This is a genomic window from Pseudomonas sp. Root401 (assembly GCF_001425105.1).
In the GTDB taxonomy this organism is placed as follows: Bacteria; Pseudomonadota; Gammaproteobacteria; order Pseudomonadales; family Pseudomonadaceae; genus Aquipseudomonas; species Aquipseudomonas brassicacearum.
Genome location: NZ_LMDO01000010.1, coordinates 1 through 56,456, shown reverse-complemented (window position 1 = coordinate 56,456; position 56,456 = coordinate 1). Strand labels below are relative to the sequence as shown.

Genomic DNA, 56,456 nt, shown 5'->3' with positions numbered 1-56,456 from the left:
GGGCAAGATGGATGGCGTTCACCGCACTGTCGGGAAATGTCTTGGCGTAGAACTCCGCAGCTTCCTGGGCGGTGCCGTCGTACCAGAGGCATATCCTGTTTTTATTGTTCATGCCGGTTCTCCAAATGGGACTGGACGATAAAGTCTAGCAGCCTGCCCGAAACTTGCAGGTTGCCGAGTCGCAACTACGCCCGCACCAGCTCTCCGTTATCGACCATCCAGCGCACCATCCTCACCAACGGCACCCGATGCTGCTGGATGGCGCACCAACTGACCCGTTCATGGCGATACAACTCGACATAACGGTTGAGCAGCACGTGGCGGCCATCCTCAGCCAGCCGCAATTCAATTTCTCGACAATGCAGCACATCCGGATCGAGCGCGCGCATTCGCCGATGCAGGACCAACACCTCACTACTCATCAGCAGCGGCTCCGTCCTGGCATTGCGGATCTTCCTGCGCCACCGCCCCCAACTTCCCCTGCGCGACAAAATCGGCACGCCGCTGCGCCGTGGCATCGCGAAGCGCCGCGTAGTAATCCGGTTCGGTCTGCAACTGGTCGGTCAGTGGCAATGCCTCGGCGCGGCCATCGACAACGCCGCCGACGGTGTTGATCGTGCCCAGGGTATCGACGGTGCTGCTGTTGCCGCCAAACGGGTCGACGGCAAAACCCAGCACTTTGCCCGACGCGTCCCGCAGGTTGGCGCTGCCCAGCAGCGGCAGTTCCACGATGGGGCCGGGGGCGAGGTTCCAGACGCCGAAGGTCTGGCCGAAATCGGCCTTGTGGCGCTCGATGCCCAGCTTGCCCGACACGTCGATCAGCCCGACGATGCCCGCCGTGGTGTTGATGACGAAACGGCCGAGTGTGTTGACCGAGCGTTGGGCGTTGCCTTGCAGCAGGTCGTTGATGAACACCTTGGGCTCACCGAAGTTCGCCACGAAGTTGTGGACGCCGGCCTGGAACATCTCCGGCAGCTTGAGGTAACCACGGGCAACGGGGGCCAGCGCGTAGTCATCCACGGTTCGGTTGAAGGCGAAGATGCCGCGGTTGACCGGTTCTGCAGGATCATGAACGGTATAGGTCGCGCTTTCACACGACCCCGGCGTTGCTGCCGGTGTGCTGGAGCAACCGCTGGCGAGTGCCGCCAGTACTACCACGACGGTGGATCGAACAAACAACGGAGCGGGCTGGGTGATCGGCATACAGGGTGATCTCGGCGAGGAATGGAGGCGATACCGATCAGCTAACGAAACGGTGCCAGACACAGCTCTTGTGAAGAGGAGGACGCTTACTGTGGGAGCAAGGCTTGCCCGCGATGCAGGCGACGCGGACTTTCAAATATCGAGGCGCCTGTTTCGCGAGCAAGCTTTGCTCCCACAGAAATCCCCTCGCCACAGGTTTTGTGCAGGGCTGACTCGTTTTTAACTGACTGACATCGAGGGCCATCCTGCCGCCGTTTTTTTGCCCGCAGATTTCCAGAATATTGCCCAAGCGCAACTTTATTACCGGATTGAAATATATGACGCAGGCCCTGGATTGACCCTAGTATTCCCCCTGTATTCATTACCCTGCGTGCCCACCGTGAGCCATTTATTACTGGTGGACGATGACCTCGAAGTCCTCGCCCTCTTGCGCAAGTTCCTCGAACAACATGGCTACAGCGTGGATGTGGCCGCCGACGGCAACGCGCTGTGGCAGGCGGTGGCGCGCCGGGTGCCGGACCTCATCATCCTCGACGTCATGCTGCCGGGCGACAACGGCCTGGTGCTCTGCCAACGACTGCGGGCCGAGCACACGGTCGGCATCATCATGCTCACCGCCATGGGCGAATTGAGTGATCGCGTCGTCGGCCTGGAGCTGGGGGCGGACGATTACCTGACCAAGCCCTTCGACGCCCGCGAGCTGTTGGCCCGGGTGCGTGCCGTGCTGCGGCGCACCGGTGAAGCCAGGGACACGCTGAACGACGCATCCCGGCCAATCCTGGAATTCGAGAACTGGCAACTGGACGTCACCCGGCGCGAACTGCGCTCACCAGACAAGGTCATGATCCCGCTGTCCGCCGGAGAGTTCGAACTGCTGTTGGTGTTTGCCGAACACCCGCGCCGGGTGCTGACCCGCCAGCAACTGCTGGACCTGGCCCGCGGCGAAACCTTCGAGGCGTTCGACCGCAGCATCGATGTCCAGGTCAGCCGCCTGCGGCGCAAGTTGGAGACCGACATCACCGGCGCGTCGATGATCCGCACCGTGCGCAACAGCGGCTACCTCTTCAGCCCCCACGTGGTGAAGCGATGAAACCCTCGCGCTGGGGCTCTCGGCGCCCACGGGACACGGTAGCGCGTTGGATCGCCCTGACCACCATGGTCGCCATGCTGACATTGCTGGCCCTCAATGAGCTGTTCAGCCTGCTGGCCGGTGCCTGGGCGCGCCCGCCCCTGATGGAAACCGGCCTGATGGAAAAGGCCGCTGCCATCACCCGCATCATTGACTCCGTCGCCCCCGCACAACGCCCCGCGATTGCCAGGGCCGCCAGCGACCAGGCGTTCAACGCACAATGGCTGCAACGGCATGAAGACGCGCGGTTGCCGGTGATCGACGACCCGGAGTTCAGTGAAGGCTCGGCGTTACTGCGTCAGCAACTGGGCCGGCCGGACGCCAGGATCGAAGCCTACGAACCGGGCGACTGGCCAGCCGATCAACCCGACGCACGCTACGCGGTGATCATCGAATTGGCCGACCATTCATGGGTGATCTTCTCCGTGCCCTCGCGCAGCTGGGGGCTGGGAGAATGGGCGCGCAACGGGATCATCATCGCCCTGATCCTGCTCTCGACGTTGATCGTCGCGCTGATCGCCACCCGGCACCTGGCCGCCCCGCTGGAACGTTTTGCCGAAGGCGCCCGGCGCTTCGGCGTCGACCACCAGGCGCCACCGATTCCGGTCATCGGCCCCCATGAAATCCGCCAGGCGATCCTCGCCTTCAATGCCATGCAGGCCCAACTCAAGCACTTTTTGCAGGACCGCACGCAGATGCTCGCCGCCATCTCCCATGACTTGCGCGCACCGTTGACCCGCATGCGCCTGCGCGGGGAATTCATCGAGGATGCCGAGCAGCAATCGCGCTTGTTCAGGGACGTGGACGAAATGCAGGCGATGGTCAACTCAGCCCTGGAATTCTTCCGCGACGATGCCCGGCTGGAACACGCCACCGCATTCGACCTGGCCGAGCTGCTGCACACCATCGTCGATGACCTCAAGGACGCCGGCACCGAGGTTGCGTTCGAAGGTGCCCAGCGCTTGGTTTATGTCGGCCGCCCCATTGGCATCAAACGCGCCTTGGTCAACCTGATCGACAACGCAATCAAATATGGCAGCGCGCCGACTGTTCGACTCGAGGCCGACGCCAATCGTGTGGACATTTGCATTCTGGATCGCGGCCCCGGCATCGCCGCCCAACACCTTGAGCAGGTCTTCACGCCGTTCTTTCGCATCGAAGGCTCTCGCAACAAACACACCGGCGGCGTCGGGCTGGGCCTGTCGGCGGCCCGGGCGACGGTGCTGGAGCATGGCGGCACGCTGATCCTGAGGAATCGACGCGGTGGCGGGTTGGAGGCCAGGGTCTCGCTGCCGCTTGACTGAAGTGCCCGATGTACCGATCCGCTCTAAACAATCAGCGCCTTCCTCGGTAGGATGTCCGGTTTTTCCGGCCTGGACCCTTTTCCGGGAAGGCGCTCTTGTTTGTATCGCTCGACTCAATGCCATCGTTCGCGCTCATTGTAGGAGCTGCCGAGCGAAGCGAGGCTGCGATCTTTCCCCAGACACTTGAGTCTCAAGCGAAAGATCAAAAGATCGTCCGAACGCGGCCCGGGCCTTCGGCAGCTCCTACAGGCCCAGCGGGAGCAAGCTTCCTCGACAGACAAGAATCGACGGAGCCAAACCAAGGAATTCACCGATGATTCTTATCATTTATGCGCACCCCTACCCCGACAAATCGCGGGTCAACCAGCAGATGCTCAAACGAGTGTCGACCAACCCGGACGTGGTCATACGTTCGCTCTACGAGCTCTACCCCAACTTCGATATCGACGTCGAGGCGGAACAGCGAGCGGTGGAACAAGCAGAGCTTGTCGTCCTCCAGCACCCGTTGTACTGGTACAGCGCACCGCCCCTGCTGAAGCTGTGGATCGATAAGGTGTTCACCCACGGCTGGGCCTACGGTAAAGACACCGTTGCCCTCAAAGGCAAGCGCTTGCTGTGGGCCGTCACCACCGGCGGCGATCACGCGCATTTTGCGATCGGCGACTATCCCGATTTTTCGGCGCTGGCCCAACCTCTCCACGCCACAGCCATTTACTGCGGCATGCGCTGGCTGGAGCCGGTGGTCGTGCATGGCGCCTATGCCGCCGACCCTGAGACCCAACACGCACAAATCGAACACTATGGCGCTCGCCTGGCCGCCTGGAAGGAAGATTGAAATGGAGACGCACAGCCTGATTGAAATGCTGATCTACCTGGCCTCGGCGACGCTGATCGTACCGATTGCCGTTCGGTTTGGCCTGGGTCCGGTGTTGGGTTACCTGCTGGCCGGGTGCATCATCGGCCCCTGGGGGCTGAAGCTGATTACCGACGTAAAGGCCATTCTGGAATTTGCTGAAATCGGCGTGGTGCTGATGCTGTTCATCATCGGCCTTGAGCTCGACCCCAAACGGCTCTGGGCCCTGCGCAAGATGGTATTTGGTGGTGGCGCCCTGCAGATGCTCGCCTGTGGCGCTGCCATTGGCTTGTTCTGCACGGCCCTTGGCCTGAACTGGACGGCAGCGTTGCTGGTCGGCCTGACCCTTAGCCTGTCCTCCACGGCCATCGCCATGCAGGCCATGAGCGAACGCAACCTGACCGCCACCGCCGTCGGCCGCAGCAGCTTTGCCGTGCTGCTGTTCCAGGACATCGCGGCGATTCCGCTGGTGGCGATGATTCCGTTGTTGTCGGCCCACGGCGACACGCCTTCGGGCACGGCGCTGCTGCTATCGATTGGCAAAATCGTCGCCGCCATCGCCATCGTCGTGCTGTTGGGACGCTACGTGACGCGACCGCTGCTGCGCTTCGCGGCACGCTCAGGCTTGCGCGAGATCTTCAGTGCCGTCGCGTTGTTCCTGGTGTTCGGCTTCGGCTTTCTGCTGGAGGAAGCCGGGTTGTCGATGGCCATGGGCGCGTTCCTCGCCGGGGTCCTGCTGGCCAGCTCCGAATACCGCCATGCGCTGGAAAGCGACATTGAACCGTTCAAAGGCCTGCTGTTGGGTCTGTTCTTCATCGGTGTCGGCATGTCGATCGATTTCGGCACCCTGATCAATGCACCGCTGAAAGTCATCACCCTGACCTTGGGTTTCATCCTGATCAAGCTGCTGGTGATCAAGATGGCGGGCCGGTTCCTCAACGTCCCCGCCGGCCAGCGCTCCTGGCAGGCGGTGTTGCTGGGCCAGGGCAGCGAATTCGCCTTCGTGGTGTTTGGCGCGGCGACCGTGGCCGGCATCTTGACCGATCAATGGGGCAAGAGCCTGACCCTGGCGGTAGCCTTGTCCATGTGCCTGACGCCCTTGCTGATCGTGTTGCTGGATCGGTTCGAGTCCGTCGCCAAGAAAAACAAACGCGAATCCGACCTCGTCGACCAGCAGAATCCACGGGTGATCATCGCCGGGTTCGGCCGTTTCGGGCAGATCGCCGGACGTCTGTTGATGTCTTGCGGCGTCGAGGTGGTGGTATTGGATCACGACCCGGACAACATCGAGACGCTGCGCAAATTCGGCGTGAAAGTCTTTTATGGCGATGCCACGCGCCTCGATCTGCTGCACGCAGCCGGCGCGGCCCAAGCGGTGGTGCTGATCAATGCGATCGACGATCGGGAAGACAACCTGGCACTGACCCGGCTGGCCCAGGAGCACTTCCCTGCGTTGCAGTTGATCGTGCGGGCGCGGGATATGGGGCATCTCATCACCCTGCGGCAGATGGGCGTGGAGGCGGCTGAGCGGGAAACCTTCGAGAGTGCGCTGTCATTGGGTCGCAGTGCGCTGGAGCACATGGGCGTGGGGGCTTACGAAGCGCGTGAGCGGGCGGATCAGTTCCGCCGGCTGAATCTCAAGATGCTGGAGGAAATCGTCGCCCAGCCGGAAGATGACCTCAAGTTCCGCCACGATGCCTACCGGCGCGCCAATGCGCTGCTCACGGACATGTTCAACGAAGACCGTGCCCGCCCCGTCGACAACTGGCAGGAACACCATCGCAACGAAACGGATAAAAGCGATGCCTAGACGCTGGTACTGTTCATCTGACGTACGTCCGATCCTTGGTGGCGAGGGAATTTACTCTCGCTGGGTTCTGTAGGCGCTGCCGAAGGCTCGGGCCGCGTTCGGGCGATCTTTTGACCTTTCGCTTGGGGCTCAAGTGACTGGGGAAGATCGCAGCCTCGCTTCGCTCGACAGCTCCTACATGCGAATAGCATTTCGGCTAGACCGCTGCCTTTTAGTCTGCCCCAACCAACCCGTCCAGCTCGGCCAGCATCGGCGCAGGGATCGTCAGCTCGCTTGCCGTGAGATTTTCCCGCAGGTGCGCCAACGACGACGTACCGGGAATCAGCAGGATATTCGGTGCACGTTGCAGCAACCACGCCAAAGCCACGCACAGCGGTGATGCCTGCAAGCGCGTCGCCACGCTGGAAAGGGTTTCCGATTGCAGCGGTGTGAAGCCACCCAGGGGGAAGAACGGCACGTAGGCGATGCCCTGCCGGCCCAGGTCGGCAACGAGGTGTTCGTCGTCGCGATGGGTCAGGTTGTAGTGGTTCTGCACGCAGACCACCTGGGCAATGCCCTGGGCCTGCTTGACCTGCGCGGCCGTGACGTTGCTCAGGCCCAGGTGACGGATGAGGCCCTGGCGCTGCAGCTCGGCCAGTGTTGTGAACGATTCTTCGATGGAGTCTTCGGTGGGCGAATGCAGGTCGCCCCACACCCTAAGGTTGACCACGTCCAATACCTCCACGCCCAGGTTACGCAGATTGTCGTGGACCGCACGGGTCAACTCTGCTGGGCTGTGGGCCGGGTTCCAGGACGCGTCGGAGCCACGAACCGCGCCGACCTTGGTGACGATGACCAGGTCCTGGGCGTAAGGGTGCAGCGCTTCGCGGATCAGTTGGTTGGTGACATGGGGCCCATAGAAATCAGCGGTGTCGATGTGGTTGACCCCGCTCGCCACTGCTTCGCGCAGCACGGCGACGGCGGCCGCCGGATCTTTGGGCGGCCCGAAGACCTGGGGTCCCGCCAACTGCATCGCGCCATAGCCCATGCGATTGACTGTGCGATCGCCCAGTAAAAAGCTGCCTGCCTTGCCTGCAATGTTCATCTCGTCGCCCTCGGATCAATGTGAGTGGGCCGACTATAGGCGTTGACCATTCTCTTGATAATCAGGTGCAATCAGCACGGGTTGTACGGCGGAGAGAACAATGGCGACGGATATTCAAGACTTGCTGGCCTTTGTGGCCGTGGTCAATGCGAAGGGCTTTCGTGAAGGCGCGCGGCTGAGCGGCAAGTCCGCCTCAAGCCTCAGCGATGCCGTACGCCGGATGGAAAGCCGGCTCGGTGTACGCCTGCTCAACCGTACCACCCGCAGCGTGGTCCCGACCGAGGCCGGTGCCCGGTTGATGGAACGCATCGTCCCGGCCCTGGGCGAGGTCGAGGCGGCGATGGACGTGGTCAACGACTTTCGCGACCGTCCTTCGGGCACCCTCAGGCTGAACGTGCCGGTCAGCGCGGCCCGGCTGGTGTTGCCGGCGATCATCACGCCGTTCCTGAAAAGCTATCCCGATATCCGCCTGGAAGTGGTCACCGAAGAAAGTTTCGTCGACATGCTCGCGGCCGGCTGTGACGCTGGCATTCGCTACGACGAGCGCCTGGAGCAGGACATGATCGCCATTCCCATCGGCCCACGGTTTCAGCGCTTTGCAACGGCCGCTTCACCGGCCTACCTCGACGCCAGGGGCCGCCCCGAGCATCCACGGGACCTGCTTGGGCATGCCTGCCTGACGGGCAAGTTTCCCAGCGGCGCCCTGCCCCTGTGGGAATATGAACGTGACGGCGAAACGATGAGCGTCGACCCGAGCGGCCCGTTGATCGTGCGTATTGGCGGCGCGATGGACCTGGCGGTACAGGCTGCGGTGGATGGGCTGGGCATTGTCCATCTGTTCGAGGACTGGCTGCGGCCCTACCTGGACAGCGGCGCCCTCGAGCCGGTACTCGAACCCTGGTGGCAGCGCTTTACCGGGCCGTTCCTCTACTACCCCGGCCGCCGCTACCTGCCTTCGCCGTTGAGGGCTTTTGTGGATTTCATCCAAGCACAACAGTGTGGGAGCGAGCCTGCTCGCGATGGCGTCGGCACAGCCAACATTCCCGCAAGCTGATACACCGCTATCGCGAGCAGGCTCGCTCCCACAGGGGTTCGGCGGTGTAGCTGAAAATCCTGACCCACCACAAATCCATTGTGGGAGCGAGCTTGTTCGCGATGGCGGTAGTGCATTCTCCCCATTGCCCGCTCGTCTCCCCGCCGCAAGGATTTTCGAACCAAGCCATTCGCCACGGCTCGGACCTACATGACACCGCTGAAAGCCACGATGACGCGCTTCGACCATCACGGGCTGAACGGCGGGTACATCGGGAATGCTTTGGGCTCACTGCCGGGAGTTTCGTTATGTGTGACAGTCTTGTTCAACACGTTTCTTCAAAAGACTCCCTGGCGTATTTCGCCCAACGAGACACGCCCGGCAGCCGTTTCGGTGCAAGTGTGACGCCCTTGGACCTGTATGTGACAACGCCGCCCAAGGTCCAGGACCGCCAGAGCCTGATCAAACCCAACATGCAGGTCAGCGCCATTCGCCGTCGCGGTGGGCACTTGGAATGCATCAAGGTTCGCTGGGGTTGGTCGCCGATCTGGTCGGTCGGAACGATGCCGCCGCTGACCCATCTGCCCTTGCATCTGGTGATGCGCTCCAAGGTCTTCGACCCCATCAAGCACGAGGGCCGCGTACTGGTCGCCGTGGAGGGTTGGTATGAGTCACAAGCCCCCGCCTCGCCCTCCCAGGCGCAACGTCTCACCTACACGACCACCCGGCAGTCGGCGCCGATCTTCCTGGCCGCCCTGGCCCAGGCCAGCGAGACCCCGTTTGGCTGTGACGGCCTGGCCCTGGTGACGTATGGCGACATCGCCAACCGGCAGCAGCGGGTACTGGCTTTCAGTGCCGAAGATGCGCTCGACTGGCTGGAGCCCGCGCTGGGATGGGAACAGGCACAGCAGCTGGCCGCACGCCTGATCGGCACGCAACCGCACCTTGAACCGACGATGACAACCCAGCGTCCGGCCCAGGGCGGACTTTGACCTTGGGAGATAAAGCCATGTACGTGATCATGGGCGCCACAGGCCACGTTGGCTCGGCCACGGCCCGCGCCTTGCTGGCGCCAGGGCATGCCGTGACTATCTTGACTCGCAATGCCACCCACGCCACCGAATGGCACGCCAGGGGCGCTCAAATCGTCGAAGCGGATGCCGAAAACGTCGAGTCGTTGCGCGCCGCCTTTCGGCTCGGGCGCAGGGCGTTCATTCTCAACCCGCCGGCGGCTCCCAGTACCGATACCGATGCGGTGGAACGGCGCACGGTCGCCAACATCCTGGCTGCCCTCGACGGATCGGGCCTTGAGAAAATCGTCGTGCAATCCACCGCCGGCGCCCAGCCTGGCGAGCGTATCGGCGATCTCAGCGTCTTGTGGGAATTGGAAGAAGGGCTGCGCAACCAGTCGATCCCGGCGGCGATCAATCGCGGGGCTTATTACATGAGCAACTGGGACAGCCTGCTCGATACCGTGCGCGAGACCGGCAAGCTGTCGACGCTGTTTCCCGCCGATCTGGCCTTCCCCATGGTTGCACCCCGAGACCTGGGCGAAGTGGCGGCCGCGCGGTTGCTATCGTCGGTTGATGACATTGGCGTGCGTAACGTGCAGGGACCTCACCTGTACTCGCCCAACGATGTGGCGCAGGCATTTTCCCAGGCGCTCGGCCGGCCGGTCGAGGTCCAAGTAATCCCCAGGGACCAATGGGAAAGCACCTTCCAAAGCCTCGGCTTCAGCCCCGCTGCGGCGCAATCCTATGCGCGCATGAGCGCCGTCAGCCTCGACAGCGGCTTCGACGTGGGCGACGACGCCTTGCACGGCACCATGACACTTGAGGCCTACATCCAGGCGCTGGTGCAAAACAATGGGCTGGGAACGCACGGATAAAGGAATGCAGGAATGGCGCAGCAATGGACGCTAAACTGCGGCGGTCCTTTTCTTTTCCAGCATGAGGCTTTGCATGAGCAACCCAGATATCACGTTTATTCCAGATCCGGATGAGGACTCCATTTCCTCCGACGTCGCCGGTTTCGGCGGCCTGCTGGTTTCCACGCAAATCCCCACCCACGCCGATGGCAGCCTGGAACTGGGCGACATCACCCGGCAGAGCGAATGCACACTGCAAGCCCTCAAGACCGCCCTGGAGGGCGCCGGCAGTTCCATGGACCGGGTCCTGCACCTGACCATCTATTTGACCGACATGGCGGATCGCGCCGCTTTCAACGAGGTCTACAAACGCTTCTTCGCCAAACCCTGGCCGGTTCGCGCCGCCGTGGGTGTGGCGGCGCTGGCGGTTGAAGGAATGAAAGTGGAAGTGACGGCGATGGCGGCGAAGGGCTGAGCGGACGCACTGCACTGTTGTAGCGCTGCACTGCTTTTGGTGGCGAGGGAGCTTGCTCCCGCTGGACTGCGCCTGTAGGAGCTGACGAGTGCAACGAGGCTGCGATCTTGTCCCAGACAGTTGAGTCTCAAGCGAAAGATCAAGATCAAAAGATCGCAGGCTTCGCCAGCTCCTACAGAACCCAGCGGGAGCAAGCTCCCTCGCCACAGGTGTGTTGCTAACCCTATTCGCAGTCGAAACAGGCCTGTGTTTATTCAGATGTAGGATCGTTCGGGTTCGGGCTACGTTGTCTTGCGCCGTTACCTACAACTACGCCAGAATCCGCCGGCTTGTGCGCCTGGGGGGCGGGCTCTATCGTTTCCRGGTCGCTGASRAATCAGCGATCGGGTTTGGTAGCCCGGCCTCTACATGACGCACGGCTCACTTTTTTACAGGTGCCTATCAGCATTTGTATTCAATGGTGGTCATGCGTAGGGCGCCCTCGGGCGCGCCGGTGTTCATGTGGACCGGTCTACCAACCTGCGTATGGCCGCCACCCTTCGTTTGGTAGCGAGGGTGATGGCTCCTTCAAATCCCACATGAGATTTCAACCATGTTCAAACCAACACCCAACCCACCGGACACCGATCCGGCCAACTCAAAAGCGTTCGACAAAGCCGCCGACCGCATCCTCGATCACTACCTCAAGCCCAAACCCAACAAACCCGAGGCCGATCCAGGCCAGCTCTTCACCGTCGCCCATGGCGTCGACACCGAAACCCTGCTCGCCAATCTCAGCGAAACCCTGGCCTCGGCCAATGCCATGGTCAGTGACCTGGCCTTCGACCAGGAAGGTCCCAGGCGCCACATTATCCTGGGCATCCAGCAACTGATCGAGCTGGGCGCATTGCTGGCGAACCGCGCGCTGGATAACGTCGAAGCACGCTAGCCCTCATCACAAAAGGCCTGTATTTGATCGTTCCCACGCTCTGCGTGGGAATGCATCCCGTGACGCTCTGCGTCACATCCCAGAAGCGGAACGCGGAGCGTCCCTGGCGGCATTCCCACGCGGAGCGTGGGGACGATCGACTGGAGTATGCCTGGCTATTCCTGGACCAATCCCCTCCCCAATCCCCGCCTATACTTCTCTGCCAATCCCCCCTGGGGCCTGCACTTCCAACAATAAAAAGCAGAGGTGGAACATGGTCTGGCAACAAGTCTACGATCCCTTCGGTAATGCGGTGCTGTCGACGCTCCTGGCGGCGGTTCCGGTGGTGGTGATGCTGGCGTCCCTGGCGTTCTTTCATGTCAAGGCACACCTGGCGGCGTTGATGGCCCTGGCCTCGGCCTTGCTGATCGCGATCTTCGCCTTCGGCATGCCCGCCGGCATGGCCGGTTCGGCGGCACTTTACGGCGCGGCCAACGGGCTGCTGCCCATTGGCTGGATTGTCCTCAACATCATCTTCCTGCACCGGCTGACCACCGAGAACGGCTCGTTCAAGGTCCTGCAGGATTCCCTCGCACGCATCACCGACGACCGGCGCCTGCAATTGCTGCTGATCGCCTTTTGCTTCGGTGCGTTCTTCGAGGGCGCGGCGGGTTTCGGCACGCCGGTGGCGGTGACCGGGGCGATCCTGATCGGGCTGGGCTTCTCCCCCTTGGCCGCCTCGGGCCTGGCGCTGATCGCCAACACCGCGCCCGTGGCCTTCGGCGCCCTGGGCACGCCGATCATCACTCTGGCCAAAGTCACCGGGCTGGATGAGATGGAGCTGTCGATGATGGTCGGTCGGCAGTTGCCGTTTTTCTCGGTGCTGGTGCCGTTCTGGTTGATCTGGGCGTTTGCCGGGTGGCGCAAGATGCTGGAGATCTGGCCGGCGATTCTGGTGGCCGGCGTCAGCTTCGCTATCCCGCAGTTCCTGGTGTCGAACTACCACGGGCCGATGCTGGTGGATGTGATTGCCGCGCTGATTTCCATGGCCTGCCTCACCGGTTTTCTAAAGGTCTGGAAACCGGCCACAGTGCACACCTCCGCCGCGTTGTCGGGACGGGTCGATGACTCGAAAATCGACGCCAGCGAAGATGAAAAACCGCAGGCCAGCACCACCTTTTCCAGTGATGCGCGACCGGCAGTGCTGCGGGCCTGGATGCCATGGATCATCCTTACAGTCTTCGTGTTCGCCTGGGGCACCCAGAGTTTCAAGAACCTGTTCGATACCCGCCCGGCGCTGGACCCGCAGACCCAATCGGCCAAGCTCGACCCCCAAGGCAAGCCGATGCGTGAGGCCAACCCGATCTTCTCGCCCCTGGTGACCTTCGGCACCATCCACCAGCAGATCGAAAAAGTCCCGCCCGTGGTGCCCCAGCCTAAAACCGAGGAAGCGGTCTACAAGTTCAACTGGTTCACCGCCACCGGCAGCGGCATCTTCCTGGCGGCGATTCTCGGTGGCTTGCTGATGGGCTATTCCATCCCGCAACTGCTGCACCACTACCTGCGAACGCTCTGGGTGGTGCGCTACTCGCTGATCACCATCGTGGCAATGTTGGCCCTGGGGTTTCTCACGCGCTACTCAGGCCTGGACGCGACCATGGGCCTGGCCTTCGCCGCCACCGGTATTTTCTACCCCCATGTTCGGCACTTTGCTGGGCTGGCTCGGCGTGGCGCTGACCGGTTCGGACACGGCGTCCAATGTGCTGTTCGGTGGTTTGCAACGGGTGACAGCGGAACAGTTGGGGATCAGCCCGGTGCTGATGGCTGCGGCCAACAGTTCCGGCGGGGTCATGGGCAAGATGGTCGACGCCCAGTCGATCGTGGTCGCCTCCACCGCGACCCGTTGGTACGGTCACGAAGGCGAGATCCTGCGCTACGTGTTTTTCCACTCGGTGGTGCTGGCGATTCTGGTGGGCGGGCTGGTGACGTTGCAGGCGTATGTGGCGCCGTTCACGCATATGGTCGTCGGCGGACATTGATAGATAGGGACGTTGATCGTTCCCACGCTCCCGCGTGGGAATGCATCCACTGACGCTCTGCGTCACGCTTAACGGAACGCGGAGCGTCCCGGGCGGCATTCCCACGCGGAGCGTGGGAACGATCAAAACAACGGTGTTACTGAACGTTTTTCAGCTTGACCACATCACCGGACACCGAGGTGGTGTAGCCGGTCAGGACCCAGGCCCAGAACCAGTTTTCCTGGACTTGGGTGTTGATCATGGCGTCGCCGCCCTTGGCCTTGATCGCCGCGTCCTGGGCACGCACGAAACGGTTGTTCTGGCGAATCGGGATCACGCCGAACAGCAGCAGGCCGGTGGCCTTGGCTTCGCTGTGGCCGACAACGGTGTATTGGCTGCTGTCGTATTGCTGGGTTTTCATCGGGGTGCCGGTGCAACCCGCCAGGACCAGGCCGAACACTGCGCAGGCGACAACTTTGCTGATGTGGTTCATTGAATACTCCATGAGAAAACGCCCGGGATCCGTCTCTCGGGCGGCGCGTACTCTAACCGATCAGCAACAAATTGACACACGATAATCCGCCCAATTCAGCGTCTGGAAGGCTCATCGCAGAGCCATCCGTCAGTTGCGTCTCCAGCGAAGCAGGCCCTCGTCGATAACATGGAAACTGCGCCACGGAAGGCAGTTCTTGCCTTGACGGCCGATAGGTAACGGCCGGTCCCGTTGGAGGGTTTTATCATGATTGACGTGACTGTCTGGAGCGTAACCCTGCCGGTGCAAACGCCGGCGCAGGTCGTGGCGACCAAAGCCATGCCGACCTTGAAGAACAAGTATTTCGACAATAACGGCCAGCGGATCATCTTCTGGGCGCCCGTCACCGGCTCCCATACCGGTAACAGCAAATACCCGCGCTCCGAGCTGCGGGAAACCAGCAGGGACGGGAAACACCGCAACTGGCGCTACAACAGCGGCACCAACACCCTCAAGGGCGAGCTGTCGGTGAACCAGGTGCCTTCCGAAGGCCGCGTGGTAGTGGCGCAGATTCACGCCAAGGACGCGCCGACGCCGTTGTTGAAACTGGTGTACCGCTACGAAAAGGGCACCGGCAATATCGACGTGGAATACCGGGTCAAGCCCAAGGACAAGAAGAGCCCGGTGATCTACACCGTGCCCAAGGTGCCGTTGAACAAATCCTTCTCGTACACGCTGCAAATGGACAAGCAAGGCCAGCTCTCGGTGCTGATCGGCAACGGTGGCAAACAGGTGAAGCTGGACAAGTCCTGGCAGGGCTACAACTTCTATTTCAAGGCCGGCGTCTACACCTTGGACAACAAAGGCTATTCCAATGAAGGCGGGAAAGTGACCTACACCAAACTGAGCGCCAGTCACAAATGACTGACGCCCAGCCCTGCTTCAGGCCTTTGACGGCGCAACGAGCGCTTGCTGGCCACGGAAGGTAAACAGGAAGCAGACCAACACCAGCAACGCGAAACCGGCCGGGAACAGCCAGATGCTTTTCCAATCGTGGCCGCCCTCCAGGACAAAGTGATCGGTCACCTGCCCCGCCACCCAGAAACCGATCAACATCCCCACACCATAGGTCGCCAGGGTAATCAGGCCCTGGGCCGAGCTGCGAAAGCGCTCCGGTGCCTTGGCGTCGGTGTAGATCTGCCCCGAGACAAAAAAGAAGTCATAGCAGATGCCGTGCAGGGCAATGCCGGTGAACAGCATGAACGCCAGGTCGCCGTTATTGCCGTAGGCGAACAACACGTAGCGCAACGCCCACGCCAACATACCCACCAATAGCGCCAGCTTGATGCCGAAGCGCTGGATGAACAGCGGCAACAGCAGCATGAACAACACTTCCGAGACCTGCCCGATGGCCATTTTCGCCGTGGGGTTGGTCATCCCGGTTTCGGCCAGGAACGGGTTGGCATTCTGGTAATAGAACGCCAAGGGGATGCAGATCAGGATCGAGGCGATGAAGAACACCAGGTAGCTGCGATCCTTCAACAGACCCAACGCGTCCAGCCCCAGCAGTTGCTTGACGCCACCAGCGCTGGCCTGTTCCTTGAGCGGTGCCGTGGCCGGCAGCGTGAAGCTGTAGAGTCCCAGGACCAGGGACGCGATGGCCGCCATCAGGAAGGTATTGCGCAAGCCGCCTGCCGAGATCGCTTCGCGCGAATCCCAGGCGAACACAAAACTGATCACCACGCCGGCGACGATCCAGCCAATCGTGCCCCACACCCGGATGCGCGAGAACTCCAGCGCCGGGTCGCGCATTTGCCGGAACGCCACGGAATTGACCAGGGCCAGCGTCGGCATGTAGACCACCATGTACGCCAGCACGTACGGGTAGAACACGCTGAAATCCGCCGCCGAATACAGCTGATACAGCAACACCGCGCCCAGCAGGTGCAACACCGCCAGGATCCGTTCGGCATTGAAGTAGCGGTCGGCGATCAGGCCGATGACAAACGGCGCAATGATCGCCCCCCACGACTGCGTGGAAAACGCCATGCCGATCTGCCCGCCGCTGGCGCCCAGCGTGCTGGAGAGAAAAGTCCCCAGGGTGACGAACCAGCCACCCCAGATAAAGAACTGCAGGAACATCATCACGCTGAGGCGTGCGTTCATCGTGGTCATGACAGTCACCGTTTTATTGTTGTTCTTGTGAAAAAAAACTCACCGCTTTTGATACAAAAAGACCTCAACTGTGGGAGCAAGGCTTGCCCGCGATGGCCGCGCCGCGGTCTAACCGTTGAACCGCGTTTTCGTTCATCGCGGGCAAGCCTTGCTCCCACAATGGGTTTGCTTGCCATTGGGTTTTGGCCACAGGGTTTTGGGTGGATGAGTTACCTCAACAGGCCCAACAGCCGCCGATTGGAGTCTTCATCCGCCGTGACACCAGCAAAATCGTCGAACGCCTTGCGAGTCTTGCTGATCATGTGCCGCTGGATGAACGCCGCCCCTTCTGCCGCGCCCTGTTGCGAATCCTTCAGGCAGCACTCCCATTCCAGGACCGCCCAACCGCTGAAATCGTATTGGGTCAGTTTGCTGAAGATCGATTTGAAATCGATCTGGCCATCGCCCAACGAACGGAACCGCCCAGGCCGATCGACCCAGCCCTGGTAACCGCCATACACCCCGGAACGAGCATCGGGGCGGAACTCGGCGTCCTTGACGTGGAACATGCGGATGCGCGCGTGGTAGTGATCGATGAAACCCAGATAGTCCATCTGTTGCAGCAGCAGATGGCTGGGGTCGTAGAGGATCGCCGCCCGCGGGTGATGATCGACCGCGTCGAGGAAGCGCTCGAACGAGGCCCCGTCGTGGAGGTCTTCGCCGGGGTGGATTTCGTAGCACAGGTCCACCCCCGCCGCGTCGAAGCAGTCGAGAATCGGTAACCAGCGCCGGGCCAGTTCGGTGAAACCCTGCTCCACCAGGCCGGCCGGGCGCTGCGGCCAGGGGTAGAGATACGGCCACAGCAGCGCACCGGAAAACGTCGCATGGGCCTTGAGGCCCAACCGCTGGCTGGCGCGGGCGGCCAGTTTGAGTTGCTCGATCGCCCACTCGGTCCGCGCCAGGGGCTGGCCGCGCAGATGGGCCGGGGCGAAGTCGTCGAACAGCGCGTCGAACGCCGGGTGCACCGCCACCAACTGGCCTTGCAGGTGCGTCGATAACTCGCTGATCTCGACACCGGCCTGGGCACAGGTGGCCTTGAGTTCATCGCAATAATCCTGGCTCTCGGCGGCCCGGGCCAGGTCGATGTATTGGGTGCCCGACGTCGGTAGTTGAATGGCCTTGTAGCCTTGCGACGCCGCCCACTGGGCGATGTTGGCCAGGGTGTCGAACGGCGCTTCGGCGGACATGAATTGCGCCAGGAAAATGCCTGGGCCACGCAGGCCGCTCGGTGGTGTGTCGAGGGTATTCACAATAGGGATGCTCCGGTCTGCACGGCGGTCCATTTCGCCTCGCCACGGTGGTTGAGGATGGCGGCCTCGATAAATGCCATGCCCCGCAAACCGGTCTCGATGCCGGGCACGCCAGGGGCGTCAGGGCCTTCGACATGGTTGCGAATGGCGTGGGCGAAATCGCCGTAGAGGTTGGCCATGGCCTCCAGGTAGCCCTCGGGATGCCCGGCCGGCAGGCGCATGCGCCGAGTGGCCGCCGCGCACAGCCACGGCTGGCCGACACCGCTACGCAAGATGCGCAGGGGTTGGTCAAAGGCGCGATGGATCAGGCTCGCCGGCTCTTCCTGGCGCCACTCCAGGGCACCCTTGTCACCGTAGACGCGAATCTTCAGCGGGTTCTCTTCACCGGTGCAGACCTGGCTTGCGATCAACGCGCCGCTGGCACCGCTCGCCATCTTGAACAGCATCGCGGCGTCGTCATCCAATTGCCGGCCCGGGATGTGCGTACCCAAGGCGGCGCATAGCTGTTGGATAGGCTGGTCTGCGACGAACTCGGCCAGGGAAAACGCGTGGGTGCCGATGTCGCCGATGCAACCGCCCAGGCCGGACTGCCCGGGGTCGTCGCGCCACTCGGCCTGTTTATTGCCTTGGGCGGCGACATCCTGGCTGAGCCAGCCTTGGGGGTACTCGACCAGCACTTTGCGCACCTGGCCGATCTCGCCCGAACGCACCATCTCCCGCGCCTGCCAAACCATGGGATAGCCCAGGTAGGTGTGGGCCAGGCCGTAGAGGCAACGGCTGCCTTGCAGCACTTCCTTGAGGGCCAGCAACTCGTTGAGGTCCAGCGCGGCGGGTTTCTCGCTGAACACATGGAAACCGGCTTTCAAGGCCTGGCTGGCGATAGGCGCATGGAGGTGATTGGGCGTGACGATCACCAGCAGTTCCATGCGCTGATCCAGCGGCAGCAGCGCTTCGGTGTCGAGCATCTGCTGCCAATCGTGGTAGCAACGCGACGCTGGCAGGCCCAGGGCCGCGCCGGTCTGCCGAGTGTTGTGAGGGTCGCGGCTGAACGCGCCGCAGACCAATTCGAAACCGCCGTCCAGGCCCGCGGCCTGACGATGGGCCTGGCCGATGAACGCGCCCTCTCCACCGCCGACGAAGCCCATTCTTATTTTCGGTGCTACAGGATTCATCGCGATTGTCTTCCTGTCAGGATGATGATGTAACCGGTTACATCATGGCGGAAATCTAGGCTCACTTTTCCTGCGTGTCAAACCCCACGAGGTCACGCATGAACATTTGTGAGGCGCTCAACCTGCGGTAAGCTCCCCAACCGTAGCCCCTGCCCCCCGAGGTGATTTTGTCCAACATTCGTGAAGTGGCCCGGCTGGCCGGTGTTTCGGTGGCCACGGTGTCCAGAACCCTGAAATCGCCCGAACGGGTGCTTCCCGAGACGCGGGACAAGGTCAACGCGGCGGTGGAACAGGCCGGCTATCGGCCCAACCTGATGGCGGTGCAATTTCGCTCCCGGCGCACCGGCAACCTGGTGATCCTGGTGCCGACCATCGCCAATACGTTTTTCGCCCGGGTCATCAGCGGCGCGCAGCAGGCCGCGCAGGCGGCGGGTTATCGATTGCTGCTGTGCGACACCCAGGGCCGCGCGCAGATCGAGCGGGAATTCGCCGCGCTGGTCTACGCCCACCAGGCCGACGGGGTGATCCAGCTACGCGCCAGCGATCCTTTCGAATCGATGCCCGCAGGTGCCGAAAGCCTGCCGCTGGTCAACGCCTGCGAAGTGGTCAAGCACGCCCCCTACCCGACCATCAGCCTCGACAACCGCGCCGCCGCCCAGGCCATGACCGAGCACCTGATCGGCCTCGGCCACCGCCGCATCGGCATCATCAAGGGCCCCCGCAGCAGTCCCTTGACCCTGGACCGCGTGGCCGGCTACCAGGATGCCCTGAGCCAGGCCGGTATCGCCGTCGACCCCAGCCTGATCTGCCATGGCGACTTCACCTTGAAGGCCGGTGATGACGGCGCAGGCGCGATGTTGGCGCTGGCCGATCGGCCCAGCGCGCTGTTCTGTGAAAACGACGAGATGGCCATCGGCGCGCTCAGGCGTATCAAGCAAATGGGCCTGCGGGTGCCCGAAGATATTTCCCTGGTGGGGTTTGACGACATCCCCTTCGCCGCCTATTGCGACCCGCCCCTGACCACCATTTCACAGCCTGCCGAAATCTTTGGGGAAAAAGCGGTGGAGATGCTGATTGCCCTGATCGAGAAGAAGCCGATTGCCGAACGGCATGTGGTGTTGCCGTTTGAGTTGACGGTGCGAGGCAGTACGGCGCCCCTTGCATAACCAGGAACCTGTGGCGAGGGAGCTTGCTCCCGCTGGGGCGCGCTATGTAGGAGCTGTGTAGGAGCTCTCGAGCGGAGCGAGGCTGCGATCTTTCCACTGACAATTGAGTCAAAAGCGAAAGATCAAGATCAAAAGATCGCAGGCTTCGCCAGCTCCTACAGAGCCCAGCGGGAGCAAGCGCCCTCGCCACAAAAAAGCCTTTACGGCCGCTCGACTCGCCACCGCCCCCGTTTGAACTACAGTGGAAAGACTCTGCATACAGCCATAACAAGACGGAGAGGTCCCCCATGCGAGTCAACAAGCGCTTCACCCTTCTGGCCGCCGCGGCAGCCTTGGTGGTCAGCACCACGGCCCAGGCAGCCCCGGTGTATATCAACATCCTGACGGGGGGGACCAGTGGGGTTTATTACCCGATCGGGGTCGGGCTTTCACAGATCTACAGCAACGGCATCCAGGACGCCAAGACGTCAGTGCAATCCACCAAGGCCTCGGTGGAAAACCTCAACCTGCTGCAAGCCGGTCGTGGTGAGCTGGCCCTGGCGCTGGGTGACTCGGTGGCGGACGCCAAGAACGGTGTGGAAGACGCCGGGTTCAAGGCGCCGTTGACCAAGCTGCGCGCCATTGCCGGCGCCTACCCCAATTACATCCAGATCGTCGCCAGCCAGGAGTCCGGCATCAAGACCCTGGCCGACCTCAAGGGCAAGACCGTTTCCGTCGGCGCGGCAAAATCCGGCACCGAACTCAATGCCCGGGCCATCTTCAAGGCCGCGGGGCTGACCTACCAGGACATGAAGGTCCAGTACCTGCCATTCGCCGAGTCGGTGGACTTGATCAAGAACCGCCAACTGGATGCCACGCTGCAGTCCTCAGGCCTGGGGATGGCGGCCATTCGCGACCTGGCCTCGACCATGGCGCTGAGTTATGTGTCGGTGCCCACCGATGTGGTGGAAAAAATCGGTAACCCGGCCTACCAGAGCGCAATGATTCCGGCCAATACCTACGACGGCCAAACCGACGCCGTACCGACCGTGGCCATCACCAACATTCTGGTCACCCGCGAGGATGTCCCGGATGAGGTGGCGTACCAGATGACCAAGCTGCTCTTCGAGAACCTCACTCGCCTGGGCACTTCCCATTCGGCGGCCAAGGACATCACCCTGAAAAATGCCGCGAAAAACCTGCCGATCGCACTCCACCCGGGTGCCGAGCGCTACTACAAGGAAGTGGGCGCGCTGTAACACCCTATGCATCAACGGCGCCCGTCGCCGTTGATGCATCGTGTTTTCGCCCCTTGAATGTGAACAGAAGGCAGGCACCTCATGAGTGAAGACCAGCACGGCATCGCCACGGACCCGCGGGACTGGCCCAAGACACTGTTTTACGTGGCCTTGCTGTTTTCAGTGTTCCAGATCGTCACCGCCGCGTTTTCTCCGGTTTCCAGCATCGTACTGCGGGCGGTGCATGTCGGCTTTCTGCTGTGGGTGGTGTTCCTCAGCTACCCGGCCTATGGCAGGCAGCGTCCCTGGCAACCCCTGGCCTGGGTCCTGAGCCTGGGGGGCGTGGCGACGGCGCTCTATCAATGGGTGTTCGAAGCCGACCTGATCCAGCGCTCTGGCGACCTGACCACCGCCGACATGATCATCGGCGTGATCCTGATCGTGCTGGTCTTCGAAGCCGCACGGCGGGTGATGGGCATCGCGCTGCCGATCATCTGCGGCCTGTTCCTGGCCTATGGCCTGTTCGGCGAATACCTGCCAGGCGATTTGGCCCATCGTGGCTATGGCGTCGATCAAATCATCAACCAACTGTCGTTCGGCACCGAAGGTTTGTACGGCACGCCGACCTACGTGTCGGCAACCTATATCTTCCTGTTCATCCTGTTCGGCGCTTTCCTGGAAAAGGCCGGCATGATCAAGCTGTTCACCGATTTCGCCATGGGCCTGTTCGGCCACAAACTGGGCGGGCCGGCGAAAGTGGCGGTGGTGTCATCGGCGCTGATGGGCACCATCACCGGCTCGGGCATCGCCAACGTTGTCACCACCGGGCAATTCACCATCCCGTTGATGAAGCGCTTCGGCTACAAGGCCGCGTTTGCCGGCGGTGTGGAAGCGACTTCCAGCATGGGCAGCCAGATCATGCCGCCGGTAATGGGCGCGGTGGCCTTCATCATGGCCGAAACCATCAATGTGCCATTTGTTGAAATCGCCAAGGCGGCGCTGATACCCGCTTGCCTGTACTTCGGCTCGGTATTCTGGATGGTTCACCTGGAAGCCAAGCGCTCCGACCTCAAGGGCCTGCCCAAGGACCAGTGCCCCAGCGCCTGGGGTGCGGTCAAGGAAAGCTGGTTCCTGCTGATCCCGCTCGCGGTGTTGGTCTACCTGTTGTTTTCCGGACGCACACCGCTGTTTTCCGGCATGGTGGGCCTGGCATTGACAGCTATCGTGATTCTCGGCTCGGCGATCATTCTCAAGGTCTCGAACTACGCTTTGCGCTGTGCCTTCTGGATCGCCTTGGGGCTGCTCTGCGTCGGTTTTTTCCGGTTGGGCATCGGTGTCGTGTTCGCGGTGATCGGCGTGTTGGTGGTGACCTGCTGGTTCATGCAAGGCACGCGGGAAACCCTCGTCATCTGCCTGCATGCGTTGGTAGATGGTGCGCGTCATGCCGTTCCTGTGGGGATCGCCTGCGCCTTGGTGGGCAGCATCATCGCGGTGGTCTCGCTGACCGGTGTGGCTTCCACCTTTGCCGGCTACATCCTCGCCATCGGCAGGGACAACCTGTTGCTGTCGCTGATCCTCACCATGCTCACTTGCCTGGTGCTGGGCATGGGCATCCCGACCATTCCCAACTACATCATCACCAGCTCGATCGCCGCGCCCGCCCTGCTGGAACTGGGCGTGCCGCTGATCGTGTCGCACATGTTCGTGTTCTATTTCGGCATCCTCGCCGACCTGACCCCACCGGTGGCGCTGGCCTGTTTCGCCGCCGCGCCCATTGCCCGGGAAAGTGGCCTGAAGATCAGCTTCTGGGCGGTGCGCATCGCCCTCGCCGGCTTCGTCATTCCGTTCATGGCGGTCTATAACCCGGCACTGATGCTTCAAGGCGACAACCTGTGGATGACCGCGTACATGCTGATCAAGACGTTGTTGGCCGTCGGGCTTTGGGGCATGGCGTCCACCGGCTATCTGCAACAAAAGATGCCGGTCTGGGAGCGCCTGCTGTGTTTTGCGGCTGGCGCGTTGCTGGTGGTGGCCCTGCCGCTGACCGACGAGATTGGCTTCGTGCTGGCCGGGCTGATGATCTTCCAGCACATCTGGCGCTCGCGGCGTGCCGGACGGGCCTTGGCGTGATCGGTTTGTGCCTGGGCCTGGCCGGGGTGGCCTGGGCACAACTTCCCGTTGCCGATTTCACGCTGGCATGGAACCACACCATCGAGAAGGTCCGCTGGGAGGAAGATTATCGCGTGACCGCACAGGGGCTGGTCCTGGGTGAAGCCAGGGTCAAAGGCAATGGCGCGGGCATGGAGATACCCGAAGGCGCCCGGCTGGAAAATGGCAGTTGGCACTACCAACGCCAGATGCCGCCGCTGCAACCGCTGAAGCTGGGCCGTACGCCGCAGGCCGGCGATTATCAATTGTGTTTCGATGGCCGTTGTCGGCCGATGAGCCATTGGCTGGGGCCGCCGACAGAGGGCCAGCCGACCGTGGAGCTATGGAGTTGCGGACAATCCTGAACCCATCAGAAAACACAGAACATCCGTGGCCAGCGATTACCCCCGCTGGCGCGCGCCCTGTAGGAGCCGTGTGGGAGCTGTGTAGGAGCTGTGTAGGAGCTGTGTAGGAGCTGTCGAGTGCAACGAGGCTGCGATCTTTCCCCAGACACTTGAATCTCAAGTGAAAGATCAAGATCAAGATCAAGATCAAGATCAAGATCAAAAGATCGCAGGCTTCGCCAGCTCCTACAGAGCCCAGCAGGAGCAACTCCTCGCCACAACGCAGAACCGTTCACTCAGGCAAACGTCGCCCCCCGTGTATTCACGAACAGCGAATACAACGAATGGCTGCCGGCCATGAACAACCGATTGCCTTCCCGCCCGCCGAAGCAGACGTTGGGGCAACGCTCCGGCAGGGAGATGTGCCCGATGGCCTTGCCTTCAGGGTTGAACACCCGCACGCCGTCGAGTTTTTCCAGGTCGGCCTTGGGGTCGCCATTACCGCCCCAACCGCACCAGAGGTTGCCGCTCTCGTCGCACTTGATTCCATCGATCGCAGCGTAATCCAGACCTTCGATGTGCTTGCGCCGCTCCCCCAGCGTGCCATCGTCCTTGACCGTGATTGCCCAGATCAAGCGGTTGGGCTTGGCCCGGCCTTCGACCACGTAGAGGATTTTCTCGTCCGGGGAAAAACACAACCCGTTCGGCCCCGCCAGGTCATCGATCACCCGAGTGACCTTGCCGTTTTCGCCGTCGATGCGATACACCGCGTGGGGCTGGACGGGGGTGACTTTGTGCCCCTCGTAGTTGTTGCCGGTCTGGAACGGCGGGTCAGTGAACCAGACCGAGCCATCACGCTTGCACACGATGTCGTTGGGCGAGTTCAGCGGCTTGCCTTCGAAACTGTCCGCCAGCACGGTGATAGTGCCGTTGTGCTCGGTGCGAGTGATGCGTCGGCCTTCGCTGGCGGTGGTGGAGCCTTCGCACACCAGCAGCCGGCCCTGGCGATCACGGCACATGCCGTTGGAGAAGTTGGAATTCTCGCGGTAGACCGACAGGCCACCGGTAATTTCATCCCAGCGCACGATGCGGTTGTTGGGAATGTCGCTGACCAGCAGGTAACGACCGTCACCGACCCACACCGGCCCTTCTGCCCAACGCAAACCGGTGGCGAGTTTCTCCACGCTGGCGTTGAAGATGCGCAAGTCCATGAAGCTGGGGTCAAGGATATTGATCAGCGGGTCCGGGTAACGCTGGCTCAAGGGTTCGGCCTGGGCGAGCCCTGGCAGGTTGCCAAGAGCGGCGGCAGCGGCCGAGACCACCAGGGACTTCTTCAGGAAGATCCGGCGGCCCTGATCGGCGGCGGTTGCAGATTGCGAAGCATCCATCGGTGCGTCTCCGTTAATTATTATTGGACGGGACGACAGTTTTACTACGTGATAAGACATCGTACAAGTATGCGAATCTGCTCTTGCGGACAGTCGATCAGGCCGGGTTCAGCGGTATACGAACGGTAAATGTCGTGCCGACTTGCGCCTCCGAGTGGACCTTGATGGTGCCCTGATGGGCCGATACGATCGCCGAAGCGATGTGCAGGCCAAGTCCGAGCCCAGCCGTGGAACCGTACTGCATTTCACTGCTGCACAGATTTCGGACCATTGGGTTGAAGATGTTGGCAATGGGCTCTTTCTCGATAGGCTTGCCCTGGTTGTTGATCGCGATCACGGCCATATCCTTTTCCACGCTCAACGAAACAGTCACCGGCGTGCCTTCGGCACCATGCTGGACGGCGTTGCCAATAAGGTTGGCAAATACTTGCTCCATGCGGGCGGGATCAAACCGCGCCTCCAGGGCACCGGTCGTTTCAAAGCGGATTTCGCTTTCCGGGTGATAGGCCCGCGCCTCCTCCACCATGCCTTCGCAGGCGGCCACCAGATCGCCGTTGAAACGCTGCACCGGAATACCCGAGCCAAGTTGGGTACGGGTGAAATCCAGCAGATCGCCGACGATTTTGTTGGCCCGCTTGACGCTGGTGTAGATACGCGAAGTGATCTTGGTGGCTTTGGCGGGCAGGTCCCCCGCCCGCAGCAGCACTTCGGAACTCAGCAGGATCGCGCCCAAGGGGCTGCGCAGGTCATGCCCCAGAATCCCGAGAAAGATGTTGCGCGACGCATCCACCGCCCCCGAGTAACTGACGACAGACTCGGCCAAGGCCTGGTCCACGGCCTCGTTGAATCGAATCAGATCGTCCATGACCTGTTTGTGATCCAGCTGCGTGTGCGGCATCCAGAGCATGAGCACACTGGTGCGCAGGGCCCGGTATTCGGAGACCATTTGTTCCACGGTGAAACCCGAGGACTGGCGGATGACCGCATGGGTTTCGGCGGCGGTTTCGGCATCCGCCGTCGGGGCCTCGCCGTGGGACTTGGCAATCGCCTCCTTGCGCGTTTGCGAGGTACGCAGGTCAGCGGCGATGGTGCGCAGCATCTGTTCGGCATGGTCGCGCAGGGCCACGGAATCCATGCCAATGGACGCGGGGGTGATGGTTTTGGCGAAGTCTTCCCACGCCTGAAGAATCGGCTCGATATTGTCGAGAATGAAATCGGCCAGGCGCATGGGTTTTTTCCGCAAGAAGGGCGATGCTGTAGACGACACAGCGGCCAAGTTTGTTGTACAGCAAAGCACCGGATAATGTGCGTAATGCTGTTCATTTTGATATTTCGCTGTGTTTTTTTTGGGGGGTGTATATCCGTTTCTGCGGTAACGGATATACACACCAAAGCAAGTAAACACCGAAGCAACCGCACCCATGCACCAAAACCCACAGGTCTGCGCACCTTGTCCCTTGCACCCCACGAGGTAAAAACCTTACAGTCGTACGACAACTTACAACTAAAAACAGTCGATCCAGGGCCTTTTGCCTTGGCGGCCGCCTTAGAGACACCTGCCATGACTCGCCCCATCGCTGCACCTGACACCCCCACGCCGTTACCCCGCCACCTCGCGGTGCTCGTCCTGCTGTGCATGGGCTGTGCCTTCGCCGGCAACCACGTCGCCGCGCGGGCCGCGTTCGATGACGGTGCCGGTGTGCTGCTGGCGATCTTGCTGCGCTCGGGCGGGACGCTGCTGGTGCTGGCTGCGATGGTGCTCTGGCAACGACAGAGCCTGCGCCTGCCGCCCGGTGCGTGGCGCTGGCAATTGGCACTGGGGCTGTTGATCGGCGCCCAGAGCCTGTGCCTGTACTCCGCCGTGGCGCGGGTGCCGGTGGCGTTGGCGCTGTTGGTGGGCAACGTGTTTCCGATCCTGCTGGCCTTGCTGACCTGGGCCCTGGGCGGGCCACGCCCGACGGCGCGCACCGCCGCGTTGATGGGCATGATCCTGGTGGGCCTGGTATTCGTGCTGGAAGTGCCGGCGCGGTTATCGTCTGGGCAAGGCGTCGGCCCGCAATGGCTGCTGGGGGTGGGCCTGGCCTTTTGCGCTGCTTGCGCCTTTGCCTGCGCACTGTGGATCACCGATCACAAGTTGTCCCAGGTGCGCGGCTCGGTGCGCAGCCTGCTGACGATCTTCATCGTCTTCAGCAGCGTCAACCTCGCCGGCCTGACCGGTGCCCTGCCCGGCGGTTTCGACCTGCCAGCCAGCAGCACCGGTTGGTTCGCCCTGGCGACCCTGGTGGTGCTCTACGGCACCGGCTTCACTGTGCTGTTCATTTCCGTGCCCCGCCTGGACATGCCGCGCAACGCCCCGGTGATGAACATCGAACCGCTGGCCACGCTGCTGATCGGCTGGCTGGTGCTGGACCAGATGCTCAACCCGGGCCAGGTGATGGGCGGCGCGATTGTGGTGACGGGCATCGTGCTGCTGACCTATCGCAAGGTCGAACGGGTCAAGGTGCCTGTGGCTGAAACGGCGAATTGAACTGACGCCCGCAGGGCTACCGTAGGAGCTGTCGAGTGCAACGAGGCTGCGATCTTGTCCCTGACAATTGAGTCGCAAGCGAAAGATCAAGATGATCAAGATCAAGATCAAGATCAAGATCAAGATCAAGATCAAGATCAAGATCAAGATCAAGATCAAAAGATCGCAGGCTTCGCCAGCTCCTACAGAGTGGGGCGACGTTTCGCTAAGTCCCCTCGCCACAATGGTGTCGTGCTAGCCGACAGATACTCTTCGCCTTCCTGAAACTTGTTTCCAAACCGACAGTCCTACCCCAGCCGTGAAAACCCCGCCGATCTGCAGCGACGGGTTTTCCAGCTGATCGGCGCCAAGCCTGGCGCCAAAGCACCTCTCCCTTCTTGAGCCGTTCGCCCCATGCGCCACCCTGTTCGCTCTTGCCGTTTCGTTTTGCTGTGCTTGCTTGCCCTGTTTCCCTTATTTGCCAGCCCCGCCCACGCCCGCGGCGAAAGGCAGCTGGTGGACGCCATCAACGATTTCCGTAGCCAGTCGCGCCGCTGTGAATGGCGCACGGTGCGTGCCACGCCGCCGCTGGTGCTGCGTTCGAGCCTGGGCTTGCCGATTGGTTTTCGCGGTGGCCTGCGGGAAACCTTGAAAGACGCCGGCTATCAAGCCCGGGCCGTGCGTAGCATCCGCCTGACCGATGCGCGGGACGCCGAAGAAGCCTTCGACATGTTGGCCGACGAACATTGCGCGGCGCTGCTGGACAACCAGTACGCCGACATCGGCGTCAATCGGGTCGGTGATGAATGGCGCGTGGTGCTGGCGCAGCCCATGGGTGGCTCACGGATAAGCGACGCGGGTGCGGCGGATAAGTCGCTGCTGGCCCAGGTCAACGCCGCCAGGGCCAAGCCACGGATGTGCGGACGCCAGCGCTTCGCAGCGGCCCGGCCGCTGAGCTGGAACGCCGCGTTGGGAACCGCCGCCCAAGGCCACAGCCGGTCGATGGCCCGCGAGAATTATTTCGCCCATCGCGACCCGAACGGTCGCTCCTCTTCCGATCGGGCCAAGAGCGCCGGCTTTCGCGGACGTAAACTGGGCGAGAACATCGCCGCCGGACAACGCTCGCCGAGCCAGGCCATGCACGATTGGCTCGCCAGCCCGGGGCACTGCGCCAACCTGATGAACCCGATGTTCACCCAGATGGGCGCAGCTTCCGCCAGCGATTCGCGCAGTGATGCGGGGGTGTACTGGACGATGGTGCTTGGTGCGCCGTGATGTGACGGACACCTTTGTGGCCAGGGAACCCTGGATTCTGTAGGCGCTGGCGAAGGCTCGGGCCGCGTTCGGACGATCTTTTGATTTTGATCTTTCACTCTTGACTCAATGGGCAGGGGAAAGATCGCAGCCTCGTTGCACTCGACAGCGCCTACACAGCGCCTACACGGCTCCTATGGGTCCCAGGCCATTGCGCAAGCCCCGCCTCACGCAGGTCGACGAACCGCCCTCACCTTGCCACTGCCACCGCCGCCACAGAAAAACCGGTCGGCCCCGTCGGACTCCAGCCCCGATACACCGGTCCCGGGCGGCATCGTTACGCTTTCCAGCACTTGCGCCGTTTGCGGATCGATACGCCGCAGGTCGCTCTCGTCGTTTTCCCAGGTGCCGTGCCAAAGCTCTCCATCGACCCAGGTCACGCCCGTGACAAAGCGGTTGGATTCGATGGTGCGCAGGACCCTGCCGTCGGCGGGATCGATCTGCAGTATCTTGCGCGCCTTGTACTGACCGACCCAGAGCGATCCTTCGGCCCACGCCAGGCCGGAATCGTCACCGCTGTTGGGGGCCGGAATCGTCGCCAATACCTGACCGGTGCGTGGATCGATCTTGCGGATGCTGTCGCCGGCGATCTGGAATAAATGCTCACCGTCAAACGCCGTGCCCGCATTCGCCGGGACATCGAGCGAATGCACGGTCTGGCCACTGGCGGGATCAAGGGCATGCAACTTGTCGCCTGAGGCGAACCAGACGCGCTCGCCGTCATGGCTCACGCCGTGCACGCAATCGACGCCCGGGAAAGGACCGTATTCACGCAGGATCTGTGCCTCTGAACGTTTCATCTCACTCGCCTCATCAGTGGTGTGTGACTGCAGCCTAACCCTCCGATGGCAGCGCAGTGAGTAACAATACCGTCGCGAATCCAGGCATCGGTGGCGCCAGCCAGCGACGGGCCCTGGCGCGCCCGAACGACTGCACCTTACCGGCGGCGGCCAGCGTCTCCAAGGCCCGCTGCACGCTACGCTGACTGATGTCCAGGGCCAGCGCCAGGGCTGAACTGGACCAGGCCTCACCGTCGGCCAGCAATGCCAGCACCGCGCCATAGGGCTCCTCGACCACTCGCGCCAGCACCACAACCTCATCGGCATGTCGCGGCATCAGGGCAAAACCGCGCGGGGTTGCCCTCACGTCAGCCAACGGACGAAGCGTGGCACGCAACCGCCCCATCTCGACCCGCAGCCGGGCGCGATGGGATTCATCCGTCAGTTTCAAGCCGAAGGCCTGGGTCATGAGCGTTTCCCTCGGCATATCGCCAGGCCAGGCTTGAGCCAGCCCTCGCGCCAGGGCGAACAATACCGGACGCCGGGCAAGACTGACCTGAATGCCGGCGCCGCTGATCCCATAGCGGCACGCGTCCACCACCAACGCCGGCCCGGCCAACAGCGCTTGCACCTCTCCCAGCAGGAGCAAGCGCTCCTGGCCTCGGGCGATCAGGCGCGCGGCGGGGGTGCGCAGTAGCCGCCAGGCGCTTTCAATTTCGGCGCTCAGCGCGCCGATTCCCGCTTGCCCTGCGGCTTGCCCGGCCCGTTCGAGGGCGGCGCGGGCGGCCTGTGTTTGCAACCGTCGCATGGCGATTCCCGCAGCTACTAACTCGCAAGCCGCCCGTGATGCCAAGGGCAGGCAGGCAAGCTCCAGGTCAACGAGCCTGCGTTCGGCCTCATCGAGCCGACCGATCAACAGCAGCCGACGGATTTCGATCGTATGGGCATGCGCAACGTTCGCCCGGTCGCCATGGGTTTCGAGCACCGCCCGCGCAGCGTCGAGGCGCTTCATCGGCCAAGCGAGGTCACGGGACGCCAGGGCGATTTCGCCTTCGGCGACCACACAGCGCGCCCGTGCCACGGCCTCCTTGGGCCCGAAGGCCGCACCTGCCCGACGCATCAGGGCCTTGGCCTTGGCCAGATCGCCCAGTTGCGCCATGGCGATGCCGCGAAGCGCGAGGGCCGGGGCATCGTTGCGCAAGGCAATGCGATTGAGCGCGGCGACGGGGTCCCCCGCTGCCAGTGCGCGCGCTGCCGTGGTGACCTCGTAATCCATGAACGATGACCTGGGTGACGAGGGAGCTTGCTCCCGCTGGACGCTGTAGGAGCTGACGAGTGTAACGAGGCTGCGATCTTTCCAGCGCTCATTGAGTCGAGAGCGAAAGATAAGATCAAAAGATCGCAGGCTTCGCCAGCTCCTACAGCCCAATCCAAGCAATGGGTATCGGCTACAAGCGAATGTCAGCCGCCGCTACCACATCGATCCGCGATACCGCACTGCTCAGCCGCCCCAATCGGTTGTTGTGATTGGCGATGATCTGTTCAGCCGCCATGCTGCCGTTGTCCACCGTGGAGTGGGCATCGGCCGCCAGAACCACGTCATACCCCAGGGCATGGGCCTGGCGCACGGTAGCGTTGACGCAATAGTCGGTTTGCAGCCCACAGATCACCAGGCGGTCGATGCCTCGGGCCTGCAACAACGGTTGCAGGTCGGTCTGGTAGAAGGCATCGGCGGTGGTCTTGCGCACCCGCAGGTCATCGGCAGCGGTCAACAAATCGTCGGCCAGTTGCCAGGCCGCAGAACCATACGTCAGCGAGCCTTCCAACTCTTCGTGCTGGATCAGGATCACCGTCAAGCCCAGGGCCCGGGTTCTGGCCGCCAGCTCGTTGATGGTCCGGATGATGCGCTGGCTGTCGAAGCATTCCTCTTCGCCTGAGCACAGCGCGTTCTGGACATCGATGATCAGCAATGCGGTGTTCATGACCTTCCCTCTTCAAACGATATCGGAGCCGCGCGATGACTCAATACATGGAGTAAGTCGATGGGGTTGTTCACGAAGTCCGGTTCACCCAAGTAGCGGTTGCGATCCACATAGGCGTGGCGCATGTCTTCGATCTGATGGTGCATGCCCTGGGCCGAAGGGACCCCCAGGTCCTTCATCGGATAGCCGTCGAGGATGTTCATGATCTGGCACAGCACCACCCCGCCGGAACTGGGCGGCGGCGCCGAGATGATGTGGTAGCCGCGGTAATCGCACTCCACCGGGGCCAGTTCGCGGGTCTTGCACTTGTCCAGGTCGGCCTGGGTCGGGCAAAGGATTCGAACTTCATGAGTCGGTCTCTTCTTGTTTTAAGAATAGGGAGCGCATCAGGACACTTCAGTATGGCTTGGTTTGCGTAATGCGCCTGTTCTCCCGCCGACCGGGTGACGCCACGGCAGCCTTTGAGATAGGCTCCTGCGGTTGATCTTGACTGAATAAGGACATCGCCGATGACGCTACGAATCGAACGCACGGACACGCCCACCGACGAAGAACGCCAAGCCATCATCGCCCCGCTACGCGCCTATAACACCGCCAAGACCGGTGGGACGGTACCTGAACTGGTCGCGTGGCTGGTGCGGGACGAACAGGACGAAATTGTCGGTGGACTCTACGGCCGAGTGTTTTTCCGCTGGCTGTATATCGAGCTGCTGGTGGTGCCGGAACAAGCTCGGGGCCAGGGCACCGGCTCGACCCTGATGCAGATGGCCGAAGAACTGGCCCGGGAGAAAAACTGCGTGGGCATCTGGCTGGACACCTTCGACTTCCAGGCGCCGGAGTTCTACCGCAAACACGGCTTCACGGAAATCGGCCAGATCGACGACTACCCGCCAGGCCACCAGCACTTCTTCTTCCAGAAGCGCCTGACGCCTACAGATTGAAACGCAAACCCTGTGGGAGCGAGCTTGCTCGCGATCGGTCTATCTGCTTAAAGACACGTCGCCAACGCCGCCAACCGGCGCTTGGCCACGAAGTCGTCATGCTTGGCGTAATAACTCAACTCGGTGCCTGTCGCACCGGCATGCAGATCGACAAACGATTCGGCAGAGCGGGTGTAGACCGTCGAGCCGCCCTTCTTGCCCGGTTGCAGGTAGGCGCCGGCATCCACACCGAACACCGCTTCGTCCTGCCAGGAGAACTGCACGCACTGGGCCACGACCTGTTCGGGTTTGTCCGAGGTCAGGGTCTTGTAAGGGGCCTGGGTCCGGGCCTCGTTCATCGCCGAACCCGCGCAGCCGGCCAGCAAGGTTGCGGCCAGGGCCACGGTCAACATTCGCATTGCGTTCACTCATCAAGAAAAAAACGGACTGTAGCACTGCGGCCCGGGCCTTCGTGCTGCTTTACTGAAATTTACACGGGACATCGGCCTGCGATTCGCGCACCCTGTCGCGCCATTGCCACCAGCCACGCGGAACACCCCATGACCCCCAACGCCGAATTCTACAAACCCACCGCCGAATACGCCGACAAACTGATCAGCCAGATCGGCCAGACACCGTCCTGGATCGCCAAGCGCATCGGCGTCACCGACAAGCGGATTCGCTACATCCTCGACGGCGAACGCACCGTCAAGGGCGAAACCACGCCGATCCAGATGACCTACACCGAACAGTTCGCCCTCGAATGCCTGGCGGCTGCGGCCAAGGCCAGCAAGAAGCAGTCTGCATCCCCCAAGGAGTGACCATGGCGGCAACCGAACAGCAACACGAACGAGCCCTGGAAAGATTCCTCGACGAGCGCCCCGAGCTGCGCCTCGAGCTGGACCACCTCAACCCGCTGCTGGCCCAGGCCAAGGGCGAGACCGCCGCGCAATACCGCGCCGAACGGTTGCATGAAGCCTTCGAAGCCGAGGCCGAGCGCCTGGGCCTGTTTGCCTGGGAACTGACCCTGCAGCTGACCGCCGCCTCACCCCAGGACTACCAGGCCCAGCGCCTGGAGGTGCACAGGGAAGTGGCGGAGATGGCGGGGATGGAATGGGCGGAGTATTGCGAGTTGCATGGCCTCAAACCCCAGGACTGAGCACTTTCCCTGTGGCCTGTAGGAGCTGCCGAGCGAAGCGAGGCTGCGATCTTTTGATCTTTCGCTTGAGACTCAATTGAATTCGGAAAGATCGCAGCCTCGCTTCGCTCGACAGCTCCTACAACGCAATCGAGCAGGAGCATTCTTTAAATGCCCCTGAACCAAACAGGTCTCGCCCCTTCCCTGGCAATCGCCCCACCGCCCATAAAGCTTTATCATGGCCGCAGTTTTGCTGATCGGGTCTGTCATGAAGTTCGCCATCGCGCTGTTTTCCGCCGCCCATGCGCCCTCCTCGCGCCGTGCCTTGCTGTTTGCCCAGGCGGCGCTGGCGGGTGGGCATGAGATCGTGCGGCTGTTTTTCTATCAGGACGGCGTCTATAACGCCTGCGCCAGTGTCGTCACGCCTCAGGATGAACAAGACCTGCCCCAGCAGTGGCGAACCTTTGTCAGCGACAACCAGCTCGACGGCGTGGTCTGCATCGCGGCGGCGTTGCGCCGTGGGGTGTTGAACGAGGAAGAGGCCCAGCGCTACCAGCGTTCGGCGGCCAGTGTCGAGGCGCCCTGGGCCTTGTCCGGGCTGGGCCAGTTGCACGATGCGATCCAGGACGCCGACCGTTTGATCTGCTTTGGAGGCGCGTGATGGCCAAGTCTTTATTGCTCATCAGCCGCCAGGCCCCATGGTCCGGCCCCGGCGCCCGTGAAGCGCTGGACATCGTCCTGGCCGGCGGTGCGTTCGACCTGCCGATCGGCCTGCTGTTTCTCGATGACGGAGTGTTCCAGCTCACCGCCGGCCAAAACGCCAAGGCGGTCCAGCAAAAGGACCTGAGCGCCAACCTGCAGGCGTTGCCGATGTTCGGCGTCGAGGACCTGTTCCTCTGTGCCGACAGCGCCGCCGAACGGGGTATCGCCACTGATACCCTGGCACTGGGCGACGTGAAAGCACTGACCACGCCGCAAATCGCCGCGCTCATTGACCGTTACGACCAGGTGATCACCCTCTGATGTCGACTTTGCATGTGTTGTCTCATTCGCCCTTCGGCGATAACCGCCTCGCCAGTTGCCTGCGGGTACTGGGCAATCAGGATGCGCTGCTGCTGTGCGGCGACGCGACGTACGCGTTGCAACCGGGCAGCCCACCGTTTGAAGTGCTGCAGGCCGCTGGCGTGAACCTGTTCGTACTCGCCGAAGACCTCCAGGCCCGCGCCCTGGACACGCCAGACTGGGCCGAAGCCATCAACTACTCAGGTTTCGTCGAGCTGTCGATCGAGCACGACAAGGTCAACACCTGGTTATGAAGACGCTGAACGTGGGCGACCGCGCCATCGCGCTGGACAAGGACGGCTACCTGGCCGACCTTGACGACTGGTCGGCCGAGGTCGCCACGGCCCTGGCAACCGCCGAAGACATTGAGCTGAGCCCCGAACACTGGGAGATCCTCGAACTGCTGCGCGGCTTCTATGACGAATTCCAGCTCTCCCCCGCGACCCGGCCGCTGATCAAGTACACGGCACTGAAATTGGGCGCGGACAAAGGCAACAGCCTGCACCTGAACCGATTGTTCAAAGGCACTCCCGCCAAACTCGCCGCCAAGCTGGCGGGCCTGCCCAAACCGACGAATTGCTTATGACCGACTTCCCATCGCTGACCCTCGAGACCCCGGCCGAACACCCGTTCGCCCAGTTCGTGCGCATCCTTGGCAAAGGCAAGCGCGGCGCCCGCAACCTGACCCGCGAAGAAGCCCGCGAAGCCATGGGCCTGGTGCTCGACGAAAAGGTCGAGGACACCCAGCTTGGCGCCTTCCTGATGCTGCTGCGACACAAGGAAGAAAGTGCCGAGGAGATGGCCGGTTTCACTGAGGCTTTGCGTGAACGCCTGGTGGTCCCGGCGTTGGCGGTGGACCTCGACTGGCCGACCTACGCCGGCAAAAAACGCCATTTGCCGTGGTACCTGCTGGCGGCCAAGTGCCTTGGGCAGAACGGCGTGCGGATCTTCATGCACGGCGGCGGCGCTCACACGGCCGGCAGGCTCTACACCGAACAATTGCTGGGCTTGTTGCAGATCCCTCTGTGCCGGGATTGGCAGCAGGTCGGCAGCGCGCTGGACAACGGCGGCCTGGCCTTCATGCCGCTGGTGGACTGGGCGCCGCAGATGCAGCGGATGATTGACCTGCGCAACACCCTGGGCCTGCGCTCGCCGATCCACTCCCTGGCACGCATCCTCAACCCGCTGGCCGCCCGGTGCGGCTTGCAAAGCATCTTCCACCCGGGCTATCAGGCCGTGCACCGCGATGCCAGCGGCTTGCTCGGTGATACCGCCATCGTCATCAAGGGCGACGGCGGCGAGATCGAAATCAACCCGGACGCCGACAGCCACCTGTACGGCACCACCGGCGGCGTCAGTTGGGACGAAGAATGGCCGCGATTGGCCGAGCAGCGCCACGTCAAACCGGAAAGCCTCGATCCCGAGCACTTGAAGGCGATCTGGCGTGGCGACGTCGAGGACAGCTACCCACAACTGGCCCTGATCGCCACCATGGCCCTGGCCTTGCGTGGCCTGGGCCTGGCGCGCGAAGAAGCGTTCGACAAAGCCCGGCGGTATTGGGATGCCCGGGATCGTTCGATTTAACCGATCATTAGCGCCCAACCTTTGCGCTTTTACTTCGAACCTATAGGAATAGACTCGCCTCCAATGACTATTGAGCGAGGACATCCAGATGGGTTTGTTGGTCGAGGGCCGCTGGCAGGACCAGTGGTATGAAAGCAAGGACGGCACCTTCCAGCGCGAACAGGCGCAACGCCGCCGCTGGGTGACCGCCGACGGCGGCGCCGGCCCCTCGGGCGACAGCGGTTTTGCCGCCGAGGCCGGGCGCTACCATTTGTATGTCTCCCTGGCCTGTCCCTGGGCGCACCGCACGTTGATCTTGCGCAAGCTCAAGGGCCTGGAAGACTTGATCGATGTGTCGGTGGTCAGCTACCTGATGCTGGAAAACGGCTGGACCTTCGACAAGGCCCACGGCTCCACTGGCGACAAACTCGACAACCTGAGCTTCCTGCATCAGCGCTACACCGCCGACACGCCGGACTACACCGGCCGCGTCACCGTGCCGGTGCTGTGGGACAAACGCCAACAACGCATCGTCAACAATGAATCGGCGGAAATCATCCGCATGTTCAACAGTGCCTTCGACGGCTTGACCGGCAACGGCCTGGACCTTTATCCCGAACACCTGCGCCGCGATATCGACGCCTTGAACGAGCGGATCTACCCGGCGGTGAACAACGGTGTGTACCGGGCCGGATTCGCCACGACCCAAGCGGCCTATGAAGAAGCCTTCGACCGGTTATTTGCCGAGCTCGATTGGCTGGAGGCACTGCTGGGAACCCGCCGTTACCTGACTGGCGAATACCTGACCGAGGCGGATATTCGCCTATTCACTACGATCATCCGCTTCGACGCGGTGTACTTCGGCCACTTCAAATGCAACCTGCGGCGCATCGCCGATTATCCGAACCTGTCGAACTGGCTGCGGGAGTTGTACCAGTGGCCAGGCATTGCCGAGACCGTGGACTTCACCCACATCCAAGGCCATTACTACGGCAGCCACAAGACCATCAACCCCAATGGGATCGTGCCCAAGGGGCCGAAGCAGGACTTTACGGTCGCCCATGATCGGAGAAGGTTGAGTGGGGAAGGGATTTGGCAGCACCAATGAGATCGTTCCCACGCTCCGCGTGGGAATGCATCCGGTGACGCTCTGCGTCACTCCCAGAGCGGAACGCGGAGCGTCCCGGGCGGCGTTCCCACGCGGAGCGTGGGAACGATCAACAACGCGGTCTTCAGACCTGGCCTTGCGCCCCTTCAAACCACGCCAGCTTCTCGCGCAGTTGCACCACTTCCCCAACGATCACCAGGGTCGGCGCATGCACTTCGTGCTCGGCCACCAGCCGTGGCAAGTCCGCCAAAGTGCCGGTAAAGACCCGCTGGTTGGACGTCGTGCCCTGCTGAATCAACGCCGCTGGCGTATCCGCCGCACGGCCATGCTTGATCAGCTCGCTGCAGATCATCGGCAGGCCGACCAAGCCCATGTAGAACACCAGCGTCTGCGCCGGCGACACCAGGTCGGCCCATGGCAAGTCGCTGGTTCCGTCTTTGAGATGGCCGGTGATGAAACGCACCGATTGGGCGTAATCGCGATGGGTCAGCGGGATCCCGGCGTAGGCCGCGCAACCACTGGCCGCGGTGATGCCCGGGACGACCTGGAACGGGATGCCATGGGCCGCCAGTTCTTCGATCTCTTCGCCGCCGCGCCCGAAGATGAACGGATCGCCGCCCTTCAACCGCACCACACGCTTGCCTTGTCGGGCCAGGTCCACCAATTGCTGGTTGATCTGGTCCTGGGGTACGGCGTGTTCGGAGCGGCGCTTGCCGACGTAAATGCGCTCGGCGTCGCGCCGACACAGTTCCAGGATCGCCGGCGCCACCAGGCGGTCGTACAGCACCACGTCTGCCTGCTGCATCAAGCGCAAGGCGCGGAAGGTCAACAGGTCCGGATCGCCCGGCCCGGCCCCCACCAGATAAACTTCGCCCGGCGCGTTCGGCGCCTGGCCATCGATCTTTTCCCGCAGCAGGCGCTCGGCTTCAGCGCCCTGCCCGGCCAGTTGCCGGTCGGCGATAGGGCCCTGGAACACTTCTTCCCAGAACGCCCGTCGTTGCTGCACATCGGGAAACAAGCCTTTGACCTGGCTGCGAAAACGCGCCGCCAGCCCAGCCAACTGCCCGTAGGTCGACGGAATCCAGGTTTCCAGCTTGGCCCGGATCAGCCGCGCCAGCACCGGCGCATCGCCGCCGCTGGACACCGCGATCACCAAGGGTGAGCGGTCGACGATCGCCGGGAAGATCACGCTGCACAGCGCTGGCGCGTCCACCACGTTGACCGGCACGCAACGCTTATGAGCGTCTGCGGAGACCTGGGCATTGAGCGGTTCGTCGTCGGTGGCGGCGATGACCAAACCGCAGCCGTCCAGATCCGCCTCGACGTAACCACGCAGGATGCATTCACCGCCGCTGCCACTGACCAGTTCCCGCAACTGCGGTTCGATGTCGGGTGCGACCACCCGCAACAACGCGCCGGCATCGGCCAGCAGGCGGGACTTGCGCAAGGCAATCTCCCCGCCGCCGACCACCAGCACGCGGCTGCCGCGCAGGTTGTGGAACAGTGGCAAATAGTCCATTTAGCCGATGACCTCGATGCCGCCCATGTAGGGCTTCAACACTTCAGGCACACGGATCGAACCGTCAGCCTGCTGGTAGTTTTCCAGCACGGCCACCAGGGTACGACCCACCGCCAGGCCGGAGCCATTGAGGGTGTGGACCAGTTCCGGCTTGCCGGTTTCCGGGTTGCGGAAACGCGCCTGCATGCGGCGGGCCTGGAAGTCGCCACAGTTGGAGCACGAGGAAATCTCGCGGTACTTGTCCTGGCTCGGGATCCAGACTTCCAGGTCGTAGGTCTTGACCGCACTGAAGCCCATGTCGCCGGTGCACAGCGCCAGGGTGCGATACGGCAGTTCCAGCAGTTGCAGGACCTTCTCGGCGTTGGCGGTCAGGCTTTCCAGCGCTTCCATGGACTTCGAAGGCTCGACGATCTGCACCATCTCGACCTTGTCGAACTGGTGCTGGCGGATCATGCCGCGGGTGTCACGGCCCGATGCCCCGGCTTCACTGCGGAAGCACGGCGTGTGGGCGACGAACTTGATCGGCAGTTGCTTGGCGTCGACGATTTCGCCGGCCACGATGTTGGTCAGCGAGACTTCGGCGGTCGGGATCAGGTACAGGTCGGCTTCGCCTTCGCGGCTGATCTTGAACAGGTCTTCCTCGAACTTCGGCAACTGGCCGGTGCCTTGCAGCGCCGGGGCCTGGACCAGGTACGGCGTGTAGGCTTCTTCGTAGCCGTGCTCGGTGACGTGCAGGTTGATCATGAACTGCGCCAGGGCCCGGTGCAGACGGGCAATCGGCCCGCGCAGCAAGGCAAAACGGGCGCCCGACAGCTTGGCGGCGGTTTCGAAGTCGAGCCAGCCGAATTTCTCGCCCAGGGCCACGTGGTCCTGCACCGGGAAATCGAAGGCTGTCGGCGTGCCCCAACGGCGCACTTCGACGTTGCCCTCTTCGTCTTCACCGACCGGTACCGATTCGTGAGGCAGGTTCGGGATGCCCAGCAGGATCGAATCCAGCTCGGTCTGGATCGCGTCCAGCTCGACCTTGCCAGCGCTCAATTCGCCCGCCATGCGCTCGACATCGGCCATCAACGGCGCGATGTCTTCACCGCGCTGCTTGGCCTGGCCGATGGATTTGGAGCGCGCGTTACGTTCAGCCTGCAGGGCTTCGGTGCGGGTCTGGACGGTCTTGCGCTGTTCTTCCAGCGCTTCGATGCGCGCGACGTCCAGGGCGAAGCCACGGGATGCCAGGCGGTCCGCTACGTCCTGAAGGTTGCTACGTAACAGTTTGGAATCGAGCATGTCGGTCTCTCGTTATCAAAGTTTGGTCAGGGACAGGCCGGCCCAGGTGGCGAGCAGCCCGCCGAATACGCTGATGGCCGCATAGCCCAGGGCCAGCGGCACCTGCCCGCTTTCCAGCAGGCGCACCGTATCCAGTGAAAAGGATGAAAAAGTCGTCAGGCCGCCGAGAAAGCCAACCATCAGCCCGGCACGCACCTCGATGGGCACTTCCGGGCGAATCAAAAACAGACCGTATAGAACGCCGATCAGCAGACAGCCCACGATATTAACGGCCAGCGTCGCGGTATAGAAGTGCCGGGGCCAATTTGCATTGACCCAATTGCCGGTGGCGAAGCGCAACAACGTGCCGGCAACACCGCCGGCAGAGACTGCAAGAATCAAAGGGATCAAGGTTTTCTCCGCTGCCGTGGGCTCAGGCGATCCAGTTGCGCCAGGTGGTTGAGTTTCTCGCCGATCTTCAGCTCAAGGCCACGGGGGACCGGCTGGTAGAAGCGCTGGGGTTCGAGTTCATCGGGAAAATAGTCTTCGCCGGCGGCATAGGCGTCCGGCTCATCGTGGGCGTAACGGTATTCTTCGCCGTAGCCCAGCTGCTTCATGAGCTTGGTCGGCGCGTTGCGCAGGTGCAGCGGCACCTCGAGGGAACCATGCTCGGTAGCGCTGCGCATCGCCGCCTTGAAGCCCATGTACACGGCGTTGCTTTTCGGCGCGCAGGCCAGGTAGGTGATCGCCTGGGCCACGGCAAGCTCGCCTTCCGGGCTGCCGAGGCGCTCCTGCACGTCCCAGGCCGCCAGGCACAGGCTCAGCGCCCGTGGGTCGGCATTGCCGATATCTTCGCTGGCCATGCGCACCACCCGCCGCGCCAGGTACAGCGGATCGCAACCGCCGTCGATCATGCGCGCAAACCAGTACAAGGCCGCGTCGGGGTTGGAACCGCGGATGGATTTGTGCAACGCCGAAATCTGGTCGTAGAACGCCTCGCCACCCTTGTCGAAGCGCCGCCGGGTATCGCCCAGCAGGCTTTGCAGCAGCTCGACGCCGATCTCGCTGTCGTCTTCGGCCAGGTCCGAGGCGTTTTCCAGCAGGTTGAGCAAGCGCCGGCCATCGCCATCGGCGGCTGAAAACAGGATCTGGAAGCCTTCATCGCTGAGGCTCAAATGCCGCTTGCCCAGGCCGCGTTCCTCGGTCAGCGCGCGATGCACCAACTTGCGCATCGCCGCCTCGTCGAGGCTCTTGAGCACATAGACCCGCGCCCGCGACAGCAAGGCGTTGTTGAGTTCGAACGAGGGGTTTTCGGTGGTTGCGCCAATGAAAATCAGCGTGCCGTCTTCGACGTAGGGCAGGAATGCGTCCTGTTGGGACTTGTTGAAACGGTGGACTTCGTCGACGAACAGGATCGTGCGCTTGCCGTATTGCCCGGCCTGCTGTTTGGCCACTTCCACCGCCTGGCGGATCTCCTTGACCCCGGCCAGCACCGCCGACACCGTTTCGAAATGCGCGTCCGAGACTTCCGCCAGCAGTCGCGCCAGGGTGGTCTTGCCCACGCCCGGCGGGCCCCAGAAGATCATCGAGTGCAACGCACCCTGCTCCAAGGCCTCGCGCAGAGGCTTGCCGCGGGCGAGCACATGCTCCTGGCCGACGTACTCATCCAGGTTGGTCGCGCGCAGGCGGGCGGCCAATGGCTGGGCAATCGGGGCGCTTCGAAACAGGTCCATGATTACTACAAAACCTCCGCTGGGTCCTGATGCCGATTCTCTCTGCAGAAGCAGACCTGTGGGAGCAGACCTGTGGGAGCAAGGCTTGCCCGCGATTGCATCGCCTCGGTCTACCAGATACACCGAGGTGCCTGTATCGCGGGCAAGCCTTGCTCCCACAGACCAATTCCCACAGACCATTCCTACAGGCCATTTCCCACAGGGGGTCTTGGGTTTATTCCTGGATCACGTCCGCACCCTTGGGGATGTCGAACTTGAACTTGGACGCGGCGATCGGCTCGTTGGCCTTGACCCCGGTGAACAGGATATTGGTGCGCTGGCCGACACTGTCGATCAGCTGCATGTCGTTGACCAGGCCGTTACGGAACGACAGGCGCAGGCTGTCGAACAGGCTGTCCTTGGTCTTGGGCTTGAGGGTGAAGTCAATCACACCACCGGCCTCCTTGGAGGTGATCTCGAAGCTCTGGCTGATCTCGGAAATGTCACCGGAGAGCAGCAGCGCCGGCGTCTGGGTCAGGCGCTGGTCGAGGGTCTTGATGGTCACCTGCTCCAGGTCCGGGTCCCACAGGGAAACTTTCTTGCCGTCGGAGACCATCAGTTGCTCCGCTGGCGCATCGGTGTGCCAGTAGAACAGGCCTGGACGCTGCAGGGCCATGTCGCCAGCGGTTTCCTGCAACTGGGTACCACTGCCATCGAGGGTCAACTGGGAGAAACGCGCCGTCAGGGTCTGGGAGCCTCCCAGCAATTGGGTCAGGCGAGCCACGTCCTTTTCGCCGGCGTGGGCCGACAAAGTAGACAAGGCCAGTACGGGCAACAGCAACATGCGAATCAGGCGCATGGGAGTCCTCATGAAGTCGTGGGGGGCGAGCGGCGTGTCAGCAGGCCGCCCGGGTCGTTAGTCGCGCATCGGGCCCGGCGCCAGTACTTCGCGCGAGCCGTTGGTGTTCATGGCCGTCACCACCCCGGCCATTTCCATGGCTTCGATCATGCGGGCGGCGCGGTTGTAGCCAATCTTCAGCTTGCGCTGAACGGCAGAAATCGAGGCCCGACGGCTTTCCAGGACGAATTGCACCGCTTCGTCATAGAGCGCATCGGTTTCAGCATCGTCGTCACCGCCGCCGCTGCTGCCCTCGAAACCGCTGCCGGCTTCTTCGACACCGTTGAGGATGTCGTCGTTGTATTCAGGAGCGCCACGCAGTTTCCAGGCCTCCACCACGCGGTGCACTTCATCATCGGAGACGAACGCGCCATGCACACGGATCGGCAGGCTGGTGCCCGGCGGCATGTAGAGCATGTCACCGTGACCAAGCAGTTGCTCGGCGCCACCCTGGTCGATGATGGTCCGCGAGTCGATCTTGCTCGACACCTGGAACGCCATGCGGGTCGGGATGTTGGCCTTGATCAGGCCGGTGATCACGTCCACCGACGGCCGCTGTGTGGCGAGGATCAGGTGGATACCGGCCGCACGGGCCTTCTGGGCAATACGGGCGATCAGCTCTTCAACCTTCTTGCCGACGATCATCATCATGTCGGCGAATTCGTCCACCACCACCACGATGGTCGGCAGTTTGTGCAGCAGCGGCGCTTCGTCGTGGATATTCTCGCGGTGATACAGCGGGTCGCTCAACGGCGTACCGGCCTCTTCGGCTTCCTTGACCTTGGCATTGAAGCCCGACAGGTTGCGCACGCCCATCTTCGCCATCAGCTTGTAGCGGCGCTCCATCTCGGCGACGCTCCAGCGCAAGGCGTTGGCGGCGTCCTTCATGTCGGTGACCACCGGGCAGAGCAGGTGCGGGATGCCTTCGTAGATCGACAGCTCGAGCATTTTCGGGTCGATCATGATCAGCTTGGCGTCTTCGGGACCTGACTTGAACAGAATCGACAGGATCATCGCGTTCACGCCCACCGACTTACCGGAACCGGTGGTACCGGCCACCAGCAGGTGGGGCATTTTCGCCAGGTCGGTGATGACCGGCTTGCCGCCAATGTCATGGCCCAGGGCCAGGGTGACCGGCGACTTGTGGTTGTCGTACTCAGGCGTCGACAGCACTTCGGAGAAGCGCACGATCTGCCGGTCTTCGTTGGGAATCTCGATGCCCACGGTGGTCTTGCCGGGAATCACTTCCACCACCCGCACGCTGGTCACGGCCAGCGAACGCGCCAGGTCTTTGGCGAGGTTGGAGATGCGGCTGACCTTCACGCCGGCGGCCGGCTGGATTTCGTAGCGGGTGATCACTGGGCCCGGGTGGATCGAGTCCACCGAGACCTCGACACCGAACTCCTTGAGCTTGATCTCCAGCAAATGGCCGACGGCCGCCAGGGATTCGGGCGAGTAGTTGAGCTGTTTTTTCTCGGCCGGGTCCAGGATCGAGATCGGCGGCAAGGTGCCTTCCACCGCGCTGTCGACGAACAGCGGCGCCTGTTTCTCTTTCTGGACGCGCTTGCTCTGCTCCGGCGGCTTGGCCGGGGCCATGGTGATGACCGGCGGCACCTGCTTCTCGCGCTCGGACATGTGCTTGCTCAACGCCTGTTCACGCTCGATCAGGCGCTCCTTGACCTTGGCCTGCTCGCGCTTGTCCGGCGTCGTCGGGGCCACCACGTCGTGGACGCGGTCGTCGACTTCACGCAGTTGCGCCACCAGTTGCTTGCGCTCGGTGCGTGCCGCCCACCAGCGGTTCATGGCGCCCTGGATCAGTTCGATAAGGTCGAGGGTGATCTTGCCGGTGACGTCCATGACCTTGAACCATGACAGGTCGGTGAACACCGTCAGGCCGAACAGGAACAGGGCGATGAACAGCAGCGTGCTGCCCTGGATGTTCAGGGCGTTCCTGGCCAGGTCGCCAAGGCTTTCCCCCAGCGCCCCGCCCGCCCCGGCCGGCAAGCCGGTGGGCGCGTGGAAATGGATATGGGCCAGCGCGGCCCCCGACAACACCAGGAACACCAGGCCGATCAGGCGCCAGGAGAACAGCCAGCCACTCCACTGCCACGGCTCGTGGCGCTGGCGGAAGATCTGGTAGGCCTTGATCGCCAGCAGCAGCGGGAAGATGTAGGCGAAATAGCCCAGCACCATGAACAGGATGTCGGCGCTGTAGGAACCGGCCGGACCGCCGAAATTCTGCACGTCGTCGATCTTGCTGTTATGGCTCCAGCCCGGATCGTCCTTGCCGTAGGTCAGCAGGGCCATCATCAGGAACAGGCACAGGGCGCCGATGGCGATCAACGCACCTTCCTTGAGCCGGTAGTGCAATTGCTGGCGCCAGAGCGGAACGACTGGTTTGGGTGCTGCGGTGGATTTCTTCAAAACGCTTCTTTTCCTGCGCCAACGGCGCGTCCATCTGTTGAATGACTATAAAAAACTGCCCATGACGAGCAGGTAAAAAAGTGAATGTGCACAACCGGTACTACTTTTACCACTGTGAGGTGCATCCAGAAAACCGCAGGTGTTGCCGAAGATTTTGATCTTTAGCCCATCCTGCGTTCAAAACTCAAGCATTGTACGGTTTTGTCCGCGCCAAGGCATTGCCTGACAGCATAGCCGGATACAGGGTGTACACGCGCCAATTGGACCATGCATTCTCTTTTGTGACAAAGGCTTATGAGGTGTTTTTTATGAGCGAAGTGAAGCATTCACGCCTGATCATTCTCGGTTCCGGCCCTGCGGGGTACAGCGCTGCCGTCTATGCTGCCCGCGCCAACCTCAAACCCGTTGTCATTACCGGCCTGCAGGCCGGTGGCCAGCTCACCACCACGGTGGAAGTCGATAACTGGCCCGGCGACGTCGAAGGCCTGACGGGCCCGGTACTGATGGAACGCATGCAACGGCACGCCGAGCGCTTCGACACGCAGATCGTCTACGACCATGTCCACACCGCCAAGTTGCAACAGCGCCCATTCGAATTGATCGGCGACAGCGGCACCTACACCTGCGATGCGCTGATCATTGCCACCGGTGCCTCGGCCCAATACCTGGGGCTGCCTTCGGAAGAAAGCTTCGCCGGCAAGGGGGTTTCGGCGTGTGCGACCTGCGATGGCTTTTTCTATCGCAACCAGGTCGTGGCCGTGGTCGGCGGCGGCAATACCGCGGTCGAGGAAGCCCTGTACCTGTCGAACATCGCCAAGGAAGTGCACCTGATCCATCGTCGCGACAAGCTGCGTTCAGAGAAGATCCTGCAGGACAAACTCTTCGAAAAGGCCGCCAGCGGCAATATCAAGCTGCACTGGAACCAGAACCTGGATGAAGTCCTGGGCGACGCCAGCGGCGTGACTGGCGCGCGCCTGCGCCACAGCGAGACCGGCGAAACCAGCACCCTGTCCCTGGCCGGCGTGTTCATTGCCATCGGCCATAAACCCAATACCGAGCTGTTCCAGGACCAGTTGAAGATGCGTGACGGCTACCTGATCGTGCGCGGCGGCAGCGAAGGCAACGCCACCGCGACCGATATCGAAGGCGTGTTCGCCGCCGGCGATGTGGCCGACCACGTCTATCGCCAGGCAATTACCTCCGCAGGCGCCGGCTGCATGGCCGCACTCGACGCAGAGAAGTATCTCGATGACATCCCTGCCGTTTGACGGTTAACCTTCCAGGCGGGCGCTCGCTGATGGACGAGGCCCGCCACCTGCCGCCCTCCCCTTCTACTAAGCCGGATACCAATGCTGACCTGGTTACAACGCAACACCTTCGAGTTCCCGCCCCTGGCAAAAGCCATGCGCGATCCCAACGGGTTATTGGCCGCCGGCGGCGATCTATCGGCCGACCGGCTGATCCAGGCCTATCGCCACGGTTGCTTCCCATGGTTTTCCGAGGGGCAGCCGATCCTCTGGTGGTCACCGGACCCGCGCACGGTGCTGTTTCCCGACGAACTGCACATATCCCGCAGCCTGGGCAAACTGCTGCGCAAGCAGCGCTATGAAGTAACGTTCGATCGGGATTTTGCTGCGGTCATCCAGGCCTGTGCCGCGCCGCGGGACTATGCCGAGGGCACCTGGATCACCGACGCCATGCAAACCGCTTATCTGGAACTGCACCGCCGCGGTTTCGCCCATTCGGTGGAAGTGTGGGACCAAGGGGCGTTGGTAGGCGGCCTGTATGGCTTGGCCATGGGCCAGCTGTTTTTTGGCGAGTCCATGTTCAGCCGGGCCGACAATGCGTCGAAATTCGGCTTCGCGAAGCTGGTCCAACATCTCAAGACCGCCGGTTTCGTGCTGATCGACTGCCAGATGCCCACCGAGCATCTGCACAGCCTGGGCGCCCGCTCGATTCCACGGACTGAGTTTGCTGGCTATCTCAAGGCCCATCTGGATCAACCCAACCACGCAACCTGGGTTTGCTGAGCGACATTCGCGCTCGTGGCTTACACTTAAATTTAAAAGCTTATCCGAGGGTTGATCATGACCGAGTTGGCGCGCTTGAAGTTCTATGCCACTCAGCCCCACTCTTGCAGTTATCTGCCGGAGGAGCAGGCCACGACGCTGTTCCTCGACCCTAGCCAGCCCATGGATGTGCATGTCTACGCAGACCTGTCGGAAATGGGCTTTCGTCGTAGTGGCGACCACCTCTACCGGCCCCATTGCCAGCATTGCAACGCCTGCGTCCCGGCGCGCATCCCTGTGGCGCAATTTTTGCCCAATCGTCAGCAGAAACGCATTTTCAAGCGCAACGCCGACCTTCAGGTCCGCCCGGCCAAGCCGCAGTTCACCGAAGAGTATTTCGACCTGTACCAGCGCTACATCGAACAACGCCATGCCGATGGCGACATGTACCCGCCCAGTCGCGATCAGTTCTCGACCTTCCTGGTGCGTGACCTGCCGTTTTCCCGCTTCTACGAGTTCCGACTGGACGGGCGCCTGGTCGCCATCGCCGTCACGGACCTGCTGCCCAATGGGCTTTCGGCGGTGTACACCTTCTACGAGCCGGACGAAGAACGGCGCAGCCTGGGGCGGTTTGCCATCCTCTGGCAAATCAACGAAGCCCGGCGCCTGGGACTGGAAGCGGTGTACCTGGGCTACTGGATCAAGAACTGCAAGAAAATGAACTACAAGACCCAATATCGCCCCATTGAACTGCTGATTAACCAGCGGTGGGTTGTCCTGAGTTAGATCCCTTCGGCTTAAAAGCTAGAACCCCTTGGCTTGACCCCCCTTTTTCGGGCACAATGCACGCCGCTTTTGCCTGGCGCAGTTGCACCGGGCCATTCACTGGATACCGAGGGCTTTACTGCATGTCGAAAGAAGACAGCTTCGAAATGGAAGGCACTGTCGTCGACACCCTGCCCAACACCATGTTTCGTGTGGAGTTGGAAAATGGGCACGTCGTAACCGCGCATATCTCCGGCAAGATGCGCAAGAACTACATTCGTATTCTTACCGGTGACAAAGTGCGCGTCGAGCTGACGCCCTATGACTTGAGCAAAGGGCGCATCACTTACCGCGCTCGCTAACAAGTCAATACAAAACGCCCGGCTGATGCCGGGCGTTTTTGTTTGTGGGAGCCAAGCTTGCTCGCGATAGCGGTGGGTCAGCTTGCATAAGTGCCAAATGGGCCGCCGCCATCGCGAGCAAGCTTGGCTCCCACAGGTAATTGGCGGTGAGACTCAATCTTGTGCCTTGCCCAAGACAACTGTGGGAGCGAGCTTGCTCGCGATAGCGGTGGGTCAGCACGCATCGATGCCGAATGGGCCGACACCATCGCGAGCAAGCTCGCTCCCACAGGGGATTGGCGGTGAAACATAATCTTGCCATGCCCACAACAGGGTATGGTGCGGGCATGGAATAGCAAAAAGGCGCCTTTCGGCGCCTTTTGCTGTGTTGCGACTAACGGTCAGGCCATTTCGGCCGTGGTTTCGAAGTCGAAGGTCAGTTCGCCGTCCTTGATGTCGATGTGCACCACACCGCCATGCTCGGCCAGTTCGCCAAAGAGGATTTCCTCGGCCAGCGGACGCTTGATCTTGTCCTGGATCAAGCGAGCCATCGGCCGCGCCCCCATCGTCACATCGTAACCACCTTCTGCCAGCCAACTGCGGGCCGCATCGGTGACTTCCAGCAATACACGCTTGTCCTCGAGCTGCGCCTGAAGTTCGGTAAGGAACTTGTCCACCACGCTCTTGATGACCTCATGACTGAGGCGACCAAACTGGATAATGGTGTCCAGGCGGTTGCGGAACTCAGGCGTGAAGCTCTTCTTGATCACTTCCATCGCATCGGACGAGTGGTCCTGATGGGTGAAACCGATCGAAGCGCGAGCCGCGGTTTCGGCACCGGCGTTCGTGGTCATGATGATGATCACGTTGCGGAAGTCCGCCTTGCGCCCGTTGTTATCGGTGAGCGTACCGTGGTCCATGACCTGCAGGAGCAGGTTGAAGACTTCCGGATGCGCCTTCTCGATTTCATCGAGCAACAATACGCAGTGTGGCTGCTTGGTGATGGCTTCGGTCAGCAGGCCGCCCTGGTCGAAACCGACATAGCCTGGAGGCGCACCGATCAGACGCGATACGGTGTGGCGCTCCATGTACTCGGACATGTCGAAGCGAACCAGCTCGATACCCATTGCCTTGGCCAGTTGCCGCGCGGCCTCGGTCTTGCCCACACCGGTAGGACCGGCGAACAGGAACGAACCCACTGGCTTGTCTGGCGACTTGAGACCGGCGCGGGACAGCTTGATGGCGGTCGACAACGAGTCGATGGCGGCATCCTGGCCGAACACCGTCAGCTTCAGGTCACGTTCCAGGTTACGCAGCAGTTCCTTGTCGGAACTGGTGACGTGCTTAGGCGGAATCCGCGCGATTTTCGCCACGATGTCCTCGACCTGAGGCACTTCGATACGTTTGACGCGTTTCTCCACCGGTTGCAGGCGCTGGTAGGCACCCGCTTCGTCGATGACGTCGATGGCCTTGTCCGGCATGTGCCGGTCGTTGATGTAACGCGAGGCCAGCTCAGCCGCCGCGCGCAGGGCTTCATCACTGTATTCGATGTTGTGGTGCAGCTCGAAACGCCCTTTCAGGCCGCGCAGGATGCCAATGGTGTCTTCCACCGAAGGCTCCGACACATCGACCTTCTGGAAACGCCGGGCCAGGGCACGGTCTTTCTCGAAGATCCCGCGGAACTCCTGGAACGTGGTCGAGCCGATGCAACGGATATCACCCGACGACAGCAATGGCTTGAGCAGGTTCGACGCATCCATGACCCCACCCGACGCCGCCCCGGCACCAATAATGGTGTGGATTTCGTCAATGAACAGGATCGCTTGCGGACGTTTTTTCAACTCGCCGAGCAACGCCTTGAAGCGTTTCTCGAAATCACCGCGGTATTTGGTACCGGCCAGCAAGGCACCCAGGTCGAGGGAATACACCACGCTGTTGGCCAGCAGATCCGGCACCTGGTTGTCGACGATACGCTTGGCCAGGCCTTCGGCGATTGCGGTCTTGCCCACGCCCGCCTCGCCCACCAGCAATGGGTTGTTCTTGCGACGCCGAGCCAGGATCTGCGCAACGCGCTCGACCTCAGCCTCGCGTCCGACCAGTGGATCTATGCGTCCCTGGCGTGCCAGCTCATTCAGATTGCTGGCATAGGCGTCCAGTGGATTGCCCGAAGAAGAAGACTCACCGCCCTCGTCGTCCTGCATATCCTGCTCACCCTCGGAATGATCGCCATGCCCCGGCACCTTGGAGATGCCATGGGCGATGTAGTTGACGACATCGATACGCGCAACGCTCTGCTGCTTGAGCAGGAACACCGCCTGGCTTTCCTGCTCGCTGAAGATGGCAACCAGCACGTTGGCGCCGGTGACTTCACGCTTGCCCGAGCTCTGTACGTGGAAGACAGCACGCTGCAGGACACGCTGGAAGCCCAGGGTTGGCTGGGTTTCGCGATCCTCGTCATGAACGGGGATCAGTGGCGTGGTGGAGTCGATGAACTCCTGCAGATCATGCTTGAGTTTATCGAGGTTCGCGCCGCAGGCACGCAAAACGGTGGCGGCAGCCTCGTTATCCAATAGGGCCAGCAGCAGGTGTTCGACGGTCATGAACTCATGACGCTTCGAACGAGCCTCCTTGAAGGCAAGATTGAGGGTGACTTCGAGCTCGCGGTTTAACATAGCTTCACCTCATACCCAAGTGGTCGGCGTTAACCGTCCTTCTCGATTTCACAGAGTAGCGGATGCTGGCTTTCCCGGGCGTACTGGTTGACCTGCATGGCCTTCGTCTCGGCGATGTCGCGGGTAAACACTCCACATACTGCCCGTCCCTCTGTATGGACGGCCAGCATGACCTTGGTCGCCAGCTCGCGATTCAGGTTAAAAAACACCTCGAGCACTTCGACGACGAAATCCATCGGTGTGTAGTCATCGTTGAACAAAACCACCTTGTACATCGGTGGCGCCTGTAATGCAGGCTTTGCTTCCTGAACAGCAATGCCTGCGGAATCGTCGTCGTGTAGATCCGGGCGATCCTGATTGAATGTTAGTCGAATCTGGCTGACTGCATGCATGGAAAGAAAGGTTCGTTTAGTTGGCGAATACAGTGATGGGGGCGCTTGTGGGCGATTTCAACCACGACCACCCGGCCACCTTGACTATCGGCAAAACGGTGTTACAACCAATAGAGCCCATCGTGGGTTAAAAAGGTCCGTGGAATCTATCCTTACTTCAAGATTAGCCTGCGGATGGACTGGATGATACTCCAGTGATGGAGTGCGTTGCAGAGGGAAATGGGTTATGTCGGTCGTCAAGATGAATGGCAAGGTGAAATGGTTCAACAACGCCAAGGGCTACGGGTTCATTATCGCGGCCGGCAGGGATGATGAAGACCTTTTCGCCCATTACTCGGCCATCAACATGGAAGGCTATAAAACCCTGAAGGCCGGACAGCCTGTGACGTTTGACGTCATCCAGGGACCCAAGGGCCTGCACGCGGTCAACATCAGGGTTGTCACCGTCGAAGAAACGCCAGCCCCTGTCCAGGTCAGGGTCACCGAGACCCATTGACCGGCCGCCGCACCGGACAAATGAAAATGCCCGGTTCGATCACTCGAGCCGGGCATTCGCGCTGAGCGCCGATCCGCTTACATGTGCGAGATCAGGGCATCACCGAAGCCCGAAGACGACACCAGCTTGGCGCCCTCCATCAGGCGTTCGAAGTCATAGGTCACGGTCTTGGCCGAAATCGCGCCGTTGGTGCCCTTGATGATCAGGTCGGCCGCTTCGGTCCAACCCATGTGACGCAGCATCATTTCCGCCGACAGGATCAGCGAGCCCGGGTTGACCTGGTCCTTGCCGGCATACTTGGGTGCGGTACCGTGGGTGGCTTCGAACATTGCCACGGTGTCGGACAGGTTGGCACCTGGCGCAATACCGATACCGCCCACTTCCGCCGCCAGGGCGTCGGACAGGTAGTCACCGTTCAGGTTCAGGGTGGCGATCACGTCATATTCGGCCGGACGCAGCAGGATCTGCTGCAACATCGCATCGGCGATGGCGTCCTTGACGACGACATTCTTGCCGGTCTTCGGATTCTTGAACTGCATCCACGGCCCGCCGTCGAGCAGGGTTGCGCCAAACTCCTCGGCCGCCACTTCGTAGGCCCATTCCTTGAAGGCACCTTCGGTGAACTTCATGATGTTGCCTTTATGCACGATGGTCAGCGAATCGCGGTCGTTGTCGACAACATATTGCAAGGCCTTGCGAGCCAGGCGCTGGGTACCCTGCTTGGAAACCGGCTTGATGCCAATGCCGCAGTCCTCGTCGAAACGGATCTTGGTCACGCCCATTTCTTCTTTCAGGAACTTGATGACCTTGGTGGCTTCGGCCGAACCGGCCTTCCACTCGATGCCAGCGTAGATGTCCTCGGAGTTCTCGCGGAAGATGGTCATGTCCACGTCGCCAGGCTTCTTGACCGGGCTTGGCACGCCTTCGAACCAGCGCACCGGACGCAGGCACACGTACAGGTCGAGCTGCTGGCGCAGGGCCACGTTCAGCGAACGGATACCACCGCCCACCGGCGTGGTCAGCGGGCCCTTGATGGAAACCACGTAATCCTTGACCGCGTCCAGGGTTTCCTGGGGCAGCCAGGTGTCCTGGTCGTAGACTTGAGTCGCTTTCTCACCGGCATAGACTTCCATCCAGGAAATCTTGCGCTTGCCGCCATAGGCCTTCTGAACCGCAGCGTCCACAACCTTGATCATGACCGGACTGATATCGACGCCAATGCCGTCGCCTTCAATGAAGGGGATGATCGGGTTGTCGGGAACATTAAGAGAATGGTCTGCATTGACGGTGATTTTGTCACCGACGGCTGGAACCTGAATCTTTTGATACCCCATGCTGAACTCCGTTGCTTGGATTGAACATCTGGCTGCGTTCGAGCGTACCCCACTTGAATCGGCGCGCAAACCCTACGTTAGGCTCATCCGGGGGAAAGCGTTGCAGTTCGCGATGTACAATCCTGAAAACCAAGGGAAAAGCGCCAAACATGAGCATAGCCTGCTCCTTGGGTACTGCGACGTTTAGACCAATGGACGTGTACGGAAGTCTATGAACCATCGGCAGATTGCCAGCTACCTATGTATAATGCCGCCGCTGACCACAGGGTCACACTGGCTGAGTGCTCTATCACAGGTCTTTCCGCCAGTTTAAAAGCCGGACCGTTACCGCGGCCCAACCGCTTGACGCTCGACTGATGCACCCAACATCACCGCGAAGAAACCTCGACATTCGGTTCACGGATGACTTTGAACGAACGCGCTTACCCGGCGCCCCTCGAGTTTCTGCGCATGCTTTAGCAAAGAAGAGAGTTAATCCGAATATGCCCACCCGCTCGAAGATCATCTATACCTTCACCGACGAAGCGCCCGCCCTCGCCACCTACTCGCTGCTGCCGATCGTCGAAGCCTTTACCGCTTCGGCCGATATCGCCGTGGAAACCCGCGATATCTCCCTCGCAGGGCGCATCCTGGCCAGCTTCCCCGAGCAACTGGGTGACAAAGCCGTAGCCGACCACCTCGCCGAACTGGGCGACCTGGCCGTTACGCCTGAAGCCAATATCATCAAGCTGCCGAACATCAGCGCCTCGGTGCCGCAACTGCAGGCTGCGATCAAGGAATTGCAGGCCCAGGGCTACGCACTGCCGGACTACCCGGAAACCGTGAGCAGCGACGCCGAGAAAGACGCTCGCGCCCGCTACGACAAGATCAAGGGCAGCGCCGTGAACCCGGTCCTGCGCGAAGGCAACTCCGACCGTCGCGCACCGCTGTCGGTCAAGAACTACGCCCGCAAGCACCCGCACAAAATGGGCGCCTGGGCAGCCGACTCCAAGTCCCATGTAGCCCACATGAGCACCGGCGATTTCTACGGCAGCGAAAAAGCCGCCCTGATCGACGCCGCCGGCAGCGTGAAAATCGAGCTGATCGCCCAGGACGGCACTGCCACTGTCCTGAAGGAAAAAACCACCGTACAAGCCGGTGAGATCCTCGACTGCGCCGTGATGAGCAAAAACGCCCTGCGCGACTTCATCGCCGCTGAAATCGAAGACGCCAAGCAAAAAGGCGTCCTGCTGTCGGTTCACCTCAAAGCCACCATGATGAAGGTCTCCGACCCGATCATGTTCGGCCAGATCGTTGCCGAGTTCTATAAAGACGCCCTGGCCAAGCACGCCCAAGTGCTGGAGCAGATCGGCTTCAACCTGAACAACGGCATCGGCGACCTGTACGCCCGCATCAAGGCCCTGCCGGCCGAGCAGCAGGCGCAGATCGAAGCTGACATCCAGGCGGTCTACGCGGCACGCCCATCCCTGGCGATGGTCAACTCCGACAAAGGCATCACCAACCTGCACGTGCCGAGCGACGTCATCGTCGACGCCTCGATGCCGGCCATGATCCGTGACTCCGGCAAGATGTGGGGCACCGACGGCCAGCTGCACGACACCAAGGCCGTGATCCCGGATCGCTGCTACGCCACCATCTACCAGGCGGTGATCGAAGACTGCAAGCAACACGGCGCCTTCGACCCAACCACCATGGGCAGCGTGCCGAACGTTGGCCTGATGGCCAAGAAAGCCGAAGAGTACGGCTCCCACGACAAGACCTTCCAGATCAAGGTCGACGGCGTGGTCCGTGTTTCGGACAACAACGGTCGCACCCTGCTGGAGCAGAGCGTCGAAGCTGGCGACATCTTCCGCATGTGCCAGACCAAAGACGCGCCGATCCAGGACTGGGTCAAACTGGCCGTCAACCGCGCCCGCGCCAGCAGCACCCCGGCGATCTTCTGGCTGGACCCGATGCGCGCCCATGACGGCGTCGTGATCGAGAAGGTCCAGACTTACCTGAAGGACTACGACACTGCCGGCCTGGACATCCGCATCATGTCGCCGGTCGACGCGATGAAGTTCACCCTGGCCCGCACCCGCGAAGGCAAGGACACCATCTCGGTGACCGGCAACGTACTGCGCGACTACCTGACCGACCTGTTCCCGATCATGGAACTGGGCACCAGCGCCAAGATGCTGTCGATCGTGCCGCTGATGAACGGCGGTGGCCTGTTCGAAACCGGCGCTGGCGGCTCGGCACCCAAGCATGTGCAGCAGTTGCTGGAAGAAAATTTCCTGCGCTGGGATTCCCTGGGCGAGTTCCTGGCCCTGGCCGCGTCCCTCGAGCACCTGGGCGTGACCTACAACAACCCGAAAGCACTGGTGCTGGCCAAGACCCTGGACCAGGCTACCGGTGAGTTCCTGGACCGCAACAAGTCGCCTTCGCGCAAGGTCGGCGGCATCGACAACCGCGGCAGCCACTTCTACCTGACCCTGTTCTGGGCCCAGGCACTGGCCGCCCAGGACGACGACGCAGCCCTCAAGGCTCAGTTCGCTTCCCTGGCCAAGACATTGACCGACAACGAAGAAAAAATCGTTGCCGAACTCAATGCCGTCCAAGGCAAGCCCGTGGACATCGGCGGTTACTACTTCGCCAACCCGGAGCTGACCAGCAAGGCCATGCGCCCGAGCAACACCTTCAACGCGGCGATTGCTGCGCTGGTGTAAGGTTGTAGGCAGTACCACCAACCCCGGCCTAGTGCCGGGGTTTGTGTTTCTGGCATTTAGAACCCTCCCCTGCGAGCTTGCTCGCGATTGCAATTCATCATTCAATTCAAATATTGACTGACCCGCCGCTATCGCGAGCAAGCTCGCTCCCACAATAAGATCGGGGTACGGTCGGAGAGATAGGCCGGCTGCTAGGCCGCCTCGCGAGCAAGCTTTGCTCCCACAGATCTGACAGGTGTATGACCAGGAGAACCAGGCCGGCCGTTAGGCCGCCTCGCTTTTGATCTTGATCTGGGGCGCCCCGTTAACGACGATGGCCGAACGCAGGCATTGCGCAGTGGGCCCACGGAGCAATGCCTGCGTTCGGGCATGCCGAGCCTAAGCGAGGCACCGAGTGGTGCCCCCGGTGTCAGGATAGTTGTCGCCTCTCCGGATTTACCCCCAAAAGCACACCGAGGGCGGAAAGAGACAGGTTGTGACGTACTATTCACGCGAACGTA

Annotated in this window: 55 protein-coding genes and 2 pseudogenes (1 of these 57 running past the window's edge); 33 read left to right on the top strand and 24 right to left on the bottom strand. The window is 61.8% G+C overall.

Annotated elements, in window-relative coordinates:
• The 3 genes from ASC85_RS09115 to ASC85_RS09105 all read right to left on the bottom strand — a co-directional run.
• Positions 1-112: the 5' portion of a VOC family protein gene (locus tag ASC85_RS09115; RefSeq protein ID WP_057449073.1), read on the bottom strand. Its footprint begins 368 nt before the window's first position; the window shows 112 of its 480 coding nt (coding positions 1-112); it begins with the start codon at positions 110-112; its stop codon lies off the left edge, out of view.
• A gap of 73 nt (positions 113-185) precedes the next feature.
• Entirely contained in the window at positions 186-422 is a 237-nt protein-coding gene (locus tag ASC85_RS09110) for a hypothetical protein (RefSeq protein WP_057449072.1), read from the bottom strand.
• A complete protein-coding gene (locus ASC85_RS09105; RefSeq protein ID WP_057449071.1) occupies positions 415-1,203 on the bottom strand; it encodes an MlaA family lipoprotein in 789 nt (262 codons plus the stop codon). Before ASC85_RS09105 ends, ASC85_RS09110 begins: the two co-directional genes overlap by 8 nt.
• A 379-nt stretch (positions 1,204-1,582) precedes the next feature.
• Here ASC85_RS09105 and ASC85_RS09100 point away from each other — a divergent pair, with 379 nt between their 5' ends.
• From ASC85_RS09100 to kefC, 4 genes are all read left to right on the top strand, one after another.
• A complete protein-coding gene (locus tag ASC85_RS09100; protein ID WP_057449118.1) occupies positions 1,583-2,293 on the top strand; it encodes a response regulator in 711 nt (236 codons plus the stop codon).
• A complete protein-coding gene (locus ASC85_RS09095) occupies positions 2,290-3,636 on the top strand; it encodes a sensor histidine kinase (RefSeq protein ID WP_057449070.1) in 1,347 nt (448 codons plus the stop codon). Before ASC85_RS09100 ends, ASC85_RS09095 begins: the two co-directional genes overlap by 4 nt.
• Positions 3,637-3,949: 313 nt before the next feature.
• Positions 3,950-4,471: a glutathione-regulated potassium-efflux system oxidoreductase KefF gene (kefF, locus tag ASC85_RS09090; RefSeq protein ID WP_057449069.1), complete on the top strand. Its 522-nt coding sequence runs from the start codon at positions 3,950-3,952 to the stop codon at positions 4,469-4,471.
• Between the two features lies 1 nt (position 4,472).
• Positions 4,473-6,299 carry a glutathione-regulated potassium-efflux system protein KefC gene (gene kefC / locus ASC85_RS09085; RefSeq protein WP_057449068.1) on the top strand — a complete coding sequence of 609 codons (1,827 nt, stop codon included), beginning with the start codon at positions 4,473-4,475 and terminating at the stop codon, positions 6,297-6,299.
• A gap of 211 nt (positions 6,300-6,510) precedes the next feature.
• Here kefC and ASC85_RS09080 read toward each other — a convergent pair whose 3' ends face one another.
• Positions 6,511-7,383, bottom strand: a complete 873-nt coding sequence (locus tag ASC85_RS09080; RefSeq protein WP_057449067.1) for an aldo/keto reductase family oxidoreductase — start codon at positions 7,381-7,383, stop codon at positions 6,511-6,513.
• Positions 7,384-7,483: 100 nt separating this feature from the next.
• Here ASC85_RS09080 and ASC85_RS09075 point away from each other — a divergent pair, with 100 nt between their 5' ends.
• From ASC85_RS09075 to ASC85_RS09050, 6 genes and pseudogenes are all read left to right on the top strand, one after another.
• A complete protein-coding gene (locus ASC85_RS09075) occupies positions 7,484-8,437 on the top strand; it encodes a LysR family transcriptional regulator (RefSeq protein WP_057449066.1) in 954 nt (317 codons plus the stop codon).
• 287 nt (positions 8,438-8,724) lie between these two features.
• Positions 8,725-9,408: an SOS response-associated peptidase family protein gene (locus tag ASC85_RS09070; RefSeq protein ID WP_057449065.1), complete on the top strand. Its 684-nt coding sequence runs from the start codon at positions 8,725-8,727 to the stop codon at positions 9,406-9,408.
• A gap of 17 nt (positions 9,409-9,425) precedes the next feature.
• Positions 9,426-10,304 carry an NmrA family NAD(P)-binding protein gene (locus tag ASC85_RS09065; protein ID WP_057449064.1) on the top strand — a complete coding sequence of 293 codons (879 nt, stop codon included), beginning with the start codon at positions 9,426-9,428 and terminating at the stop codon, positions 10,302-10,304.
• 73 nt (positions 10,305-10,377) lie between these two features.
• A complete protein-coding gene (locus tag ASC85_RS09060) occupies positions 10,378-10,758 on the top strand; it encodes a RidA family protein (protein WP_057449063.1) in 381 nt (126 codons plus the stop codon).
• Between the two features lie 592 nt (positions 10,759-11,350).
• Positions 11,351-11,686 (top strand): DUF6124 family protein, encoded by a 336-nt coding sequence (locus tag ASC85_RS09055; RefSeq protein WP_053189313.1) that lies wholly within the window; start codon positions 11,351-11,353, stop codon positions 11,684-11,686.
• 253 nt (positions 11,687-11,939) lie between these two features.
• Positions 11,940-13,704: pseudogene (locus tag ASC85_RS09050) on the top strand (L-lactate permease).
• Positions 13,705-13,840: 136 nt separating this feature from the next.
• Here ASC85_RS09050 and ASC85_RS09045 read toward each other — a convergent pair.
• The gene (locus ASC85_RS09045; RefSeq protein ID WP_057449062.1) at positions 13,841-14,176 is read right to left on the bottom strand and encodes a hypothetical protein; all 336 of its coding nucleotides are present in this window, start codon (positions 14,174-14,176) and stop codon (positions 13,841-13,843) included.
• A 246-nt stretch (positions 14,177-14,422) separates the two neighbouring features.
• Here ASC85_RS09045 and ASC85_RS09040 point away from each other — a divergent pair, with 246 nt between their 5' ends.
• Entirely contained in the window at positions 14,423-15,079 is a 657-nt protein-coding gene (locus ASC85_RS09040) for a polysaccharide lyase family 7 protein (protein ID WP_057449061.1), read from the top strand.
• 18 nt (positions 15,080-15,097) lie between these two features.
• On the opposite strand, the gene ASC85_RS09035 is transcribed toward ASC85_RS09040, so the two are convergent.
• From ASC85_RS09035 to ASC85_RS09025, 3 genes are all read right to left on the bottom strand, one after another.
• On the bottom strand, positions 15,098-16,330 hold the full coding sequence (locus ASC85_RS09035) for a nucleoside permease (protein WP_057449060.1): 1,233 nt from the start codon (positions 16,328-16,330) through the stop codon (positions 15,098-15,100).
• 209 nt (positions 16,331-16,539) lie between these two features.
• Positions 16,540-17,652, bottom strand: a complete 1,113-nt coding sequence (locus tag ASC85_RS09030) for a sugar phosphate isomerase/epimerase family protein (protein WP_057449059.1) — start codon at positions 17,650-17,652, stop codon at positions 16,540-16,542.
• Positions 17,616-18,791 carry a Gfo/Idh/MocA family protein gene (locus tag ASC85_RS09025; protein ID WP_057449058.1) on the bottom strand — a complete coding sequence of 392 codons (1,176 nt, stop codon included), beginning with the start codon at positions 18,789-18,791 and terminating at the stop codon, positions 17,616-17,618. Before ASC85_RS09025 ends, ASC85_RS09030 begins: the two co-directional genes overlap by 37 nt.
• Before the next feature lie 167 nt (positions 18,792-18,958).
• On the opposite strand from ASC85_RS09025, the gene ASC85_RS09020 reads away from it, so the two are divergent.
• The 4 genes from ASC85_RS09020 (at position 18,959) to ASC85_RS09005 (ending at position 23,687) form a co-directional block, all read left to right on the top strand.
• Complete coding sequence (locus tag ASC85_RS09020; RefSeq protein ID WP_057449057.1) at positions 18,959-19,957, top strand: LacI family DNA-binding transcriptional regulator; 999 nt, start codon at positions 18,959-18,961, stop codon at positions 19,955-19,957.
• A gap of 287 nt (positions 19,958-20,244) precedes the next feature.
• The gene (locus tag ASC85_RS09015) at positions 20,245-21,195 is read left to right on the top strand and encodes a TAXI family TRAP transporter solute-binding subunit (protein ID WP_057449056.1); all 951 of its coding nucleotides are present in this window, start codon (positions 20,245-20,247) and stop codon (positions 21,193-21,195) included.
• Positions 21,196-21,276: 81 nt separating this feature from the next.
• A complete protein-coding gene (locus ASC85_RS09010; protein ID WP_057449055.1) occupies positions 21,277-23,304 on the top strand; it encodes a TRAP transporter permease in 2,028 nt (675 codons plus the stop codon).
• Positions 23,301-23,687, top strand: a complete 387-nt coding sequence (locus tag ASC85_RS09005; protein ID WP_057449054.1) for a DUF1850 domain-containing protein — start codon at positions 23,301-23,303, stop codon at positions 23,685-23,687. The genes ASC85_RS09010 and ASC85_RS09005 overlap by 4 nt, the downstream gene beginning before the upstream one ends.
• Positions 23,688-23,962: 275 nt before the next feature.
• On the opposite strand, the gene ASC85_RS09000 is transcribed toward ASC85_RS09005, so the two are convergent.
• Entirely contained in the window at positions 23,963-25,054 is a 1,092-nt protein-coding gene (locus ASC85_RS09000; protein ID WP_057449053.1) for an SMP-30/gluconolactonase/LRE family protein, read from the bottom strand.
• A gap of 97 nt (positions 25,055-25,151) precedes the next feature.
• Entirely contained in the window at positions 25,152-26,282 is a 1,131-nt protein-coding gene (locus ASC85_RS08995) for a sensor histidine kinase (protein WP_057449052.1), read from the bottom strand.
• 333 nt (positions 26,283-26,615) lie between these two features.
• Between ASC85_RS08995 and ASC85_RS08990 the strand changes: the two genes are divergently transcribed.
• From ASC85_RS08990 to ASC85_RS08985, 3 genes are all read left to right on the top strand, one after another.
• Positions 26,616-27,581 (top strand): EamA family transporter, encoded by a 966-nt coding sequence (locus ASC85_RS08990; protein ID WP_027912006.1) that lies wholly within the window; start codon positions 26,616-26,618, stop codon positions 27,579-27,581.
• Positions 27,582-27,635: 54 nt separating this feature from the next.
• A complete protein-coding gene (locus ASC85_RS32720; RefSeq protein WP_177343165.1) occupies positions 27,636-27,845 on the top strand; it encodes a hypothetical protein in 210 nt (69 codons plus the stop codon).
• Positions 27,846-27,974: 129 nt separating this feature from the next.
• Positions 27,975-28,835: a CAP domain-containing protein gene (locus ASC85_RS08985; protein ID WP_057449051.1), complete on the top strand. Its 861-nt coding sequence runs from the start codon at positions 27,975-27,977 to the stop codon at positions 28,833-28,835.
• Between the two features lie 206 nt (positions 28,836-29,041).
• Here the strand turns inward: ASC85_RS08985 and ASC85_RS08980 are convergent, their stop codons facing one another.
• From ASC85_RS08980 to ASC85_RS08965, 4 genes and pseudogenes are all read right to left on the bottom strand, one after another.
• The gene (locus tag ASC85_RS08980) at positions 29,042-29,674 is read right to left on the bottom strand and encodes a Vgb family protein (RefSeq protein ID WP_057449050.1); all 633 of its coding nucleotides are present in this window, start codon (positions 29,672-29,674) and stop codon (positions 29,042-29,044) included.
• Between the two features lie 34 nt (positions 29,675-29,708).
• Complete coding sequence (locus ASC85_RS08975; protein ID WP_057449049.1) at positions 29,709-30,929, bottom strand: hypothetical protein; 1,221 nt, start codon at positions 30,927-30,929, stop codon at positions 29,709-29,711.
• Positions 30,930-31,101: 172 nt separating this feature from the next.
• Complete coding sequence (locus ASC85_RS08970; protein WP_057449048.1) at positions 31,102-31,635, bottom strand: cysteine hydrolase family protein; 534 nt, start codon at positions 31,633-31,635, stop codon at positions 31,102-31,104.
• A gap of 59 nt (positions 31,636-31,694) precedes the next feature.
• Positions 31,695-31,961: pseudogene (locus tag ASC85_RS08965) on the bottom strand (gamma-glutamyltransferase); the annotation flags it as partial.
• Positions 31,962-32,144: 183 nt separating this feature from the next.
• On the opposite strand from ASC85_RS08965, the gene ASC85_RS08960 reads away from it, so the two are divergent.
• Positions 32,145-32,576 carry a GNAT family N-acetyltransferase gene (locus ASC85_RS08960; protein WP_057449046.1) on the top strand — a complete coding sequence of 144 codons (432 nt, stop codon included), beginning with the start codon at positions 32,145-32,147 and terminating at the stop codon, positions 32,574-32,576.
• 47 nt (positions 32,577-32,623) lie between these two features.
• Here ASC85_RS08960 and ASC85_RS08955 read toward each other — a convergent pair whose 3' ends face one another.
• Positions 32,624-32,974 (bottom strand): hypothetical protein, encoded by a 351-nt coding sequence (locus ASC85_RS08955; protein WP_013693699.1) that lies wholly within the window; start codon positions 32,972-32,974, stop codon positions 32,624-32,626.
• Positions 32,975-33,115: 141 nt separating this feature from the next.
• Here ASC85_RS08955 and ASC85_RS08950 point away from each other — a divergent pair, with 141 nt between their 5' ends.
• From ASC85_RS08950 to ASC85_RS08915, 8 genes are all read left to right on the top strand, one after another.
• Positions 33,116-33,376: a hypothetical protein gene (locus tag ASC85_RS08950; protein ID WP_014337702.1), complete on the top strand. Its 261-nt coding sequence runs from the start codon at positions 33,116-33,118 to the stop codon at positions 33,374-33,376.
• Positions 33,377-33,378: 2 nt separating this feature from the next.
• Complete coding sequence (locus ASC85_RS08945) at positions 33,379-33,714, top strand: DUF6388 family protein (protein ID WP_057449045.1); 336 nt, start codon at positions 33,379-33,381, stop codon at positions 33,712-33,714.
• A 247-nt stretch (positions 33,715-33,961) separates the two neighbouring features.
• Positions 33,962-34,354 carry a sulfurtransferase complex subunit TusD gene (gene tusD / locus ASC85_RS08940; protein ID WP_013693700.1) on the top strand — a complete coding sequence of 131 codons (393 nt, stop codon included), beginning with the start codon at positions 33,962-33,964 and terminating at the stop codon, positions 34,352-34,354.
• Positions 34,354-34,716 carry a sulfurtransferase complex subunit TusC gene (gene tusC / locus ASC85_RS08935; RefSeq protein ID WP_057449044.1) on the top strand — a complete coding sequence of 121 codons (363 nt, stop codon included), beginning with the start codon at positions 34,354-34,356 and terminating at the stop codon, positions 34,714-34,716. The genes tusD and tusC overlap by 1 nt, the downstream gene beginning before the upstream one ends.
• Positions 34,716-35,009, top strand: a complete 294-nt coding sequence (gene tusB, locus ASC85_RS08930; RefSeq protein WP_003203312.1) for a sulfurtransferase complex subunit TusB — start codon at positions 34,716-34,718, stop codon at positions 35,007-35,009. Before tusC ends, tusB begins: the two co-directional genes overlap by 1 nt.
• The gene (locus ASC85_RS08925) at positions 35,006-35,341 is read left to right on the top strand and encodes a TusE/DsrC/DsvC family sulfur relay protein (RefSeq protein WP_057449043.1); all 336 of its coding nucleotides are present in this window, start codon (positions 35,006-35,008) and stop codon (positions 35,339-35,341) included. The genes tusB and ASC85_RS08925 overlap by 4 nt, the downstream gene beginning before the upstream one ends.
• On the top strand, positions 35,338-36,339 hold the full coding sequence (locus ASC85_RS08920) for a glycosyl transferase family protein (protein WP_057449042.1): 1,002 nt from the start codon (positions 35,338-35,340) through the stop codon (positions 36,337-36,339). The genes ASC85_RS08925 and ASC85_RS08920 overlap by 4 nt, the downstream gene beginning before the upstream one ends.
• 88 nt (positions 36,340-36,427) lie before the next feature.
• Positions 36,428-37,426, top strand: a complete 999-nt coding sequence (locus ASC85_RS08915) for a glutathione S-transferase family protein (RefSeq protein WP_057449041.1) — start codon at positions 36,428-36,430, stop codon at positions 37,424-37,426.
• 124 nt (positions 37,427-37,550) lie between these two features.
• Here ASC85_RS08915 and cysG read toward each other — a convergent pair whose 3' ends face one another.
• The 6 genes from cysG to ASC85_RS08885 all read right to left on the bottom strand — a co-directional run bounded on the left by cysG (position 37,551) and on the right by ASC85_RS08885 (position 45,239).
• Positions 37,551-38,945, bottom strand: a complete 1,395-nt coding sequence (gene cysG / locus ASC85_RS08910) for a siroheme synthase CysG (protein ID WP_014337696.1) — start codon at positions 38,943-38,945, stop codon at positions 37,551-37,553.
• Positions 38,946-40,226 carry a serine--tRNA ligase gene (serS, locus tag ASC85_RS08905; RefSeq protein ID WP_057449040.1) on the bottom strand — a complete coding sequence of 427 codons (1,281 nt, stop codon included), beginning with the start codon at positions 40,224-40,226 and terminating at the stop codon, positions 38,946-38,948.
• Positions 40,227-40,241: 15 nt separating this feature from the next.
• Positions 40,242-40,616: a fluoride efflux transporter CrcB gene (gene crcB / locus ASC85_RS08900; protein ID WP_014337695.1), complete on the bottom strand. Its 375-nt coding sequence runs from the start codon at positions 40,614-40,616 to the stop codon at positions 40,242-40,244.
• A complete protein-coding gene (locus ASC85_RS08895) occupies positions 40,613-41,938 on the bottom strand; it encodes a replication-associated recombination protein A (RefSeq protein ID WP_003203328.1) in 1,326 nt (441 codons plus the stop codon). The genes crcB and ASC85_RS08895 overlap by 4 nt, the downstream gene beginning before the upstream one ends.
• A gap of 214 nt (positions 41,939-42,152) precedes the next feature.
• Positions 42,153-42,776 (bottom strand): outer membrane lipoprotein chaperone LolA, encoded by a 624-nt coding sequence (lolA, locus tag ASC85_RS08890; protein ID WP_003203330.1) that lies wholly within the window; start codon positions 42,774-42,776, stop codon positions 42,153-42,155.
• Positions 42,777-42,833: 57 nt separating this feature from the next.
• A complete protein-coding gene (locus ASC85_RS08885) occupies positions 42,834-45,239 on the bottom strand; it encodes a DNA translocase FtsK (protein WP_057449039.1) in 2,406 nt (801 codons plus the stop codon).
• 308 nt (positions 45,240-45,547) lie between these two features.
• On the opposite strand from ASC85_RS08885, the gene trxB reads away from it, so the two are divergent.
• From trxB to infA, 4 genes are all read left to right on the top strand, one after another.
• Positions 45,548-46,507: a thioredoxin-disulfide reductase gene (gene trxB / locus ASC85_RS08880; RefSeq protein WP_057449038.1), complete on the top strand. Its 960-nt coding sequence runs from the start codon at positions 45,548-45,550 to the stop codon at positions 46,505-46,507.
• Positions 46,508-46,588: 81 nt separating this feature from the next.
• The gene (gene aat / locus ASC85_RS08875; RefSeq protein WP_057449037.1) at positions 46,589-47,269 is read left to right on the top strand and encodes a leucyl/phenylalanyl-tRNA--protein transferase; all 681 of its coding nucleotides are present in this window, start codon (positions 46,589-46,591) and stop codon (positions 47,267-47,269) included.
• 57 nt (positions 47,270-47,326) lie between these two features.
• Complete coding sequence (locus tag ASC85_RS08870) at positions 47,327-48,034, top strand: arginyltransferase (RefSeq protein WP_014337689.1); 708 nt, start codon at positions 47,327-47,329, stop codon at positions 48,032-48,034.
• 122 nt (positions 48,035-48,156) lie between these two features.
• A complete protein-coding gene (gene infA, locus ASC85_RS08865) occupies positions 48,157-48,375 on the top strand; it encodes a translation initiation factor IF-1 (protein WP_002553999.1) in 219 nt (72 codons plus the stop codon).
• 380 nt (positions 48,376-48,755) lie between these two features.
• Here the strand turns inward: infA and clpA are convergent, their stop codons facing one another.
• On the bottom strand, positions 48,756-51,026 hold the full coding sequence (clpA, locus tag ASC85_RS08860; protein WP_003203340.1) for an ATP-dependent Clp protease ATP-binding subunit ClpA: 2,271 nt from the start codon (positions 51,024-51,026) through the stop codon (positions 48,756-48,758).
• 29 nt (positions 51,027-51,055) lie between these two features.
• On the bottom strand, positions 51,056-51,418 hold the full coding sequence (gene clpS, locus ASC85_RS08855) for an ATP-dependent Clp protease adapter ClpS (RefSeq protein ID WP_003180089.1): 363 nt from the start codon (positions 51,416-51,418) through the stop codon (positions 51,056-51,058).
• A 226-nt stretch (positions 51,419-51,644) separates the two neighbouring features.
• Here clpS and ASC85_RS08850 point away from each other — a divergent pair, with 226 nt between their 5' ends.
• Positions 51,645-51,914, top strand: coding sequence for a cold shock domain-containing protein (locus ASC85_RS08850; protein ID WP_003203343.1), 270 nt, complete (start codon positions 51,645-51,647; stop codon positions 51,912-51,914).
• A 77-nt stretch (positions 51,915-51,991) separates the two neighbouring features.
• Here the strand turns inward: ASC85_RS08850 and icd are convergent, their stop codons facing one another.
• Positions 51,992-53,248 carry an NADP-dependent isocitrate dehydrogenase gene (gene icd, locus ASC85_RS08845; RefSeq protein ID WP_003203344.1) on the bottom strand — a complete coding sequence of 419 codons (1,257 nt, stop codon included), beginning with the start codon at positions 53,246-53,248 and terminating at the stop codon, positions 51,992-51,994.
• A gap of 482 nt (positions 53,249-53,730) precedes the next feature.
• Here icd and ASC85_RS08835 point away from each other — a divergent pair, with 482 nt between their 5' ends.
• Positions 53,731-55,956, top strand: coding sequence for an NADP-dependent isocitrate dehydrogenase (locus ASC85_RS08835; RefSeq protein ID WP_046064957.1), 2,226 nt, complete (start codon positions 53,731-53,733; stop codon positions 55,954-55,956).
• Positions 55,957-56,456 lie beyond the last annotated feature (500 nt).

Coding starts and splice junctions, on each gene's coding strand:
- ASC85_RS09110 (WP_057449072.1), bottom strand. CDS start 422: ATGAGTAGTGAGGTGTTGGTCCTGCATCGGCGAATGCGCGCGCTCGAT.
- ASC85_RS09105 (WP_057449071.1), bottom strand. CDS start 1,203: ATGCCGATCACCCAGCCCGCTCCGTTGTTTGTTCGATCCACCGTCGTG.
- ASC85_RS09095 (WP_057449070.1), top strand. CDS start 2,290: ATGAAACCCTCGCGCTGGGGCTCTCGGCGCCCACGGGACACGGTAGCG.
- kefF (WP_057449069.1), top strand. CDS start 3,950: ATGATTCTTATCATTTATGCGCACCCCTACCCCGACAAATCGCGGGTC.
- kefC (WP_057449068.1), top strand. CDS start 4,473: ATGGAGACGCACAGCCTGATTGAAATGCTGATCTACCTGGCCTCGGCG.
- ASC85_RS09080 (WP_057449067.1), bottom strand. CDS start 7,383: ATGAACATTGCAGGCAAGGCAGGCAGCTTTTTACTGGGCGATCGCACA.
- ASC85_RS09075 (WP_057449066.1), top strand. CDS start 7,484: ATGGCGACGGATATTCAAGACTTGCTGGCCTTTGTGGCCGTGGTCAAT.
- ASC85_RS09070 (WP_057449065.1), top strand. CDS start 8,725: ATGTGTGACAGTCTTGTTCAACACGTTTCTTCAAAAGACTCCCTGGCG.
- ASC85_RS09065 (WP_057449064.1), top strand. CDS start 9,426: ATGTACGTGATCATGGGCGCCACAGGCCACGTTGGCTCGGCCACGGCC.
- ASC85_RS09060 (WP_057449063.1), top strand. CDS start 10,378: ATGAGCAACCCAGATATCACGTTTATTCCAGATCCGGATGAGGACTCC.
- ASC85_RS09055 (WP_053189313.1), top strand. CDS start 11,351: ATGTTCAAACCAACACCCAACCCACCGGACACCGATCCGGCCAACTCA.
- ASC85_RS09045 (WP_057449062.1), bottom strand. CDS start 14,176: ATGAACCACATCAGCAAAGTTGTCGCCTGCGCAGTGTTCGGCCTGGTC.
- ASC85_RS09040 (WP_057449061.1), top strand. CDS start 14,423: ATGATTGACGTGACTGTCTGGAGCGTAACCCTGCCGGTGCAAACGCCG.
- ASC85_RS09035 (WP_057449060.1), bottom strand. CDS start 16,330: ATGACCACGATGAACGCACGCCTCAGCGTGATGATGTTCCTGCAGTTC.
- ASC85_RS09030 (WP_057449059.1), bottom strand. CDS start 17,652: ATGGACCGCCGTGCAGACCGGAGCATCCCTATTGTGAATACCCTCGAC.
- ASC85_RS09025 (WP_057449058.1), bottom strand. CDS start 18,791: ATGAATCCTGTAGCACCGAAAATAAGAATGGGCTTCGTCGGCGGTGGA.
- ASC85_RS09015 (WP_057449056.1), top strand. CDS start 20,245: ATGCGAGTCAACAAGCGCTTCACCCTTCTGGCCGCCGCGGCAGCCTTG.
- ASC85_RS09010 (WP_057449055.1), top strand. CDS start 21,277: ATGAGTGAAGACCAGCACGGCATCGCCACGGACCCGCGGGACTGGCCC.
- ASC85_RS09000 (WP_057449053.1), bottom strand. CDS start 25,054: ATGGATGCTTCGCAATCTGCAACCGCCGCCGATCAGGGCCGCCGGATC.
- ASC85_RS08995 (WP_057449052.1), bottom strand. CDS start 26,282: ATGCGCCTGGCCGATTTCATTCTCGACAATATCGAGCCGATTCTTCAG.
- ASC85_RS08990 (WP_027912006.1), top strand. CDS start 26,616: ATGACTCGCCCCATCGCTGCACCTGACACCCCCACGCCGTTACCCCGC.
- ASC85_RS08985 (WP_057449051.1), top strand. CDS start 27,975: ATGCGCCACCCTGTTCGCTCTTGCCGTTTCGTTTTGCTGTGCTTGCTT.
- ASC85_RS08980 (WP_057449050.1), bottom strand. CDS start 29,674: ATGAAACGTTCAGAGGCACAGATCCTGCGTGAATACGGTCCTTTCCCG.
- ASC85_RS08975 (WP_057449049.1), bottom strand. CDS start 30,929: ATGGATTACGAGGTCACCACGGCAGCGCGCGCACTGGCAGCGGGGGAC.
- ASC85_RS08970 (WP_057449048.1), bottom strand. CDS start 31,635: ATGAACACCGCATTGCTGATCATCGATGTCCAGAACGCGCTGTGCTCA.
- ASC85_RS08960 (WP_057449046.1), top strand. CDS start 32,145: ATGACGCTACGAATCGAACGCACGGACACGCCCACCGACGAAGAACGC.
- ASC85_RS08955 (WP_013693699.1), bottom strand. CDS start 32,974: ATGCGAATGTTGACCGTGGCCCTGGCCGCAACCTTGCTGGCCGGCTGC.
- ASC85_RS08950 (WP_014337702.1), top strand. CDS start 33,116: ATGACCCCCAACGCCGAATTCTACAAACCCACCGCCGAATACGCCGAC.
- ASC85_RS08945 (WP_057449045.1), top strand. CDS start 33,379: ATGGCGGCAACCGAACAGCAACACGAACGAGCCCTGGAAAGATTCCTC.
- tusD (WP_013693700.1), top strand. CDS start 33,962: ATGAAGTTCGCCATCGCGCTGTTTTCCGCCGCCCATGCGCCCTCCTCG.
- tusC (WP_057449044.1), top strand. CDS start 34,354: ATGGCCAAGTCTTTATTGCTCATCAGCCGCCAGGCCCCATGGTCCGGC.
- tusB (WP_003203312.1), top strand. CDS start 34,716: ATGTCGACTTTGCATGTGTTGTCTCATTCGCCCTTCGGCGATAACCGC.
- ASC85_RS08925 (WP_057449043.1), top strand. CDS start 35,006: ATGAAGACGCTGAACGTGGGCGACCGCGCCATCGCGCTGGACAAGGAC.
- ASC85_RS08920 (WP_057449042.1), top strand. CDS start 35,338: ATGACCGACTTCCCATCGCTGACCCTCGAGACCCCGGCCGAACACCCG.
- ASC85_RS08915 (WP_057449041.1), top strand. CDS start 36,428: ATGGGTTTGTTGGTCGAGGGCCGCTGGCAGGACCAGTGGTATGAAAGC.
- cysG (WP_014337696.1), bottom strand. CDS start 38,945: ATGGACTATTTGCCACTGTTCCACAACCTGCGCGGCAGCCGCGTGCTG.
- serS (WP_057449040.1), bottom strand. CDS start 40,226: ATGCTCGATTCCAAACTGTTACGTAGCAACCTTCAGGACGTAGCGGAC.
- ASC85_RS08895 (WP_003203328.1), bottom strand. CDS start 41,938: ATGGACCTGTTTCGAAGCGCCCCGATTGCCCAGCCATTGGCCGCCCGC.
- lolA (WP_003203330.1), bottom strand. CDS start 42,776: ATGCGCCTGATTCGCATGTTGCTGTTGCCCGTACTGGCCTTGTCTACT.
- trxB (WP_057449038.1), top strand. CDS start 45,548: ATGAGCGAAGTGAAGCATTCACGCCTGATCATTCTCGGTTCCGGCCCT.
- aat (WP_057449037.1), top strand. CDS start 46,589: ATGCTGACCTGGTTACAACGCAACACCTTCGAGTTCCCGCCCCTGGCA.
- ASC85_RS08870 (WP_014337689.1), top strand. CDS start 47,327: ATGACCGAGTTGGCGCGCTTGAAGTTCTATGCCACTCAGCCCCACTCT.
- infA (WP_002553999.1), top strand. CDS start 48,157: ATGTCGAAAGAAGACAGCTTCGAAATGGAAGGCACTGTCGTCGACACC.
- clpA (WP_003203340.1), bottom strand. CDS start 51,026: ATGTTAAACCGCGAGCTCGAAGTCACCCTCAATCTTGCCTTCAAGGAG.
- clpS (WP_003180089.1), bottom strand. CDS start 51,418: ATGCATGCAGTCAGCCAGATTCGACTAACATTCAATCAGGATCGCCCG.
- ASC85_RS08850 (WP_003203343.1), top strand. CDS start 51,645: ATGTCGGTCGTCAAGATGAATGGCAAGGTGAAATGGTTCAACAACGCC.
- icd (WP_003203344.1), bottom strand. CDS start 53,248: ATGGGGTATCAAAAGATTCAGGTTCCAGCCGTCGGTGACAAAATCACC.
- ASC85_RS08835 (WP_046064957.1), top strand. CDS start 53,731: ATGCCCACCCGCTCGAAGATCATCTATACCTTCACCGACGAAGCGCCC.